A 57,116-nucleotide genomic window follows, 5' to 3' on the forward strand; every position below is an offset into this window, starting at 1 on the left:
CGCACTCGGGGTGTGCCAGCACGGCCAGCGAGGATCCGTCGGAGACGGACATGATGAAGAGGAAGCCGCGCTCCATTTCGACCACGGTCTGGTTGACGGGGCCGCCTTCGAAGATGCGGGAGGCTCCGGCGGTCAGTGAGGTCAGGCCGGAGGCAACGGCCGCCAGCTGGTCGGCGCGGTCCCTCGGGAACCCTTCGGACATCGCCAGAAGGAGTCCGTCGGCGGAGACCACGACCGTGTGGGACACCCCTGGAGTGTTCTCCACGAAACTGGTGATCAACCAGTTCAGGTTCTGCGCCGCCTGGCTCATCGGACTCAACTAACGCTCCTGCTGATAGGTGGGGTCAACGGTGTGGTTACCCGTGGACGAGGTGTTGCCGGCCTGACGACCCTGCTGGATGCCCCGGCGGAGGTTGGTCAGACGGCCGCGCACGTCGTCGGGCGCACGCGAGACCTGCGGGCCGATCTGCGGGACCGCCTGCGTCTCCGCGGTGCCGTCGACGAGGTTCGCGCGCGGGACGCGACGCGGCAGGCCGGAAGCGGTGGTGCCGCTCGAGGCGGGCTCGCGGACCTGCTCGGCCCGGCGCCAGCGCTCGTCGTTGGGGGACTGGCGCCAGTTGTCGGCCGCGGGCTGCTGGGCCTGCTGGGCCTGAGGGGCCTGGCGGGTCTGCGGCACGGGGCGGGCCTGCGAGGGGCGGGTCGGCCGGCTCGCCTGCGGGGCACGGGGCACGTCGCCGAGCGGACCGCGCTCCGCGTCCTGGAGGGACTGGCGCGGCTGACGCTTCGGCAGGCTCTCCGAGGAGGGCGCCTGCGCGGCCTGCTCGGGCGCGGCGGCCTGCTCCTCGCCGGCGGCGCCCCGGAACCAGTTGGACTCCAGCTCCTCGAACAGCGGCGAGCTGTGGCCGGCCTCACGCAGCGCCGGCCGGGCGAACTGACCGGTGGTGCTGGTCAGCGGGTCGTCGTCGGCTTCCGGCTGGGCGTGCTGACCGGACGTGCTGTTCGGCGTGTCGCCCTGCACGGGGCGGGCGTACTGGCCGGACGTGCTGTTGGGTGCCTCGCCGAGGGCGGGGCGGTCGTACTGGCCCGAGGTGCTGCCGGGGGTGTCGCCCTGCATGGGGCGGGCGTACTGGCCCGACGTGCTGTTCGGGGCGTCGACGGGGCGCGGGCGCTCGAACTGGCCCGTGCTGCCGGACGCGTCCGGACCCGCACCGATCGCCGGGAACTCGGCGGTGTCGCCGGGACCGGCGCTCGGCAGGGCCGCACGGGGCGCGGCCTGGGGCCCGGGGAACTGTCCCGTGCTCTCGATGTCCTCGTGACCGCGCGGCGTGTCCTGCGCGGAGCGCGAGGAGGCGTTGCCGGCGACCGGCCAGTCGTCCACGGGGGCGGCGGGCGGCGTCGGGGCCTGGGGCGCCTTGGGCGCGCCGGCGGACTGCTCGCTGCCCCAGCTCGGGGCCTGGCGGGCCGGGAGCTCGCCGGCGCCGTTGCCACGAACGGGCTGACCGGGCTGACCGGGCCGGCCCTGCTGGTTCGGCTGCTGCTTGCGGCCGGGCTTGCCCGCCTGGGGAGCCTGGGGCGGCACCGCGGCGGGGCCGCCGTTGCCACGGGTCGGCAGCGCGGGGCGGCCACCGCCACCCTGCGGAGGCGTCCGGTCCGCACCGCCGCGCGGCGAGGCGTCGAAGAGGCTGCCCGCGGCGGGGTTGGCACCGCCGCCGGGCGCCGGGACGGGACGCGCCGGCAGGCCGCCGTCGGGCGCACCCTGACGCGGGGGCAGCGCGGGGCGCTGCTGGCCACCGGCGGCCGGCACCTGCCGGCGCGGGGCGGAACCCGCGGGGCCGGCGTTCCCGCCGGGCAGACCGTTGCCGCCGGCCGGGGGCACGGCGCCGGGCATCGGCTTCTTGCCGCCCTGGGCGACGTCGACCGGCAGCATGACGAGCGCGGTCGTACCGCCCGAGTCGGACGGCCGGAGCTGGATGCGGATGCCGTGTCGCAGGGACAGGCGGCCGACCACGAACAGACCCATGCGCCGCGAGACCGAGACGTCCACGGTCGGCGGGCTGGCGAGCCGCTCGTTGATGGAGGCGAGGTCCTCCTGGGAGAGACCGATGCCGGTGTCGTGGATCTCGACCAGCACCCGCCCGTCGGGCAGGGCGTGGCCGGTGACCTTGACCTTGGTCTGCGGGGAGGAGAACGAGGTCGCGTTCTCCAGCAGCTCGGCGAGGAGGTGCACGAGGTCGTTGACGACGCGGCCGGCGACCTCGGTCGGCGGCACGCCGCTCAGCTCGATGCGCTCGTACTGCTCCACCTCGGACGCGGCGGCACGGAGCACGTCGACGAGCGGGACGGGGCGGGTCCACCGGCGGCCCGGCTCCTCACCCGCGAGGACGAGGAGGTTCTCGCCGTTACGGCGCATACGGGTCGCGAGGTGGTCGAGCTTGAACAGCGAGGACAGCTGGTCCGGGTCGGCCTCGCGGCTCTCGAGCTCGGAGATGAGCGAGAGCTGACGCTGGATGAGGCCCTGGCTCCGGCGCGAGAGGTTGGTGAACATCGCGTTGACGTTGCCCCGCAGAAGGGCCTGCTCGGCGGCGAGGCGGACGGCCTCGCGGTGCACGTCGTCGAAGGCCGCGGCCACCTTGCCGATCTCGTCGAGGCTGTGCACGCCGACGGACTCCACGGACGTGTCGACGTCCTGCGGGTCGGTCTCGGAGAGCTGCTTGACGAGCTCGGGCAGACGGTCCTGGGCGACCCGCTGGGCGGTGTCCTGCAGGCGGCGCAGCGAGCGCACCATGGAGCGGGCCACGACGAAGGCGCCGACGAGCGAGATGCCGAGGACGAGGATGATCAGGACACCGTTGATGATGGCGTCCTGCTGCGCGTCGTCACGCAGCTCGAGGGCCTTCTGCTCCATCTGGGAGAGCAGGGTCTGCTCGATCTTGGACATCTCGCCGAGCTTCACCGAGGCCTGGTCGTACCAGTCCTTGTAGGACTTCGGCTCGTTCTTGATGCCGTTGTCCTTGGAGAAGACGCGGTCGGTGTACGTCTTGGCGGTCGTGATGTCCGCGTTGCCGCCGTTGATCGCCTGCAGCAGCTGCTGGGAGTCCGCGCCCCGGATGGCGGTGAAGCGGCGGATCGCCTCGTTCTCCGCGTCGTACGCCTCGCGGCCGTACTGCTGGTCGTTCGGGGAGAGGTACGGGCCCTTCTTGTTGGCGAGGGCGGCGCTGATCACGGCGCGCTGGATCGACGCGTACTCCTTGGCGGCGGAGAACGTCGCCAGCGCACGCGTGCTGGTGATCATGTCGGCGTTGCTGGTCGCCTGGGCCATGTCCTGGGACAGCGACAGCAGGGCGTTGATCAGGCCGTCGTAGTTGTTGACCGAACGGGCGATGTAGTCGCTCTGCTTCGGGTCGAACGAGTCCTGCCGGACCTGCTTGATCTTGTTCAGCTGCCGGGTGATGTCGACCAGGGTGGTCTGCACGCCGACCATCGTGGGGTCGGTCGGCTTCACGCCCCGGGTGGCCCCGTTGAAGGCGTCGATCGCCTGGTTGGTCTTCTCCTGCGACGCGACCACGGCGTCGTCGCCGGGGTTGCCGTCCGTCTTCGGACCCGCGGACCGGTCGCGCTCCTCCTGGAGCGCGTTGGCGAGCTGGGTCGCCTTGCCGGTCATGTCCGTGAGGAGCTTCATGTGGTCGAGCTGGTCGACGTTGGTGAGCGCGTCGTTGATGCGCAGGCCACCCAGGGTCGTCGCGGCGACGACGGGCAGGGCCAGCAGGGAGACGAGGCGCGTACTGATTCGCCAGTTGCGCAGGGCTATTCGTGAGCCCGGCCCGCTCGGCAGCTTGGCCTTGTTCGCCTTGGCCTTCGCCTTTGACGTGGCCTGCGGCCGGTCGGCGGATCCTTCGCCGGCCTGCCCATCGGCGGACGGGCCGCGGTCGGTCGCACCGCGCGGCTCCGGCTCCGCCGCAGCGCTGCCATCCCTCTTGAAACGTCCCTGCACTAGCGTCGCAACCTCTGGACCAGGCGCCCCGCCGGTAGAAGACGGGACGGTGTCGAGTCGTGGGGGGACCGCGGTTGCCCCCTGGCGGTCCGTGGAATTCCAGCACAGTGCCAGATCTCCAACAAGGCCGGTGCACCCCACCCGCTCCGGCATCACGCTCAGTGCCGGAATTCGTCACGGGGCGTAGAGGACCAGGGCCTTTATAAGGGGCGTATGGGGACAGACCTCTGGGTCGGCGAGGAGGTCGACCGGGTGTCCCAGATTCCATGATCAGGAGCGGAACGTCAGGTTCAGCCCTGCAATGTCCGTTTCGTGAGCGCCGAACGGCCGCCCGGTTTGCGGCATATTTCGTCGCACTCGTGAGCAAACTCACAAGCGAGTCAGGACTTCTCCCGCGGACGCGTGGGGATAGGCGCGCCTAGCCTGGTCCTTTACACAGGCCGCGAGAACGACCAGCGCACCACGACACCGCGAGGCAGTAAGTGATGACCACGACGACGAAGCTGACGTCCCGGAATGCGACCCCGAAGGCGAACCGGAAGACCGCCAACCCGCGCCGCACCACGCTCGTCCACCTCGACGACAGCGCCTCCCTGCGGATCGCCGAGGCCGTCGCCCACGCCACCGAGCTCCCCCCGGTCACCGCGAACCCGCGCCGCACCGTCCTCATGACGGCTCCGGTCATCGTCCTTCCCCAGGACTGATCTCACCGGGCTCTTCCTCTTGAGGAGCCCCTTGTGCGGTCCCGTTGAGGAGCCCCTTGTGTAGTCCCGGCCGGGACTACACACCAGGACCACAAAAGGGGCTCCCCACACCAGGACCACAAAAGGGGCTCCCCGTGAAAGCCGCGCACAATCCGGCCCGCGGCGGATCCGAGCGTCCCGTAGAGACTCGGCCTGCCCGTAGGGCCCGCCCTGCCCCGGTGGAGCCGCCCGGCGGCCCGCGGCCCCCGCGATAGCCTGGGGTGTCAGACTCCGGCCGGATCAGATAGGGGCAAAAGCTTCCCGTGCGCATCGCCAGGTTCTCCATCGACGGCAACGTCGGCTACGGCGTCGTGGAGGGGGACGCCGCCACAGAAGGCGGCCCCGTCCTCGACATCATCAAGGGCATCCCCTACGGCGACTTCGAGCGCTCCGGCACCAAGGTCCCGCTGGACAAGGTCCGGCTGCTCTCGCCCGTCCTGCCCAGCAAGGTCGTGGCCATCGGCCGCAACTACGCGGAGCACGCCGCCGAGCTCGGCAACGAGGTCGGCGACCTCCCCGTGGCCTTCCTCAAGCCCTCCACCTCGGTGATCGGCCCCGGCGGCGCCATCGAGTACCCCTCCTTCTCCAGCGAGCTGCACCACGAGGCCGAGCTGGCCGTCGTCATCGGCCGCATGTGCCGCGAGGTCCCGCGCGAGCGCGTCAAGGACGTCATCCTCGGCTACACCTGCGCCAACGACGTCACCGCGCGCGACGCCCAGCAGCGCGAGAAGCAGTGGGCCCGCGCCAAGGGCTTCGACACCTCCTGCCCGCTCGGCCCCTGGATCGAGACCGAGCTCGACCCGGGCGACCTCGGGATCATGTGCACGGTCAACGGCGAACAGCGCCAGCTGGGCCGCACGGGCGACATGGTGCGCTCCATCGAGGACCTGATCGTCCACATCACCGAGGCGATGACGCTGCTCCCCGGCGACGTCGTCCTCACGGGCACCCCGGCCGGAGTCGGACCGCTCAACGTCGGCGACGAGGTCGCCGTCACCATCGAAGGCATCGGCACTCTCACCAACAAGGTGATCAAGCGTGGCTAACGCGAACTCCCCCAAGCTCTCGACTTCGCTCGAGCAGGGGGTACCCCCCCGCGTACGGTTCTGTCCCTCCCCGACCGGCAACCCCCACGTGGGCCTGGTCCGCACCGCCCTCTTCAACTGGGCGTTCGCCCGCCACCACGGCGGCACCCTGGTCTTCCGCATCGAGGACACCGACGCGGCGCGCGACTCCGAGGAGTCGTACGAGCAGCTCCTGGACTCGATGCGCTGGCTGGGCTTCGACTGGGACGAGGGCCCCGAGATCGGCGGCCCCCACGCGCCGTACCGCCAGTCGCAGCGCATGGACATCTACAAGGACGTCGCGCAGAAGCTCCTGGACGGCGGCTACGCCTACCGCTGCTACTGCACCGCCGAGGAGCTCGACGAGCGCCGCGAGGCCGCCCGCGCCGCCGGCAGGCCCTCCGGCTACGACGGCAAGTGCCGCGTCGTCACGCCCGAGCAGCAGGCGGCGTACGAGGCCGAGGGCCGCCCCTCCATCGTGCGCTTCCGGATGCCCGACGAGGCCGTCACCTTCACCGACCTCGTCCGCGGCGAGCTGACCTTCACCCCGGAGAACGTGCCGGACTACGGCATCGTCCGGGCCAACGGCGCGCCGCTCTACACGCTGGTCAACCCCGTCGACGACGCGCTGATGGAGATCACCCACGTCCTGCGCGGCGAGGACCTGCTCTCCTCCACGCCCCGGCAGATCGCCCTCTACAAGGCGCTGATCGAGCTGGGCGTCGCCAAGACCGTCCCGGAGTTCGGCCACCTGCCGTACGTGATGGGCGAGGGCAACAAGAAGCTCTCCAAGCGCGACCCGCAGGCCTCCCTCAACCTCTACCGGGAGCGCGGCTTCCTCCCGGCCGGCCTGCTGAACTACCTCTCGCTCCTGGGCTGGTCGCTCTCCGCCGACCAGGACATCTTCTCGATGGACGAGATGGTCGCGGCCTTCGACATCAAGGACGTCAACGCCAACCCGGCCCGCTTCGACCTCAAGAAGGCCGAGGCGATCAACGCCGACCACATCCGGCAGCTGGACGTGAAGGCGTTCGCCGAGGCCTGCGAGCCCTGGCTGCGGGCGCCCCACGCGCCCTGGGCGCCCGAGGCCTTCGACCGGGCCGCCTGGGAGGCCATCGCGCCCCACGCGCAGACCCGCCTCACGGTCCTCTCCGACATCACCGCCAACGTCGACTTCCTCTTCCTGGAGGAGCCGGCCGAGGACGAGGCGTCCTGGGCCAAGGCGATGAAGGAGGGCTCGGACGCCCTGCTGCGCACGGCCCGCGAAAAGCTCGGGGACCTCCAGGGTGCTGCGTGGACCGCCGACGCCATCAAGGCCGCCGTCGTCGCCGCCGGCGAGGAGCACGGCCTGAAGCTCGGCAAGGCCCAGGCGCCCGTCCGCGTCGCCGTCACCGGCCGTACGGTCGGCCTGCCGCTGTTCGAGTCCCTGGAGATCCTGGGACGCGAGCGCACGCTCACCCGCGTCGACGCCGCGCTGGCCAAGCTCACCGCCTGACGCGCCTGACGCGCCCGTCGCAGGGCGCCCCACGGGGCCCGGCAGCCTCACCCGAGGCTGCCGGGCCCCGTCGCGTTTGCGCGGGGGCATCTATCGATTTTGGCGCCCCGTCCTCCTTCGGGTAATGTTCTTCCTGCGCCGCCCGAGAGGGCCGAGAGGCCGGAGCGGAGGGCGCAAGCCGGACAAGCCCCCCTGAGGGGGGTGGAGTTACGGTGGGGTATGGTGTAATTGGCAGCACGAGGGTTTCTGGTTCCCTTAGTCTAGGTTCGAGTCCTGGTACCCCAGCAAGAGAAATTCTTCGCGGAAATTCTCTCGCAAATCTACTGATAAAGTAGAAAGCGCGCGAAAGCGCAAAAGCGAAGTGCAAGCCCCCGTTGTGTAGCGGCCTAGCACGCCGCCCTCTCAAGGCGGTAGCGCCGGTTCGAATCCGGTCGGGGGTACAGATTTCCAATCAGGGGGACCTGAAGGAGATCGCTAGGGCCCCCGTTGTGTAGCGGCCTAGCACGCCGCCCTCTCAAGGCGGTAGCGCCGGTTCGAATCCGGTCGGGGGTACTGGTTATAAAACCACCATGGGCTATGGTGTAATTGGCAGCACGAGTGATTCTGGTTCATTTAGTCTAGGTTCGAGTCCTGGTAGCCCAGCGCAGATTGCTTTTTGAGTCTGCAGAGCAAAATAAAAAGCAAGCCCCCGTTGTGTAGCGGCCTAGCACGCCGCCCTCTCAAGGCGGTAGCGCCGGTTCGAATCCGGTCGGGGGTACCACAGGAGAGAATGCCTCCCGCATACGCGGGGGGCATTTTTTCATGCGGCCTTCCGCGCACCCCGGCCCCGCCCGATAATCCCCCCATGGCCCATCCCAGCGGCGGCCGCTGCCGGCCCCGCCGCGCCACGAAGCCCTGCCCGCCGCGGAGTTCGGGCGCCGGCGGGACGCAGGAGCTGCGTCACCACGACATCCGCCGCCGAGAGCCCGCCGCGCAGGACGCCTCCGCAGCGGCCCATTCCAGGAGCGTCGAAGTGGATCCTCTCGTCCGCACGGCCGTACTGACCGTCGTCGCCACCGTCAGCCCGCCGGGACTGCGGATCGAAGGGGTGGTCGACGCCGGCTCCCACCGCCACCTCAGGGAGGCCCTGCAGTCGGTGGCCTCCGTCCGCGGCGACCTGCGCCTGGAGATGTCCCGCGTGGAGTTCCTGGACCTCGCCGGGCTGCGGCTGCTCATGACCTTCGCCCGGGCCCGCGCCGCCCGCCACTGCACCGTGGAGCTCGCCGGAGTACCGCCCCACCTGCTGCAGGTCATCACCCTCATCGGCTGGGACACGACGCCGGGCCTGCGGCTGGGGGCCGCGCATGGCTGCTGACCGCACCGGTTCGACCGGGTTCGTCCACCACGCCTGCCTGTACGGCTCCGATGCGGAGTTCCTGGCGATGGCGGTGCCCTTCGTACGGGACGGACTCGCGGCAGGGGAGCCCGTCCTCGCCGCCACGACACCCGCCAACATCGAGCTGCTGCGGGAGGCCCTGGGGGAGAGCGCCCACCACCTCGACACCGCCGAGACCGCCCACTTCGGCCGCCGCCCCGTCGACCGGGTCTCCGCCTTCCTGCGCTACCACGAACGGCGCGCCCGCCCCGGCCGGCGCACGCGCATGATCGCCGAACCCGTGTGGGCCGGCCGCTCCGCCCGCCAGACCGCGGAGTGGAAACGCATGGAGTCCGGGCTCAACGTGCTCCTCGCCGGACTGCCCGTGTGGATGGTCTGCCCCTACGACACCCGCGTCGTCCCCGGAGACGTGGCGGAGGCGGCCGTCGCCACCCATCCCGTCCGCCTGGACGGCGAGCGGCAGGCCCCGTGCGCGTCCTACACGGACCCTGCCGCTTATGCGGCAGCGGTGGAGGGGCCGGCCGCCTCATGCGCGCCGCCGTCCGCCGCCTGCACGGGGCCCACGGACGATGCCGCCGTGCTGCGCCGTCTCGCCCGCGAACGGGCCGCCGGCGCGGGCCTGACCGGCGACCGGCTCGCCCTCGCCGAACTGGCCGCGCATGAGGCCGCCGCCTACCTGCTGACCCCGGAGGGCGCGCGTGTCACGCTGCGGGCCTGGGAGGAGCCGGGCGCGGTGGTGTACGAGCTACGGCGCACGGAGCGGGACAGCGGGCGCAGGGGGCCGTGCGATGGGCGTGGTGCGGTGCCGTATGCCGCCGTCCCGCCCTTCGCGGGCTACCGGCCGCCCGCACCGCCCGGTGACGCCCACGGGGCCGAGGACGGCCTGTGGCTCGCCCGCAGCCTCGGCGACTCCCTGGAGGTGCGCGCACGGGGCCCGGAGACCGTCCTCACCCTGCGGATGGCGGGGCCGGGGGACGCGGAGCGGTTGTGAGGTGTTTGGGTGCGGGGTGCGGGGTGGGCCGCGGAGCCGCGGGCCGTGGGGCGCGGGGCCGTGGGACGTGGGGCGTGGGGCGGGTGTACGGCGTGAGGCTCGCCTGAGGTTCCGGCATGAGGCCCTGGTGAGGCCTGTCCGGGCTTGATGCCTGCGTGAGGCTCCGCGTGAGGCCTGTCCGGGCTTGGTGTCTTGCGTGAGCCCTTGTCCGGGCCTGGTATCCGCATGAGGCCCTGCACGAGGCCCCCCGCATGAGGCCCCGCATGAGGCCCTGCACGAGGCCCCCGCATGAGGCCCGTCCGGGCCTGGTGTCCGCCTGGGGTGCTGTGGAGCCCTTGGCGGCTCCCCGGCCTCACGCCCCGCCGGCGTCCGTGAAGCGCCGGGCGGACTCCTCGGAGTGCGCGAGGCGGCGCAGGCTCAGCAGCACCGGCTCGTAGAGCACCGTCAGCGCGACGGCCGCCTCGATCTGCCCGGCCTCCGTGGGCTGCTCCTCGATCAGATCCAGGTCCGTGACCGCCAGCTGCGCGGCGAGCCGCGCGTAGGGCAGCAGGTGCGCGACACCGCAGGGGTAGCCGAGGCGCCTGAGCGCGGCGACTGCCGCGACCAGCGTGCGGTAGGCGGGGGACAGCTCACCGAGCTCCTGGTCGGTGCGCCAGCCGACGTGCTCCAGCAGGGCCGTCACCGTGCGGCCCGCCGCGGCGGCCTCGGGGTCGTCCTCGTCGGGCTCCGGTCCGGTCGGCAGGGCCCACGTGGCCGCGCCGAGTCTCAGATGGTGGTCCAGGGACTCGTCCTCGGCGGCGGCGATGACCTCGCGCGCGGTGGCCACCGGCACCTTGCCCAGCTGGATCAGAGCCCGCACCAGGCGCAGCCGGCGGACATGCGTGTCGTCGTACTCGGCCTGGGTGGCGGAGACCCTGCGGCCGGGCTGCAGCAGCCCCTCGCGCAAGTAGTACTTGATCGTGGCGGTGGACACGCCGCTTTGTTCGCTGAGTTCGGCCAATCGCATGTCCTGTTGCGCCCTTCCTCGGAGAGTGGCACTATCCAAGCATGGATAGTGACGCTATCCGATGACTTCTGGGGGAGCTCTCATGGGTGCACAGCCGATAACGGAACGGGTCACCGCCGCAGCCGAAGGCGACGTGGTCGTCTTCCTGATCGGGATGCGGATCAACCGCTGGCGGGCGGTGCGCCACTGGCTGCCGACCCTCCGCGCGATGCCGCGCATGCTCAGGGAGCTCTCGCGCGACGAGAACAGCGGGCTGCTGGGCTACCGGCCGTTCGGCGGCGGCCCGAGGGACTTCGGCGTCGTCCAGTACTGGGAATCCCGCGAAAAGCTGCTCGCCTACGCCGCGGACCGGAACAAGGAGCACCGCCCCGCGTGGGCGGCCTTCAACCGCCGCGCGCGGGGCGGCGAGGGGAGCGTCGGCATCTGGCACGAGACGTACGTCGTGCCGGCCGGTTCGTACGAGTCGGTCTACTCCGGCATGCCGAAGCAGGGGCTCGGCAAGGCCTACGGCGTCGAGCCGGTGGCCAAGCACGGCGAACGCGCGGCGGAACGGTTCGCGAGCGCGGGAGGCCGGGCGCGCGGGGTAGTGCCTGAAGCGGGCGCGTAGGCCGGGCGTACGGGTCGGGCGTACGGGTCGGGTGCCTCAGGCTGCACGTGGGAGTAGCGGCGCCCGGCCGCATGGGGCGCGTAGAAGCAGCGGCGTCCGGCCGCACGGGGCGCCGGTGCCGGCCTGCGTGAGGCGGGCCGTGCGGAGCGGGCCGCATGAGGCCCTCGTGCGAGCCGCCTCATGCGCCCCGCTCCGCGCGCCCCTCCGGTCAGCCGTTGCGGCGCAGCGCCTCCGTGAGGCGCATCGCGGCGTCCAGCACCGCCTGGGCGTGCATGCGCCCCGGGTGCCGCGTGAGGCGCTCGATCGGTCCGGAGACCGAGACGGCGGCGACCACGCGGTTGGACGGCCCGCGCACGGGGGCGGACACCGAGGCGACGCCCGGCTCCCGCTCACCGATCGACTGCGCCCAGCCCCGGCGACGCACGCCCGAGAGCGCCGTCGCCGTGAAGCGGGCCCCCTGCAGGCCGCGGTGCAGCCGCTCCGGCTCTTCCCACGCCATCAGCACCTGGGCGGCCGAGCCGGCCTTCATGGGCAGCGTGGAGCCCACCGGCACCGTGTCCCGCAGGCCCGACAGCCGCTCCGCCGCGGCCACACAGATGCGCATGTCGCCCTGGCGGCGGTAGAGCTGCGCGCTCTCGCCCGTCACGTCCCGCAGGTGGGTGAGCACGGGGCCCGCCGTCGCCAGGAGTCTGTCCTCGCCCGCCGCGGCCGCCAGCTCGCTCAGCCGCGGGCCGAGGATGAACCGGCCCTGCATGTCCCGCGCCACCATCCGGTGGTGCTCCAGCGCCACCGCCAGCCGGTGCGCCGTCGGGCGCGCCAGGCCCGTGGCCGTGACGAGCCCGGCCAGGGTCGCCGGCCCGGACTCCAGCGCACTCAGCACCAGAGCCGCCTTGTCGAGTACTCCCACGCCGCTCGAGGCGCCACCAGTGTTGTCCATGCAACGATACTTGCGTCTCACACTGTGAAACGCAAGTTCAAATTTCCCGGAGAAGCCTCAACCTGGTTGGAGAGCACCCACAGCCACAGGAATGTGACCGGCGACGACGCCGGCCGGAGGGACAGCGATGGGACGCACACTCGCAGAGAAGGTTTGGGACGACCATGTCGTCAGGCGCGCCGAGGGCGAGCCCGACCTGCTCTACATCGACCTGCACCTGCTCCACGAGGTCACCAGCCCGCAGGCCTTCGACGGCCTCCGCAAGGCCGGGCGCCCCGTGCGGCGCCTGGACCTCACCATCGCCACCGAGGACCACAACACCCCGACCCTCGACATCGACAAGCCCATCGCGGACCCGGTCTCCCGCACCCAGCTGGAGACGCTGCGCAAGAACTGCGCCGAGTTCGGGGTCCGCCTGCACCCGCTGGGCGACGTCGAACAGGGCGTCGTCCACGTAGTGGGACCGCAGCTGGGACTGACCCAGCCCGGCACCACCGTCGTCTGCGGCGACAGCCACACCTCCACCCACGGCGCCTTCGGCGCGCTGGCGTTCGGCATCGGCACCAGCCAGGTCGAACACGTCCTCGCCACCCAGACGCTGCCGCTGGCCCCGTTCCGCACCATGGCCGTCACCGTCGACGGCGAACTGCCCGAGGGCGTCACCGCCAAGGACCTGATCCTCGCCGTCATCGCCCGCATCGGCACCGGCGGCGGCCAGGGCTACGTCATCGAGTACCGCGGAACGGCCGTCGAGAAGCTCTCGATGGAGGCGCGGATGACCGTGTGCAACATGTCCATCGAGGCGGGCGCCCGCGCCGGCATGATCGCGCCCGACGACACCACCTTCGCCTACCTGAAGGACCGGCCCCACGCGCCCCAGGGTGACGACTGGGACGCCGCCGTCGACTACTGGCGCACCCTGCGCACCGACGACGACGCCGTCTTCGACCACGAGGTCGTCATCGACGCCGCCGAGCTCTCCCCGTTCGTCACCTGGGGCACCAACCCGGGGCAGGGCGCCCCCCTGTCGGCGGCCGTCCCCGACCCCGCCGCCTATCCCGACCCGTCCGACCGCCTGGCCGCCGAAAAGGCCCTGGAATACATGGGGTTGACGGCTGGTCAGCCGCTGCGCGACATCCGCGTCGACACCGTCTTCGTGGGCTCGTGCACCAACGGCCGGATCGAGGACCTGCGCGCCGCCGCGGCCGTCCTGGAGGGCCGCCGGATCGCCGACGGCATCCGGATGCTGGTCGTCCCCGGCTCCGTACGGGTGTCCCTGCAGGCCGTCGGCGAGGGGCTGGACAAGGTCTTCACCGCGGCCGGTGCCGAGTGGCGCCACGCGGGCTGTTCGATGTGCCTCGGCATGAACCCCGACCAACTCGCGCCGGGCGAGAGGTCCGCATCGACCTCCAACCGCAACTTCGAGGGCAGGCAGGGCAAGGGCGGCCGTACGCACCTGGTCTCGCCCCAGGTGGCCGCCGCCACCGCCGTACTGGGCCATCTGGCCTCCCCGGCCGACCTGCCCGCCCCGTCCGGCACGGCCGCCGCGTCCGACGTCCGCACTCCCCTGGGGGCCTGAACCGTCATGGAAGCTTTCACCACGCACACCGGACGCGCCGTACCGCTGCGCCGCGGCAACGTCGACACCGACCAGATCATCCCCGCGCACTGGCTCAAGAAGGTCACCCGCGACGGGTTCGAGGACGGTCTGTTCGAGGCCTGGCGCAAGGACCCCGATTTCGTGCTGAACCGTCCCGAGCGCCGCGGGGCCAGCGTTCTGGTCGCCGGCCCGGACTTCGGCACCGGCTCGTCCCGCGAGCACGCGGTCTGGGCCCTGCAGAACTACGGCTTCAAGGCGGTCGTCTCCGCGCGCTTCGCCGACATCTTCCGCGGTAACTCGCTCAAGAACGGTCTGCTGACCGTCGTCCTGCCGCAGGAGACCGTCGACGCCCTCTGGGAGCTGACCGAGGCCGACCCCGACGCCGAGGTGACCGTCGACCTCGTCGCCCGCCAGGTCCGGGCCGAGGGCATCACGGCTGATTTCGACCTTGACGAGAACGCCCGGTGGCGTCTGCTGGAGGGGCTGGACGACATCGGCCTGACCCTCCGGCACGAGGCCGACGTCGCCGCTTTCGAGGCCGGAAGGCCCTCTTTCAAGCCCTCCACGGCCCGGATCTGACACGGATTTCACGTCCCTCCGGCCGCCCGGGAGGGCTCTTGGAGGACCCCGGATTTTCGCTGCTCACCAAGGGTTTGGCATGATGCGCCCCCTGTCTTCGGACAGGGGGCGCATCGCTCTGTTGAGGCCCTGTGAAGCGACAACTCGCCTCAGATGGCACAATCGGTGCATGGAACGCGACAGCCAACTCGAGCTATACCGGCTCGTTGCGGACCGTCTCAAGGAAGCGCACTCCCGGGTGCGCACACTGCAAGTCCCGGAGGGCGTACGGATGGCGCTGTCCCGGAAGCTGCTGGCCATCACGGCCGCGGCGAAGCACGATCTCTCAGGCGCCGCAATGCGTCTGGACCGGCTGATGAACGACCTCGACGAGGGCCGTTTCCCCGAAGAGCCCGACCGTGACGGAACTCCGTGATGGTCGAGTTCGTTGCGGCACAAGGGTGATTAGACCGTTTCGTGTTTGATTTGCGGTATATATCTGCCTAACGTGCGAAAAGGCTGGAGCGCATTCGTTCCAGCAATGTCTCCGAAGGGGAAGACGTGAACAAGGCGCAGCTCGTTGAAGCGATTGCCGACAAGCTCGGCGGCCGTCAGCAGGCCGCAGACGCCGTTGACGCGGTGCTCGACGCGATCGTCCGTGCGGTCGTCGCGGGTGACCGGGTCTCGGTCACCGGCTTCGGCTCGTTCGAGAAGGTCGACCGCCCGGCCCGTTACGCCCGCAACCCGCAGACGGGTGAGCGTGTGCGGGTCAAGAAGACCTCGGTGCCGCGCTTCCGCGCGGGTCAGGGCTTCAAGGACCTGGTGAGCGGCTCGAAGAAGCTGCCGAAGGGTGGCGAGGTCTCCGTCAAGAAGGCGCCCAAGGGCAGCCTTTCGGGCGGCAAGGCCACCACCAAGGCCGCGGCGAAGAAGGCCACCGCCAAGAAGACGACGGCGAAGAAGGCCACCGCGGCCGCCACCGCCAAGAAGGCCGCCGCGAAGAAGACCACGACGGCCAAGAAGACCACGGCCGCCGCCAAGAAGACCACGGCGAAGAAGGCCGCTCCGGCGAAGAAGACGACGGCCGCCGCCAAGAAGACCGTCGCCAAGAAGGCCGCTCCGGCGAAGAAGGCCACCGCGGCCGCCACCGCCAAGAAGGCCGCCGCGAAGAAGACCGCGCCCGCCAAGAAGGCCACGGCGACCAAGGCCACGACGCGCAAGACCACCGCGCGCAAGACCACCGCCAAGAAGACCGCTGCCAAGAAGTAAGGCGGCGAACGGCGTCACGCGCCGGGCCGGGCTCCCCTCGGGGAGCCCGGCCCGCGGTGTGTGTACGGAAATGTGCCGGTGCGCCCGGAGGCCTGGCCGCATGAGGACCTGTCCGGTGTCCGCATGAGGCCCCTCCTGGTGCCGGTTCCGGGGCGCCCTTCAGAACGCCCGCAGCGACCTCAGAACGTCTGCAGCGTCACCAGCGTCACGCGGCGGCCCTCCGGGGCCCCCTCCGCGCCCGCGGCCGGCCCCGTGCACTCGATGCGCACCCGCTGGCCCGGCCGCAGCAGGCGCAGGCCCCCCGCGTCGAACGCCGCGGCGTCGAAGGGCAGCGGGGTGCCGTCGTCCAGGAGCACGCTCCCGGAGCGCGTCTGAGGGTCGAAGGTGTACGCGGTGGCCTGCATGCCAGCAGCCTAGTCGGCGCACGGGGCGGAGCGTTCCGCAGCCGCCCCATGCGGTCGCGGACCGCGCACGGGGCCCTGCCGCACGGGGCGGCCGCCCCGTGCGCCGGGCACCCCCGCGGACGCCTCCACCGCGGCAGCCGTACGGGGCCCCACGCCCAGCGCCAGGGCGGCCCGCAAATCCTCCTCCGTGTCCACGTCCCGGCGCACGGAATCCACCCCGGCCAGCCCGATCTCGCGGGCTCCCGAACCACTGTGACGGGCGCGCGAATGTCCTTCGAACGCCGGCGCCAATTCCATTCCCGGCGCCGCCGCCAGCAGCGTCGTTCCGATTCCCGCCGCGTCCGCGAGAAATGCACGGGGGAATTCCGTGGCCGAATCGAGCACACGGGCCAGTTCCGCCGGTCGCAGCGCGGGAAGGTCCGCGTTGAGCGTCGCCACCGCGGCGTCCGGCCGCCCGGTCCGGACGCTCCGGGCGCCGTGCGCAAGGGCGCCGTTCAGGCCGCCGGGCCCCTCGGGTTCGGCCACGACGCGCGCCCCGAGAGCGGCCAGCTCGGCCCCCGCCAGCGGATCGCCCGTGACGACCACCACATCCCGTACCGCCGCACAGGCCAGTGCCGCGGCCACCGTGTCCACCGCGAACGCCAGCGCGAGGCCGGCCCGCGCCCCTTCCCCGGCCCCCCTGGCGAGACGGCTCTTGGCCAGGGCCAGCGGCTTCACCGGCACCACCAGCGTCCAGACCACATCCGCCCCCTCTCTTCGCAACAGCCTCATTGTCACCCGCTGCCGCAGCCGCCCGCGGAGCGCGGGGTTACGGTGTTCTCGACAGACCGGGGACCTGGGGCGACACTTGTGCGGCCTCCGGGTTCAGCACAGAGTCCAGGTCCCAAGAGAAGGGTGTCCGAGTGTCCCGCCACAGAATCGGCTTCTGGTACCGCTTTACGGCGGTGTTGGCGAAACCGCCGCTCGTGGTTCTGTTCAAGCGGGACTGGCGAGGAATGGAGCACATTCCGGCGGACGGCGGTTTTATTACCGCCGTCAACCACAACTCGTATCTCGACCCGCTCTCCTACGCCCACTACCAGTACAACACCGGGCGCGTCCCGCGCTTCCTCGCCAAGGCCGCCCTGTTCAAGGGCAGCTTCGTCGGCGCCATCCTGCGCGGCACGGGCCAGATCCCCGTCTACCGCGAGTCGGCCGACGCCGCAGCCGCCTTCAAGGCCGCCGTCGAGGCCATCAACAAGGGCGAGTGCGTGGCCTTCTACCCCGAGGGCACCCTCACCCGCGACCCCGACATGTGGCCCATGGAGGGCAAGACCGGCGCCGCCCGCGTCGCCCTGCTCACCCGCGCCCCGGTCATCCCCGTCGCCCAGTGGGGCGCCAACGAGGCCATGCCGCCGTACGCCAAGGAGAAGAAGCTCCAGCTCTTCCCCCGCAAGACCCTCAAGGTCATCGCCGGCCCGCCCGTGGACCTCTCCGCGTACTACGGCAAGGAGCCCACCGCGGACGTCCTGCGCGCCGCGACCGACGACATCATGACCGCCATCACCGCCCTCCTCGCCGAACTGCGCGGCGAGCCGGCCCCCGCCGAGCCGTACAACCCCAAAAAGGCCCGCGCCGCGGCCCGCCGCAAGGCCCAGGAGGACGACAAGTGACGCGCTGCGCCGTCTACGGCACCGGTTCCTGGGGAACCGCCTTCGCCATGATCCTCGCGGACGCCGGCTGCGAGGTCACCATGTGGGGCCGGCGCGCCGCGGTCGTGGAGGCGATCAACACCACCCGCACCAACCCCGACTACCTCCCCGGCACCGAGCTCCCGCCCTCCGTACGGGCCACCACCGACCCCGCCGAGGCCGCACGGGGCGCCGCGTTCACCGTCCTCGCCGTCCCCTCCCAGACCCTGCGCGGCAACCTCACCGAGTGGGCGCCCCTGCTGCCCGCCGACACCGTCCTCGTCTCCCTCATGAAGGGCATCGAGCTCGGCACCGCCAAGCGCATGAGCGAGGTCGTCGAGGAGGTCGCCAAGGTCTCCGCGGACCAAGTGGCCGTCCTGACCGGCCCCAACCTCGCCAAGGAGATCGCCGCCCGGCAGCCCGCCGCCGCCGTCGTCGCCTGCCGCGACGAGTCCGTGGCCAAGCGGCTCCAGGCCGCCTGCCACACCGCCTACTTCCGCCCGTACACCAACACCGACGTGGTCGGCTGCGAACTCGGCGGCGCCGTCAAGAACGTCATCGCCCTCGCCGTCGGCATCGCCGACGGCATGGGGCTCGGCGACAACGCCAAGGCCTCCCTCATCACCCGCGGCCTGGCCGAGACCACCCGCCTGGGCCTCGCCATGGGCGCCGACGCGCACACCTTCGCCGGCCTCGCTGGCATGGGGGACCTCGTGGCCACCTGCGCCTCGCCGCTCTCCCGCAACCGCACCTTCGGCGCGAGCCTCGGCCGCGGCATGACCCTCGCCGAGACCGTCGCCGTCACCAAGCAGACCGCCGAGGGCGTCAAGTCCTGCGAGTCGGTGCTCGATCTGGCGCGCCGCCACGGCGTCGACATGCCGATCACGGAGACCGTCGTGGAGATCGTGCACGAGGGCAAGCCGCCGCTCGTCGCCCTCAAGGAGCTGATGTCGCGCAGCGCCAAGCCCGAGCGGCACTGACGCGGCTCCCACCACGAGGTACTCTCGTCGCGATATGAGCAGCGAGATCACCCCCCAGAGCCCTGGCCGGAAGCCGCGTGTGGCGGTCGTCTTCGGCGGCCGCAGTTCCGAGCACGCCATTTCCGTGGTCACCGCCGGCGCCGTGCTGCGCGCCATCGACCGCACGAAGTACGACGTGCTGCCGATCGGCATCACCACCGACGGCCGTTGGGCGCTCACCGCGGACGACCCCGAGCGGATGGCCATCGCCGACCGCACGCTGCCGAGCGTCGAGCAGCTCGCGCAGTCGCCCGACGGCACCGTCGTCCTGCCGGTAGACCCCTCCGACCGCGAGGTCGTCTACACGGAGCCGGGCGCCGTGCCCAAGGCCCTGGGCGAGGTCGACGTGGTCTTCCCCGTGCTGCACGGCCCCTACGGGGAGGACGGCACCCTCCAGGGCATGCTGGAGCTCTCCGGCATGCCCTACGTGGGCGCCGGTGTGCTCGCCTCGGCCGTCGGCCAGGACAAGGAGTACATGAAGCGCGTCTTCATCTCCTTCGGCCTGCCCGTCGGCCCGTACGAGGTCATCCGCCCGCGAGAGTGGGACACAGATCCGGCGGCCGCCCGCAAGAAGATCGCCGACTTCGCCGGCGAGCACGGCTGGCCCGTCTTCATCAAGCCCGCCCGCGCCGGCTCCTCCATGGGCATCACCAAGGTCGACGACGTCTCCGGCCTGGACGACGCCGTCGCCGAGGCCCGCCGCCACGACCCGAAGATCCTCGTCGAGTCGCTGCTGCGCGGCCGGGAGATCGAGTGCGGCGTCCTGGAGTTCGAGGACGGGCCGCGCGCCAGCGTCCCCGCCGAGATCCCCCCGGTCACCGCCCACGACTTCTACGACTTCGAGGCGAAGTACATCGACTCCGCCGCCGGCCTCGTCCCCGCGCCGCTGACGCCGGAGGAGACCGCACGGGTGCAGGAGCTCGCGATCCAGGCCTTCGACGCCGCCTCGTGCGAGGGCCTCGTGCGGGCCGACTTCTTCCTCACCGAGGACGGCGAGTTCGTCATCAACGAGATCAACACCCTGCCGGGCTTCACGCCCATCTCCATGTACCCGCGCATGTGGCAGGAGAGCGGCGTCGGCTACACCGAGCTGATCGACCGCCTCATCCAGGCGGCGCTGCGCCGGCCGACCGGCCTGCGCTAGCCCGCGGACCGCGCTAGACGACCCCCACCGGGATCGTCTTCGCGACGGCGCCGGCGAGATCGGTGAGCGCACTGAGATCGCCGGCCCCGCCGACGACCTGCCTCGGCAGCGTCACCTCCACGAACGCCTCCCGCAGGGTGGTCGTGCAGCGGACGCTGCCGTCCGGCTGCCGCTCCGGCAGCCAGTCCACACCGTCGATCTCCACCGAGTCCGCGGCGGGGTTGTAGTGTTCGGAACCGGGCTTGATGATCTCGGGACGCTCCACCCCGCAGCGCAGGGCGATCGCGGGATCACCCCACACTGCGGTGAAGTCCGAGACGGGATCGGCGGTGCGCCGCTTCTTCCCGTCCACGGACTTCGGCAGCTCCTTGTGCAGCGCCCGGCAGAGCCCGGCGGCCCGCGCCGGCGGCGTGGGCACGGCGGGACCCTCCGTGCCTCCCGCCGGCGAGCAGCCGGCGGCCGCGCACAGCACGACGACAGCGGGCAGGCCGAAGGGCCGGCGGAGGAAAGACTTCACCGGCCGAGCATACGGGGGACCTAGAGATGGACGACCGGGCAGGTCAGTGTGCGGGTGATGCCCTCCACGGCCTGGATCCTGGCCACCACCATGCGGCCGAGCTCGTCCACGGTCTCGGCCTGGGCGCGCACGATCACGTCGTACGGACCGGTCACGTCCTCGGCCTGGATCACCCCCGAGATCTTCGAGATGACTTCGGCCACGGTCGACGCCTTGCCGACCTCGGTCTGGATCAGGATGTACGCCTGTACCACGGAACCTCCAGGGCGGCTACGAGGATCATGTGGGGAGAAGAGACGCCACGGTACCGCGTCGCCGCACGGCGCGGGGAGACCCGCGCTGCCTGCGCGGCGCGGCGTATGTCACAACCGATACTCCTAGGAGGAGCTCAGTGAAAGGCACCGTGGGCGAGTTGGGGGAGTTCGGGCTCATCAGAGAGCTTACTTCCCGGCTCACCACCACCCCTGCGGTCCGGCTCGGGCCGGGTGACGACGCCGCGGTGGTGGCTGCGCCCGACCGCAGGGTCGTGGCCAGTACGGATGTGCTTCTGGAAGGGCGGCACTTCCGCCGCGACTGGTCGACCGCCTACGACGTCGGGCGCAAGGCCGCCGCGCAGAACCTCGCCGACATCGCGGCCATGGGCGCCGTGCCCACCGCGATCCTGCTCGGCCTGGTCGTCCCCGCCGAACTCCCCGCCACCTGGCCGACCGAGCTCATGGACGGCATCCGCGACGAGTGCCAGGTCGCGGGCGCGGCCGTCGTCGGCGGCGACGTGGTACGCGGCGACACCATCACCGTCGCCATCACCGCCCTCGGCGACCTGCGCAACCACGAGCCGGTCACCCGCTCCGGCGCCCAGCCCGGCGACGTCGTCGCTGTCACCGGATGGCTCGGCTGGTCCGCCGCCGGCCTCGCGGTGCTCGCCCGCGGCTTCCGCTCGCCCCGCGCCTTCGTGGAGGCACACCGGCGTCCCGAGCCCCCGTACCACGCGGGCCCGGCCGCGGCGAGCCTCGGTGCCACCGCGATGACGGACGTCAGCGACGGCCTCGTCGCCGACCTCGGGCACATCGCCGAGGCCAGCAAGGTCCGGATCGACCTGCGCACGGCGGCCATCGACGTGCCCACGCAGATGTCGGACATCGGGCAGGCCGTCGGCGTCGACCCGCTGCAGTGGGTGCTGACCGGGGGAGAGGACCACGCGATCGTGGCGACCTTCCCGCCGGACGTGAAGCTGCCCGCCCGCTGGAAGGTCATCGGCGAGGTCGTCAGCCCCTCGGCCCTGCCCCAGGTGACGGTGGACGGCGCCCCGTGGGACAAGACCAGCGGCTGGGACCACTTCGGGGACCTGGAGCCGGGGGAGTAGCGCGGAAGAGGGGGCGGCGCCCGGGGGAGCGCCTCATGCGACCTGCCTCATGCGGCCTGCCTGAGACGGCCTGTCTGAGACGGCCCGCCTCATGCGGCCCGCCTCGTGCGGCCCGTCCCGTGCCTCAGGCGGGCTGCCGCATGAGGCGGGGACGGCGCTGTAGATTCGGCCCCATGCCGATACCCCCACGCGTGTTGACCGTCGCCGGATCCGACTCCGGCGGCGGCGCGGGCATCCAGGCCGACCTCAAGACCATGCTCGCCCTCGGCGTGCACGGCATGAGCGTGCTCACCGCCGTGACCGCGCAGAACTCCCACGGCGTGCAAGGGGCCTGGGAGCTGCCCGCAGAGGCCGTGCGGGCCCAGTACCGCAGCGTCGTCGACGACATCGGCGTCCAGGCCGTCAAGACCGGCATGCTCGCCTCGGCCGGACTCGTGCGGACCGTCGCCGAACTCCTCGCCGGCACCGCCGCCCCCGTCGTCGTCGACCCGGTGGGCATCTCCAAGCACGGCGACGCGCTCCTCGCCGACTCCGCCCTGGACGCGGTCCGCACGAAGCTGCTGCCGGCCGCCACCGTCGCCACCCCCAACCTCGACGAGGTCGCCTGGCTTACGGGGCTGCGGGTCACCTCGGAGGACGGCATGAGGCGCGCGGCGGACGCGGTGCTCTCCTACGGGCCCCGGTGGGCACTGATCAAGGGTGGCCACCTGGAAGGCGACGCAGTCGATCTGCTCACCGACGGCACGGAGGAGCACTGGCTGCGGGCCCCGCGCCACGACAACCGGCACACGCACGGGACGGGCTGCACGCTGGCGAGCGCGATCGCCAGTGGCCTCGCCAAGGGGCACACGGTGCCGGAGGCGGTGACGGCGGCCAAGGACTACGTGACGGGCGCCATCGCGGCCGGCTTCCCACTGGGGGGCGGCATCGGGCCCGTCGACCACGGGTGGCGCTGGCGCCCGTAGGGCACGCCGCGCGGGAGGGCATGAAGCGCCGTGCCGGGGGACGCGGCGCCGCATGAGGCGCGATCCGGATCCGGGTACGGCAAAAAGCCGGCCCACCGTAAGGTGGACCGGCTCTCAAGGCAACCGGATGGGCTGCGCCACGACATAACGTCACAGCGAGACCGGCTTCCCCCGCTTGCGCGGGGACAGCACTCGCTTAGCGCGAGACCTTGTCGGCCTTGATGCACGAGGTGCAGACGTTGAGCCGCTTCGGCGTCCCACCGACCACAGCACGCACCCGCTGGATGTTGGGGTTCCAACGACGGGGGGTACGGCGGTGCGAGTGCGAAATAGCGTTGCCGAAGCCCGGCCCCTTGCCGCAGACGTCGCAGTTGGCAGCCACGGGTTACTCCAAAGACGGGTCACCCCCGCTCACGCGGAGACGACAGGCACGTACGGAAAATCCCTGCGTGCCGAAATCTGTAGTGACCGGCATTACCAGGGGGGATGGCCTGATTTTCATCAGGCAACCGGAGCAGCATACAACGACTGCTCCCGTTCAACGAAACTACCATGGCTGCCCGGGCTGTGACCTGTCGTCCCGCCCCCCGGCCGCCCGCCTTCCCGCCGGGACCCGCCCCGGGGCTAGTCTGCGATCACCGTTCCACAGCCCCAGGGAGTCCGAGGAGGACACACGTGCCGCACACGCTCGACGCCGCTGCGGTACGCACCTGGTGCGCGCTGGCCCTCGACGCACTGGGGCGGGCCCGCGAGGAGATCGACGCCATCAACGTCTATCCCGTCCCGGACGGCGACACGGGCACGAACCTGTACCTGACCGTCGAATCCGCCGCCCGGGCCGTCGACGCGGTCTTCGACGGCCACGCCACCACGGGCCCCGCCTCCCGCCCCACGCTCCCCGACGCCGTCCGCGCCATGGCGCACGGCGCCCTCATAGGCGCGCGCGGAAACTCCGGCACGATCCTGGCCCAGCTGCTGCGCGGCATGGCCGAGGTCCTGGCGGTAGAGGCGAGGGACGCGGATAGCGCGGAGGCCGGGGGCGGGCCTCATGCCGGCGGGCCCCCCGCGGGCCGTCCCCATGAAGGGGGGAGCCGTCCCCATGAGGCGGGGAGCGGCGCCGTAACCGCAGAGGGCTCCGCCGCCGGGCACGGAGCCGGCCCGCACGAGGCCCGCCCCATGCCCCCCGCCGACACCTGCACGGGGCACCCCGCCACCCCCGACGCCGAACGACTGCGCCGCGCTCTGCGGCGAGCCGTGGAGTCCGCCTACGAAGGCGTCGCCCGCCCCGTCGAAGGCACCATCCTCACCGTCGCCGCAGCAGCGGCGGACGCCGCCGCCGGCGCGCAGGGCGACAGCGCCGCCGTGGCCCGCGCCGCGGACGAGGCCGCCCGTTCCGCCCTCGCGATGACCCCCGGTCAGCTCGACGTCCTCGGCCGGGCCGGAGTTGTTGATTCCGGCGGCCTGGGCCTCGTCGAGGTGATCGGTGCTCTCGCCCGAACCCTGTCGGGAGAAGCGGCCCCGTGGGGCCCGCGCGGCACGCGCGCGTGGACGCGCCCCGCCGCCCCGTACCGGCAGCCCGCCGAGCACACCCGGCCTCATGCCGAGGTCCCGCATGAGGCCCGGCACGAGGCCCCGGCCCACGGCCCCGTGCCCTGCCCCACCACCGCCCCGGGCAGCACCGCCCCCGCCTTCGAGGTCATCTACCTCCTCGACGCCGACGACGCCGCCATCCCCCGCCTCCGCACCCGGCTCGACGCCATGGGCGACTCCCTCGTCGTCGTCGGCGGCGACGGCCTGTGGAACGTCCACGTCCACGTGGACGACGCCGGAGCCGCCGTCGAGGCGGGCATCGACGCGGGCCGCCCCCACCGCATCCGCATCACGCACTTCGCCGGCTCCGGCTCCGGCGACACCGCAGCAGCCACCGGAGCACCGGCCGCGGCCCGTACCCGCGAACCCGCCCAGCGCGCCGTCGTGGCGGTCGTCCCCGGCGAAGGCCTCGCCATGCTGTGCACCGACGCCGGCGCCACCGTCGTCGCCGCCCGCCCCGGGGAGCCCCCCGCCAGCGGCGAGCTCGTCGACGCCATCCGGCGCGCCAACGCGCGCGAAGTCGTCCTGCTGCCCAACGACCCCGAACTCCAGCACGCCGCGGCCGCAGCCGCCGAGCAGGCCCGGGCCGCGGGCATTCGCGTCGCCCTCATCCCCACCCGCGCCGCCGTCCAGGGCATCGCGGCGCTCGCCGTCCACGAGCCCGCACGCCGCTTCGACGAGGACGTCGTCGCGATGACCTCCGCCGCGGGCGCCACCCGCTACGCCGAGCTCGCCGTCGCCGAACGACAGGCCTGGACCATGGCCGGCGTCTGCCAGGCCGGAGACGTGCTCGGCCTCATCGACGGCGACGTGGCCGTCATCGGCTCCGACCTCGCCGTCACCGCCGCCACGGTCCTCGACCGCATGCTCGCCGCGGGCGGCGAGATGGTCACCCTTGTCCTCGGCGCGGACGTCCCCAACGCCGTCGCCGACCGCCTGGAGCGGCACGTACGGGGCGTGCACCTCGCAGTCGACACGGTCGTCTACCGGGGCGGGCAGCAGGCGCCCCCGCTGCTCATCGGCATCGAATGACCCCGCCGGCACCGGCCCGGACGGCGGCGGACGGCGCCGCGTGACGCGGCCTGTCAGTGCCGTGGTGTGCAATGGGACCCGTGCCCGCGCTTCACGAACCCCTGAAGAAGATCCTCGGCGGCAGCACCGCGAAGGTGATGGCCGAGCACCTCGACCTGCACACGGCCGGCGATCTGCTGCACCACTACCCGCGCCGCTACGCCGAGCGCGGTGAGCTGACCCGCCTCGCTGACCTGCCGCTGGACGAGCACGTCACCGTCGTCGCCCAGGTCGCCAAGGCCGCCATGAAGACCTTCAACCACGGCAAGGGCGTCCGCCTGGAGGTCGTGGTCACCGACGGCAGCGGCTCCCTGACGCTCGTCTTCTTCGGCCGCGGCGCCTACGCGCGGGAGAAGGAGCTGATCCCGGGCCGCCGCGGCATGTTCGCCGGCAAGGTCTCCGTCTTCAACCGCACCCGCCAGCTCCTCCACCCCGACTACGAGCTCCTGGACCGCGACAGCGGCGCCGGCGCCGCCGAGGCCTTCGCGGGCCGCCTGCTGCCGATCTACCCCGCCTGCAAGCAGTTCCAGTCGTGGAAGCTCACCAAGGCCGTCGACACCCTGCTGGACCTCTTCGAGGCCGAGCAGTGGCAGGGCCTCACCGACCCGCTGCCCCCGTCGCTGCGCGACGGCCGCGGCCTCGCCGAGCTCCCCGACGCCTTCCGCAAGGTCCACCGGCCCCGCACCAAGGCCGACATCGAGGACGCCAGGGCCCGCCTGAAGTGGGACGAGGCGTTCGTCCTCCAGGTCGCCCTCGCCCGCCGCCGGCACGCCGACTCCCAGCTGCCCGCCGTCGCCCGCAAACCCGTGGCCGGCGGCATCCTCGACGCCTTCGACGCCAAGCTGCCCTTCACCCTCACCGAGGGCCAGCGCACCGTCTCCGCGGAGATCTTCGACGACCTGGCCACCGAGCACCCCATGCACCGCCTCCTCCAGGGAGAGGTCGGCTCCGGCAAGACCATGGTGGCGCTGCGCGCCATGCTGGGCGTCGTCGACGCGGGCGGCCAGGCCGCCATGCTCGCCCCCACCGAAGTGCTCGCCCAGCAGCACCACCGGTCCGTCGTCGAGATGATGGGGGAGCTCGCCGAGGGCGGCATGCTCGGCGGCGCCGAGCGCGGCACCAAGGTCGTGCTGCTCACGGGCTCCATGGGGATGGCGGCCCGGCGGCAGGCGCTGCTCGACCTCGTCACCGGCGAAGCCGGCATCGTCATCGGCACCCACGCCCTCATCGAGGACAAGGTGCAGTTCCACGACCTCGGCCTGGTCGTCGTGGACGAGCAGCACCGCTTCGGCGTCGAGCAGCGCGACGCCCTCCGCTCCAAGGGCAAGCAACCGCCGCACCTCCTGGTGATGACGGCGACCCCCATCCCGCGCACCGTCGCCATGACCGTCTTCGGCGACCTGGAGACCTCCGTCCTGGACCAGCTGCCGGCCGGCCGCTCGCCCATCGCCACCCACGTGGTGCCCGCTAAGGACAAGCCCCACTTCCTGGCGCGCACCTGGGAGCGCGTCCGCGAGGAGATCGAGGGCGGGCACCAGGCGTACGTGGTCTGCCCCCGCATCGGCGACGACCTGGGGGAGGAGAACGGCACCAAGACGGCCGCGAAGGGCCGCTCCGGCAGCTCCAAGAGCGACCCGGAGAAGGCCGCCGCGGAGGCGGACGGCGAGCGGCGCCCGCCCCTCGCCGTCGTGGACGTCACCGAGCAGCTCACCAAGGGGCCCCTGAAGGGGCTGCGCGTGGAGGTGCTGCACGGCCGCATGCAGCCCGACGCGAAGGACGACGTGATGCGCCGCTTCGCCGCCGGGGAGGTGGATGTCCTGGTCGCCACGACCGTCATCGAGGTCGGTGTGAACGTGCCCAACTCCACGGTCATGGTGATCATGGACGCGGACCGGTTCGGGGTCTCCCAGCTCCACCAGCTGCGCGGCCGCGTGGGGCGCGGATCCGCCCCGGGCCTGTGCCTGCTCGTCACCGACGCCCCCGAGGCGAGCCCCGCCCGCGCGCGGCTCGCCGCCGTCGCGGGCACGCTCGACGGCTTCGAGCTGTCCCGCATCGACCTCGAACAGCGCCGCGAGGGTGATGTCCTCGGCCAGGCCCAGTCCGGCGTGCGCTCGTCCCTGCGCATGCTCACCGTCATCGACGACGAGGAGATCATCGCCGCAGCCCGCGAAGAGGCCGCTGCGGTCGTAGCCGCCGATCCGGAGCTGGCAGGGCTCCCCGAGCTGCGCACAGCCTTGGACGCCCTGCTGGACGAGGAGCGCGAGCAGTACCTGGACAAGGGCTGAGGCACGGCCTGAGGCACGACTGGGGGCCCGCGGAGGCCGCTCGCCGCGGCGGACCGGCGGACCAGTGGCCTCAAGCCTCCGCGGAGCCCCACGTCAAGGGCCCCGCGGAGGCGCCCGCCGGGCACCGACGCCCTAGGCTGAAGGGGCGGCGCCCCGACCGGCCGACTGTCAGGCCGCCGCCGCTCCGTCACACCGTCGCGAAGGACCGAGGACCCCATGACCCGCGTGATCGCCGGCACCGCCGGCGGACGCCGCCTCGCCGTGCCACCCGGCACCGGCACCCGCCCGACCTCCGACCGGGCGCGCGAGGGCCTGTTCTCCACCCTGGAGTCCCTCCTGGGCACCCTCCACGGCACCCGCGTCCTCGACCTGTACGGCGGCTCGGGCGCGGTCGGCCTGGAGGCGCTCTCCCGCGGCGCCGCGCACGTCCTGCTGGTGGAGTCCGACACCCGCGCGGTGCGCACCATCCGGGAGAACGTCCGCACCCTCGGCCTCCCCGGCGCCGAGGTCCGCGCCGGCAAGGCCGAGCAGATCGTCGCCGGCCCCGCGCCCTCCGCCCCGTACGACGTGATCTTCCTGGACCCGCCCTACGCCGTCACCGACGAGGCTCTCCGCGAGATTCTCCTCACACTCCGTACCGGAGGGTGGCTTGCGGACGAGGCGCTGGCCACCGTGGAGCGCAGCACCAGAGGCGGGGAATTCCCCTGGCCGGACGGTTTCGAGGCACTGAGGGCCCGCCGTTACGGCGAGGGAACGCTTTGGTACGGTCGCGCCGCCTCGACGTGCGCCGAAGAGACATCTCCCCGCGCGTCATGAATGGACCGGAGAGCGAGGAGACACCGTTGCGCCGCGCCGTCTGTCCGGGGTCGTTCGACCCCGTCACCAATGGACACCTCGACATCATCGCCCGCGCTTCCAGGCTGTACGACGTCGTCCACGTCGCAGTGATGATCAACAAGTCGAAGCAGGGCCTGTTCACGGTCGAGGAGCGGATAGACCTGCTCCGCCAGGTCACGGCCGAGTACGGGAACGTGAAGGTGGAGGCCTTCCACGGCCTGCTCGTCGACTTCTGCAAGCAACGCGACATCCCCGCCATCGTCAAGGGGCTGCGGGCGGTCAGCGACTTCGACTACGAGCTGCAGATGGCCCAGATGAACAACGGGCTCTCGGGCGTCGAGACCCTGTTCGTCCCCACCAACCCGACGTACAGCTTCTTGTCGTCCAGCCTGGTCAAGGAGGTCGCCGCCTGGGGCGGCGACGTCTCCCACCTGGTGCCCCCGCTGGTGCTGGAGGCGCTCACCGAACGCCTCGGCGAGCGCTGACGCCCACCCCTCCGCCGGCGGCTGTCGGGCGGGGCCCGACTGCCCGTACAGTCGTCCCCGTTCGTGTCGTCCGGCAGAAGAAAGTGGCGAGCGCCCGGTGGACGTCCAGAAGAAGCTCGACGAGATCGTCGCGACCGTCACCGCCGCACGGTCTATGCCGATGTCCGCCTCATGCGTCATCAACCGCGCCGAGCTGCTCGCCCTCCTCGAGGAGCTCCGTGCCGGGCTGCCCGGCGCGCTCGCCCGCGCGCAGGAGGTCGTCGGCGACCGCGAGCAGCTGGTCGCCGAGGCCCGCGAGGAGGCCGAGCGGATCATCGAGTCCGCGCGGGCCCACCGCGGTTCGCTGATCTCCGACACCGAGGTCGCCCGGCAGTCCCAGGAGGAGGCCGACCGCATCCTCGCCGAGGCCCGCCGGCAGGCCGAGGAGGTCCGCACCGAGGCCGACGACTACGTCGACAGCAAGCTCGCCAACTTCGAGGTCGTCCTCACCAAGACCATCGGATCCGTCGACCGGGGCCGCGAGAAGCTCCTCGGCCGCACGGAGGAGGGCGGCGGCCAGGGCGACCCCGGCGGGGACGCCCCGGAGCCCAGCTCCGACCCCCGGGTCCAGCGGCAGCAGGCCGATGCCTACGTCGACGCCAAGCTGGGCGCCGTCTCGGCGGTCCTGAGCAAGACGCTGGAGGCCGTCGGCCGCGGTCGCGAGAAGCTCCTCGGCGCCCGCCCCGCCGACGAGCTGGGCGCCCACATGGCGGCCCAGGACGGCCTCCGCACCGCCCACCCCACCAGCGACGCCGACTTCCTCGCCGGACTGGCCGCGCCCCAGGCGCCGGCCGCACCGGAGCCGGCGGCAGCCGCGCACGGGGCGCCTCATGCCGCGCCCCATGCGGGCGGCTACGAGGGCTACTACGAGCCTCAGGCCTACCAGCCGGACCCGTACACCTACCAGCAGCAGTACGGGACGGACAGCGGCTCCCACGGGCACCAGCCGGACCCGTACGCGGTCCAGAGCGGCTACCAGCAGGCCGACCCCTACGCCTGGCCCGCCCACTCCCCGAACGACGGCTACGGGGCCGCCCAGGGCGCCTACGCGCCCCAGCAGCACCAGCCCGCCGCGGGTCCGCCCCACGCGGGCGGAGCCCTGGACGAGACGAGCCTCTTCGACACGTCGATGATCGATCTGGAGCAGCTCCGCCGGTACGAGCAGGGCCGCTGACCGCGGGCCGCCCCACGGGCGCCCACCGGTGCCTGATCGGCTGCGCCCGGAGGCCGATTGGGTCTACAGCGACCCGTCCAGTATCCTGGCTCTTCGGTCGCGTGTGCATTCGCGATCTCGGCTGCCCGCGTCCCCTGCGGCCGCAGGGCCGCCGTTACCGCAGCGTAGAAAGCAGGAAGCCCTGAACGCCCGCCTCGATCACCGTTCCCCTCTCGTGTTCGACACACGTGAGCTGGGCCGGCGTCCCGGTGCGCTGAAGCGGCTCTCCCGCTCCGTCCCGGCCCCCGATCACCTCGGTATCGAGGTCATCTCCGTGGCCGAGGGCGCGACCGTCGAGCTCGACCTCCGACTGGAGTCGGTCATGGAAGGGGTGCTTGTCACAGGCACCGCCCGTGCACCGCTCACCGGGGAGTGCGTAAGGTGTCTGGAGCCGCTCGAGCGAGAGCTCGAAGTGGACTTCCAGGAGATGTACTCCTACCCCGACGCCGATGACCGGAGCCGCCCCGCGGATACCGGCGACGACGCCGAGGAAGACGAAGAGGACATGCTCTTTCTCGAGGCCGACTTGTTCGACCTCGAACCCGTGCTGCGTGACGCGGTGGTGCTCGCACTGCCGCTGCAGCCGGTGTGCCAGGAAGACTGCCCCGGCCTGTGCTCCGAATGCGGCGCACGGCTGGCGGACGACCCGGACCACCACCACGAGACCGTCGACATTCGTTGGGCGGCACTGCAGGGACTCGCCGGTTCCGACCAGGACGGCGAGAAGGACAACGCACCCCGCTCCGTCGGGGATGACTCACAGGAGAAGTAGCCGTGGCTGTTCCGAAGCGGAAGATGTCGCGCAGCAACACGCGCCACCGCCGGTCGCAGTGGAAGGCTGCGGTCACCCCCCTGGTGGCGTGCGAGCGCTGCCACGAGCCGAAGCAGCAGCACATCGCGTGCCCGAGCTGCGGCACCTACAACAAGCGCCAGGTCCTCGAGGTCTGATCGGCGGGTGACAGGCTTCATGTCAGACGCCACTACGCCGAAGAGGGCGCCGGCGGACACGGCCTCGTCTCACACGCTTCTGGAAGGGCGGCTCGGGTACAGACTCGAGACCGCCCTTCTGGTGCGTGCGCTGACCCACCGTTCCTACGCGTACGAGAACGGCGGTCTGCCGACCAACGAGCGCCTGGAGTTCCTCGGGGACTCCGTGCTGGGCCTCGTGGTCACGGACACGCTCTACCGCATCCACCCCGACCTGCCCGAGGGTCAGCTGGCCAAGCTGCGGGCCGCGGTGGTCAACTCCCGTGCACTGGCGGAGGTCGGCCGCGGGCTCGACCTCGGCTCCTTCATCCGGCTCGGCCGCGGTGAAGAGGGCACGGGCGGCCGCAACAAGGCGTCCATCCTCGCGGACACCCTTGAAGCGGTGATCGGTGCGGTCTACCTCGACCAGGGCCTGGAGGCCGCTGCCGAGCTCGTCCACCGGCTCTTCGATCCCCTGATCGAAAAGTCCTCGAATCTCGGCGCCGGCCTGGACTGGAAGACCAGCCTCCAGGAGCTGACCGCGACGGAGGGACTCGGCGTGCCCGAGTACCTGGTCTCCGAGACCGGTCCCGACCACGAGAAGACCTTCACGGCTGCTGCCCGCGTCGGTGGTGTCGCGTACGGCACCGGCACCGGCCGCAGCAAGAAGGAAGCGGAGCAGCAGGCGGCCGAGGCCGCCTGGCGCGCCATCCACGAGGCGGCCGAAGCTCGCGCTGCTGCCGCCAAGAAGGCCGAGGCCGCACAGCCGGCCGACGCCGGGAAGGCCGAGGCCGCCAAGGCCGAAGCCGTGGAGCAGGCCGGGGCCGAGGCCCCCGAGGCCGGCACCGCATCCTGACGCACACGTCCCCGAACGCCGGGCGGGCCTGACTCCAGGCCCGCCCGGCGTTCGGCGAATGTGCCGCCGTACGCGAGCAGCCGCCCGTACGTAAGTACCGGCATCCGGAGTACCGGCCGCCTCATGCGCGGCCGCCCCATGCGCTGGAGGAGCACCGTGCCCGAACTGCCCGAGGTCGAGGTCGTACGCCGCGGCCTGGAGCGCTGGGTCTGCGGCCGCACCGTGGCCGCCGTCGACGTACTCCACCCCCGCGCCATCCGCCGGCACCTCGCCGGTCCCGGCGACTTCGCCGCCCAGCTCACCGGCCGCCGCCTCGGCACGGCCAGTCGGCGCGGCAAGTACTTGTGGCTGCCTCTGGAGACGCAGGGCCCTACGGGGCCCGACCGTGCGATCCTCGCCCACCTCGGGATGAGCGGCCAGCTCCTCGTCCAGCCGCATGAGGCCCCCGACGAGAAGCACCTGCGCATCCGTATCCGCTTCGCCGACGACGCCGGCACGGAGCTGCGCTTCGTCGACCAACGCACTTTCGGCGGGCTCTCCCTGCACGACACGGTGCCCGGGGACCCCGAGGGGCTCCCCGACGTCATCGCGCACATCGCCCGCGACCCCCTGGACCCCGCCTTCGACGAGGCGGCCTTCCACGCGGCCCTGCGCCGGCGCCGTACGACCATCAAGCGCGCCCTGCTCGACCAGTCACTGATCAGCGGGGTCGGCAACATTTACGCCGACGAGGCGCTGTGGCGCTCCAGGCTGCACTACGACCGCCCCACCGCGACCCTGACCCGGCCGCGCAGCGCCGAGCTGCTCACGCACATCCGCGAGGTCATGAACGAGGCCCTCGCCGTCGGCGGCACCAGCTTCGACAGCCTCTACGTCAATGTGAACGGAGAGTCCGGCTACTTCGACCGCTCGCTGGACGCGTACGGGCGCGAGGACGAGCCGTGCCGCCGCTGCGGTACCGCCATGCGCCGCTGCCCCTGGATGAACCGCTCCAGCTACTTCTGCCCCCGCTGCCAGCGCCCCCCGCGCCCGCACGCCGCCTAGCAGCGCCAGGCCGGAAGGGCCGCGGCGCGCACCCCCGGGTGCCGGGGCGCGCGAGACTTCGGTGGCCGGCCGGTGGCGGGAAGCCCCGTCAGTAGCCGAAGTCCTGCGTCCACCAGGGGCCGCTCCCGCTGGTGTTCAGCCCGATGCCGAGCGTCCGGTACTCGCCGTTGAGGATGTTCGCGCGGTGCCCTGCGCTGTGCATCCAGGCCTCCATGACGGCGCGGGCGTCGGGATGGCCCCGGGCGATGTTCTCCCCGCCCAGGTTCCGGATGCCGTGCTTGGCCGCCCGGTCCCAGGGGGTGCGGCCGTCCGGGTCCGTGTGGCTGAAGAATCCCCGTTGCGCCATGTCGTCACTGAACGACTGGGCGAGCCTCGTCAGTTGGGCGCTTGCCCGCAGAGGCCGGCAGCCCGCCTTGGCGCGCTCCTGATTGACCAGGGCGAGCAACTGCTGTGCCATCGCCGGGTACATGCTGGCCTGTTCGGCCGCGCTCTCCCGGCCCGTCAGCTGCGCATGACCGGCGGCCTGGGCCTGGTCTTGGGCCTGTGCCTGTGCCTGTGCGCGGGCCGAAGGGTCCGTGCCGTTGTCGTCCGGGGCGTCGGCGGGGGGCGCCCCACGCGGGTCCTCGGAGCCGGTGCCCGCCTCATGCGGCTCCCCGGGGCCGGGAGCGGTGGCGGAAGGCGCTGCCGAGGGCGTGGCAGGCGCGGACGGTGCGGCCGGCGCCGAGGCGGCCACGGGCGCCGCGGTGTCCGCCCGGGGCGCATGGGGCCGCTCGGCATTGCGGCTCACGTGCGGTTGCCCCCGGCCGGGCCCGGCGCCGTCCGGCAGAGCGAACTCGACGGGCGGCTCGTCCGTGCGCACCTGCCGGTCCCCGCTGCCGTCACTGCCGAGCTGGAGGGTGCCGCCGCCGGAGAAGAGACCGGAGGTCATGGCGACCACGCCCATGGCCATCGCGGCGGACGCGCCCAGCAGGCCCGTCCGTACCGGTGTCCTCACCCGGCTGCGGGCTGGCCGACGGGAGCCCGGGGGCCGTGACCCGGCCGCCGGGCCGCCGGGTTCGTCAGGGGGGCCGGACTCCGGGGCGCCGTGCGTCCCCCCGGCTGCCGGGGGAGCGGGGACGGGGCTGCCTGCGGTCCGCGGGCCAGAGCGTCGGTGGCGACCCATCCGCTGCCTTCCTTACGTGTTCGGCTCGGTGTGCGTCACTCGTACGGGGCGACCTGTCGACCGGCGACTGTACGGCAATAGATGAGGGGTCGAAGTGCTGATTATGCAATTGGCCGGTTAGCGTGCAGACATGAACGAGAATGTCCGTCTCACGGCGTGGGTCCGTGGACATGTGCAAGGTGTCGGCTTCCGGTGGTTCGCGCGGGAGAACGCTTTGCGGATCGGAGCGCTGGCCGGCTTCGCGTCGAATCTCTCCGACGGCCGGGTCCAGATCGTCGCGGAAGGCTCGCGCGAGGGATGCGAACTTCTGCTCGATTGGTTGCGGACGGGCGACACGCCCGGGCGGGTGGACGGGGTCACCGAGATCTGGGGTGACCCGCGGGGCGGATATGACGGGTTCGAGATCCGCTGATGGGTCCGCCGGTATAACGGTTCGGAAAACGGAAAACCGTCCAGGACGGGATCGGGAGGGGATCAGGAGGGGACCGGGAGGGGCGCGCGGGGGCCGTGAAGAACGGGTGTGAAGGGCCGCGATGACCTTAGTGATATGCCGCTGGCATATGCGAAGGGCAGAAATTCCCTGATGGTTGCCAAGACGGTCCCAGCGTGGAAGGCTGCGAGGCAACGGATGATCTCCATGCCCCTTCGGGCCCCGGCAGAGTTCGGCGCCGCGCACCTACCGCCGCACCCCCTGGGACGCCCGCGGATACGGGGTGTGATCGTGTTGACCGTCAAACCTTTTGGTGAGACTCTGGAAGCCCCGCGCACCTTAGCTGTTTGGCATTGAAGACTGCAGTAGCGATGGCAGACACCGCGGGTGCGAATCCCTCACGACCCACACCGCTTCGGTCGGTCACTCAGTGTGGAGGACCATCCATCATGGCAAAGGCGCTTCTCGGTTACGTCGGCGGCTCCGACCCCCGAGTCCTCGCCGAGATGCGACGGCTTCAGCAGCGTGTCCAGGACCTCGAATCCGAGCTCATCCGGATGCAGGCCGAGAATGACGCGCTGTCTGCCGCCGCTCACCACGGCGACTCGCTGCTCGACAGCATCGACGTTTCCAAGGCGGAGCCTGCGCTCGCCTGACCGGAGGCCCTGCCCCGGGGGCCGGTCGGGCTGCACTGTCAGCCGCTTGAGAGTTGCAAGGGACGCTTCGGCGTCCCTTCGTCATTTCCGATCATCATATGGTCGCGGTATTTCCAGTGATTGCGGCTATTTTTTCCCACTTTTCGGTGCGCTCTTAACGACTGATGTGCCCTGCCCCTTCCCGGGTGAAACCCTTTGCGGCGGCACGGCGCGCCAGCACCCCGTCCGGGACGGTGCCCGGAGAGGGCCGGGCGGTAGAGTCCTTCCGCGTGCACCTCAAGAGCCTGACCCTGCGGGGGTTCAAATCCTTCGCCTCCGCGACGACCCTGCGCTTCGAGCCCGGGATCACCTGCGTCGTGGGGCCCAACGGCTCCGGCAAGTCCAATGTCGTCGACGCCCTCTCCTGGGTCATGGGCGAGCAGGGGGCCAAGTCCCTGCGCGGCGGCAAGATGGAAGACGTGATCTTCGCCGGGACGACCGGCCGCCCGCCGCTGGGCCGCGCCGAGGTCTCCCTCACGATCGACAACTCCGACGGCGCCCTGCCGATCGACTACGCCGAGGTCACCATCACGCGGATCATGTTCCGCAACGGGGGCAGCGAGTACCAGCTCAACGGCGACACCTGCCGGCTCCTCGACATCCAGGAGCTCCTCTCGGACTCCGGCATCGGCCGCGAGATGCACGTCATCGTCGGCCAGGGACAGCTCGACTCCGTCCTGCACGCCGACCCGGCCGGCCGCCGGGCCTTCATCGAAGAGGCGGCGGGCGTCCTCAAGCACCGCAAGCGCAAGGAGAAGGCGCTCCGCAAGCTCGACGCGATGCGCGCCAACCTCGCCCGCGTCCAGGACCTCACCGACGAACTGCGGCGGCAGCTCAAGCCGCTCGGCCGGCAGGCCGCGGTCGCCCGCCGCGCCGCCGTCATCCAAGCCGACCTGCGCGACGCCCGTCTGAGGCTCCTCGCCGACGACCTCGTGACCCTCCGGGAGGCGCTGCGCACCGAACTCGCGGACGAGGCCGCGCTCAAGGCCCGCAAGGACGCCGCCGAGGCCGAGATGCAGACCGCGCTCCAGCGTGAGGCGGCCCTGGAGGAGCAGGTGCGGGCGCTCACCCCGCGCCTGGCCGGCGCCCAGCAGACCTGGTACGAGCTCTCCCGCCTCGCAGAGCGGGTACGGGGCACGATCGGCCTCGCCGACGCGCGCGTCACCAGCGCGACGTCCGCCCCTGCCGAGGAACGGCGCGGCCGCGACCCGGAGGACCTGGAGCGCGAGGCGGCCCGCATCCGCGAGCAGGAGGCCGAACTGGAGGCCGCCCTGGAGGCGGCGAGCCGCGCCCTGGAGGACACCAGCGAGCACCGTGCCGCCCTGGAGCGGCAGCTGGCGGACGAGGAACGCCGCCTCAGGGACGCCGCCCGGGCCATCGCCGATCACCGCGAGGAGCTCGCCCGGCTCCAGGGACGCGTCACCGCCGCCCGTAGCCGCGCCGCCTCCGCACAGTCCGAGATCGACCGGCTGGTCACCGCGCGCGACGAAGCCCGGGAGCGCGCGGCCGCCGCTCAGGAGGAGTACGAGCGGCAGCAGGCGGAAGTCGCGGGGCTCGACGCCGGGGACGCCGAACTGGCGAGCAGGCACGAGGCCGCCAAGGCGGAACTCACGGCAGCGGAAGCCGCACTGACCGAGGCCCGCGAGGAGGCCACCGCCATCGAACGCCGCCGTGCGGCCACCGGCGCACGCCGCGACGCGCTCGCCCTGGGGCTGCGCCGCAAGGACGGCACGGGGGCGTTGCTGGCCGCGCAGGATCGTTTGTCCGGACTGCTGGGCCCGGCAGCCGCACTGCTGACCGTCGCGCCCGGATACGAACTGCCGGTCGCCGCCGCTCTCGGAGCCGCCGCCGACGCACTCGCGGTCACGGACACCGCCACGGCTGCCGAGGCGCTGAGGCTGCTCCGTAAACAGGACGCGGGGCGGGCGGCGCTCGTGGTGGCACCGGGCCTGGAACGTGGCGCGGCGCAGAGTGACGGCCCCGTGCCGTCGCCCGCACGGGGCCCGCAGGGCGCCGCCCCATGCGGGCCCCGCCCCGCCCTCGAACTCGTCGACGGCCCCGCCCCCGTCGTCGGCGCCGTCCGTGCCCTGCTGCGCGACGTCATGGTCGTCGCGACGCTGGAAGACGCCGAAGAACTGGTCGCCGAGCGTCCCGGGGCGGTCGCCGTGACCGCCGAAGGCGACCTTCTCGGGGCCCACTTCGCCCAGGGCGGCTCCGGCGGCGCACCGAGCCTCCTGGAGGTCCAGGCGGCCGTCGACGAGGCCACCGCCGAACTGGCCGACCTGGACGCACGGTGCGCCGTCCTGCAGACCGCCCAGCGCGACGCCGCCGCACGGCGCGCCGAGTGCGCCGCACGCGTGGAGGAGCTGGCCGCCCTGCGCAGCGCCGCCGACCGGGAGAAGTCCCAGGTCGCTCAGGCCCTCGGTCGGCTCGGCGGGCAGGCGCGCGCCGCGGCCGACGAGGCCGGCCGGACCGCCGCGGCCGTGACCCGCGCCGAGGAGGCCCTCGCGCGGGCCGGTGAAGAAGCCGAGGAGCTCGCCGAACGGCTGGCCGTGGCCGAGGAGGCCGCCCCGGGGGAGGGAGCCGGCGAGCCCGACACCTCCGTACGGGACCGGCTCGCCGCCGACGGCGCCAACGCCCGGCAGACCGAGATGGAGGCGCGGCTCCAGGTCCGTACGCACGAGGAGCGCGTCAAGGCCCTCGCGGGCCGGGCGGACGGCCTGGACCGCGCGGCCCGCGCCGAGCGCGAGGCCCGCGCCCGAGCGGAGCAGCGCCGCCTCAGGCTGCAGCATGAGGCCCGGGTCGCCGCGGCCGTCGCGTCCGGCGCCCGGCAGCTCCTCGCGCACGTCGAGGTCTCCCTCGTGCGCGCCGACGAGGAGAGGCGCCACGCGGAGGAGGCGAAGTCCGTCCGGGAGCGGGAGCTCGTCGCCGAGCGCAACCGGGGCCGCGAGCTGAAGGGCGAGCTGGACAAGCTCACCGACTCGGTGCACAAGGGCGAAGTGCTCGGCGCGGAGAAGCGGCTGCGCATCGAGCAGCTGGAGGCAAGGGCCCTGGAGGAACTCGGCGTCGAACCCGCGGGCCTGGTCGCGGAGTACGGGCCGGACCAGCCCGTACCGCCGTCCCCGCCGGCCGAGGGCGAGGAACTGCCGGAGGACCCGGACCACCCCAGGAACCGGCCCGCCCCGTACGTCCGCGAAGAGCAGGAGAAGCGGCTGCGGTCCGCCGAGCGCGCCTACCAGCAGCTGGGCAAGGTCAACCCGCTCGCCCTGGAGGAGTTCGCGGCGCTGGAGGAGCGCCACCAGTTCCTCTCCGAGCAGCTGGAGGACCTCAAGAAGACCCGCAGCGACCTGCTCCAGGTTGTCAAGGACGTCGACAAGCGCGTCGAGGAGGTCTTCACCGAGGCGTACCGGGACACGGCCCGCGAGTTCGAGGGCGTCTTCTCCCGCCTCTTCCCCGGGGGCGAGGGGCGGCTCGTCCTGACCGACCCGGACGACATGCTGGCCACCGGCGTGGACGTCGAGGCGCGCCCGCCGGGCAAGAAGGTCAAGCGCCTGTCGCTGCTGTCGGGCGGCGAGCGCTCCCTGACCGCCGTGGCGCTGCTGGTCGCGATCTTCAAGGCGCGGCCGAGCCCGTTCTACGTGATGGACGAGGTCGAGGCGGCGCTGGACGACACCAACCTCCAGCGGCTGATCGGGATCATGAAGGAGCTGCAGGAGAGCTCGCAGCTGATCGTGATCACGCACCAGAAGCGGACGATGGAGGTCGCCGACGCCCTGTACGGCGTCTCGATGCAGGGCGACGGCGTGTCCAAGGTGATCAGCCAGCGACTGCGTTGATCTTGTTATCCCTGTCGGCTACTTCACTTCTTCAAGTGTTGAACTCAACCTGTGAGATGCCTGCAGGAAACTTCTTGGTTACGACCTATTGACTTAAGAAAATGAAGACATAGGGTCTGCAGCGTTGCTAATACCTTCAAGTGGTGGGGCCCCAAGTCCTGTGCCCCACTTGAAGGGCCAGCCCCCCCCCACGCCCGGCAGTGCCGCCGGGCCTCAGGAGTACACGTTGACCAGCACTGCGACGGCGCAGGGGTCCGAGGGCCGCAAGGCCCAGCCGGACCACCTCGGGCATGTCATCTTCATCACCGCGGCCGCGGCCATGGGTGGCTTTCTCTTCGGCTACGACAGCTCCGTGATCAACGGTGCCGTCGAGGGCATTCGCGGGAAGTACGACATCGGCTCCGCAGCCCTGGCCCAGGTCATCGCCATCGCCCTCATCGGCTGCGCGATCGGCGCCGCCACCGCGGGCCGGCTCGCGGACCGCATAGGCCGCATCCGCGTCATGCAGATCTCCGCGACGCTCTTCACGATCAGCGCCGTCGGCTCCGCCCTGCCGTTCGCCCTGTGGGACCTCGCCTTCTGGCGCGTCCTCGGCGGCATCGCCATCGGCATGGCCTCCGTCATCGGCCCGGCCTACATCGCCGAGGTCTCCCCGCCCGCCTACCGCGGCCGCCTCGGCTCCTTCCAGCAGGCCGCGATCGTCGTCGGCATCGCCATCTCCCAGCTCGTCAACTGGGGCGTCCTCAACCTCGCCGACGGCGACCAGCGCGGTCACGTCATGGGCATCGAGGCCTGGCAGCTGATGCTCGGCGTCATGGTCGTCCCGGCCGTCCTCTACGGTCTGCTCTCCTTCGCGATCCCCGAGTCGCCCCGCTTCCTGATCTCCGTCGGCAAGATCGACAAGGCGAAGGCCGTCCTCGCCGACGTCGAGGGCCACAGCGTCGACCTCGACAAGCGCGTCGCCGAGATCGAACTCGCGATGCACAGCGAGGAGAAGTCCACCTTCAAGGACCTCATCGGCGGCAAGGCGGGCTTCCTGCCCATCGTCTGGGTCGGCATCGGCCTGTCGGTCTTCCAGCAGCTCGTCGGCATCAACGTGGCCTTCTACTACTCGGCCACCCTGTGGCAGTCCGTCGGCATCGACCCGAGCGACTCGTTCCTCTACTCGTTCACCACGTCGATCATCAACATCGTCGGCACCGTGATCGCGATGATCTTCGTCGACCGCGTCGGCCGCAAGCCGCTCGCCCTCGTCGGCTCCGCCGGTATGGCCATCTCCCTCGCCCTCGAGGCCTGGGCCTTCTCCGCACAGGCCGGCGACGGCTCCCTGCCCACCGCGCAGGGCACGGTCGCCCTGATCGCGGCGCACGCCTTCGTGCTCTTCTTCGCCCTCTCGTGGGGCGTCGTGGTCTGGGTCTTCCTCGGCGAGATGTTCCCCAACCGCATCCGCGCCGCGGCACTCGGCGTCGCCGCCTCCGCGCAGTGGATCGCCAACTGGGCCATCACCGCGAGCTTCCCGAGCCTCTCGGACTGGAACCTCTCCGGTACGTACGTCATCTACGCGGTCTTCGCCGTGCTCTCCATCCCCTTCGTGCTCAAGTACGTGAAGGAGACGAAGGGCAAGGCGTTGGAGGAGATGGGCTAACCCCCCCGCCGCCCACTCCTCAACAGGACGCTGCCCCGGCTCACCGACGAGCCGGGGCAGCGTCCTGTTTGCGTACGGGGATGCCGCCTGAGGCGGGGGCGGGTGGCCGCCTCAGGCGCCGCCTCATGCGGCGGTCCGGCGCCCCAAGGCGGGCGAGAACCGTCCGGAAGAGCTGACGCCGCCGCGGACGACAGGCCGCGGCCTGAGGGGCCCGACGGGGACGGACCTGTCCGCACGAGGCGGAGCATGGGGCCGGGGCATGAGGCGCCGCACGAAGCGCTGCATGGGGCCGCCCCATGCAGCCCTGCATGCACTGCCCGCCTCATGCACCGCCCGCCGCCGCGCGCAGCTCGGCACGGGCGGCGAGCAGCAGGCCTCATGCCCGGCGCTCGTACGAAGCGGCTCCGCCGCATGCCTTCCGGCACCGTGGCGCCGGCTGCAACGCGTACAAGCTCGTGCAACGGCAGCGCCGTAACCCCCACCGCTCCGTCGTACACGCCGCCCGGCGGCCCGCCACAGGCGCCGGCATGAGGCGCCGCCGGCCCGTCCGGCTGCCGCGGCGCACAGTCGCACCGCATGGAGCCCCTGGCACCGCATGGAGCCACCGGCACCGGCACCGGCACCGGCACAAAACGAGGGCGCCCCCACCGCCGCAGCAGTGGGGGCGCCCTCGTGCAGGGAACAGTGGCGCGTCAGGCGCCGACCTTCACCCGCTCCGAGTCGTCGGCGGTGGCACCCGCCGCGTCCGCCGCGGGAACCTCACGCGGCGCCGGCAGCACAGCCATGATCAGTGCCGAGATGGCGATCGTGGCGGCCCAGCCCAGCCCGTACTTGCCGATGAACGTCGACGCCAGCGGGCCGGTGAACCAGTCGCACTGGGTGAAGCAGATGCCCGCGGCCAGCGCGACCGCCCAGGCGGTCATCGCCTGCCAGCAGAAGCCGCCCACGTACCAGTAGCGGCTGGTGCGGCCGGTGTCCATGAGGGCCTCCGCGTCGTACCGCACGGCGCGGGACTTGCGGCGCGCCATGTCGACCGCGTAGACGCCGATCCAGGCGGAGAAGGAGACCGCGAGCAGGATCAGGAAGGTGATGAAGGAGCTGAGGAAGCTCTTCGCGACCAGCATCAGCAGCAGACCGCCGACCAGCGAGATGACGGCGTTGATGCTGACGGCCATGGCGCGGGGCAGCTTGACGCCCATCGTCTGGGCGGTGAAGCCGGCCGAGTACATCGAGAGGCTGTTGATCAGCAGCATGCCCACGATGGCGGTGATCAGGTACGGGACGGCCAGCCAGGTCGGCAGGATGTCGCCGAGGAAGGAGACCGGGTCGGGGGCCTCGGCCAGGTCGGGGGTGGCGACGGCCATGACCCCGCCCATGAGGACCATGGGGACCATCACGATGCCCGCACCGGAGAGGGTCGCACCGACGATCTTCTTGCCGGATGCCGCGTGCGGCAGGTAGCGCGCGAAGTCGGGGCCGGTGGGCACCCAGCTGATACCGCCGGCGGCGATGGTGCCGATACCGGCGATCATCATCGCCGTGGTGCCGGCCGGCTTGGAGAAGACGTCGTCCCACTTGATGTTGGCGATCAGGTAGACGAGCACCAGGACGCTGAAGATGCCGAAGAGGTACGTCGACCACTTGTTGCACACGTTGAGCGCCTTGCGCCCCATGCCGCTCACCAGGAACGTGCACGCGACGAACGCGAAGAGCGTGACGACGATCAGCGGGGTGTTGCTCTTGATCCCGAAGACCAGGTCGAGAACGGTCAGCACGGCGTAGGCGCCGGTGACCGCGTTGATCGTCTCCCACCCGAAGCGCGCGACCCACAGGATCGCGCCCGGGAAGAGGTTTCCGCGGACGCCGAACGTCGCGCGGGAGAGCATCGCGCCCGGCGCGCCGCCCCACTTGCCGGAGACCGACAGGACGCCGACCATGCCGAACGACGCGAGCGCGGCGCATGCGGCGACGATCAGGACCTGCCAGAAGTTCAGTTTGTTGAAGACCACCAGGGCCGCGCCCATGGTGAGCAGCAGCACGCTGATGTTGGCGGCGACCCAGGTCGGGAAGAGCTCACGGACCCGGCCGTGACGCTCGTGATCCGGAACGGGCTCGATACCGCGGGTCTCTATCGCGCCGCCGGATTCGGCGGTGGACAGGTTGGACGCGTTGTCCATGTGGGGGGCTCCGTGCGGGTGAAGCGGGGCGGGAGGCCGGGGCAGAAAAGGTCTTGGGGGACTCTACGCGCGTCGCGCAGCCCCACGCCATCGTACTTTGCTCCAACTTTAGCCCATTGGGGCGATTAGTCCTTGGAGGAATCCATAAACGCGCACGTCACTCGTGGAGACCGCCGACCGACGGCGCGGTGTCCGATACTGGGGGCGTTATGGAAATCGTCATCCTTGCTGTAGTCATCGCTGTGGTCGCGCTCGGCGCGATCAGCGGGCTCGTGGTCAGCAGCCGTAAGAAGAAGCAGCTGCCCCCGGCCCCGCCGAGCAGCCCGTCCGTCACCGCGCCGCCCGCCGAGCCCCACGTAGGCGAGGAGGCCGAGCCCCCGAGCGCCGAGCCGCGCCGGACCGTGGAGGAGGTCGAGCTCCCGGCCGCCGAGGCACCGGCCGCCGAAGCGGCCCCCGAGGCGCCCGCCGCCCCGGCCGAGCCCGAGGCGCCCGCCGCGCCCGCGATCGAGGTGCCCGAGCCCACCGCCGGCCGCCTCGTGCGGCTGCGCACGAGGCTGTCCCGTTCCCAGAACTCCCTCGGCAAGGGTCTGCTGACCCTGCTGTCCCGCGAGCACCTCGACGAGGACACGTGGGAGGAGATCGAGGACACCCTGCTGACCGCCGACGTCGGCGTCGCCCCCACGCAGGAGCTCGTCGAGCGCCTCCGTGAGCGCGTCAAGGTGCTCGGCACCCGCACCCCCGAGGAACTGCGCGCCCTGCTCCGCGAGGAGCTGCTCACCCTCATCGGCACCGACGCCGACCGCTCCGTCCACACCGAGCCCGGCGTGGGCGTGAACGGCGAGGAGAAGCCCGGCGTCGTCATGGTCGTCGGCGTCAACGGCACCGGCAAGACCACCACCACGGGCAAGCTCGCCCGCGTGCTCGTCGCCGACGGCAAGTCCGTCGTCCTGGGTGCGGCCGACACCTTCCGTGCCGCCGCGGCCGACCAGCTGCAGACCTGGGGCGAGCGCGTCGGCGCCCGCACGGTCCGCGGACCTGAGGGCGGCGACCCGGCGTCGATCGCCTTCGACGCGGTCAAGGAGGGCATCGCCGAGAACGCCGACGTCGTCCTGATCGACACCGCCGGCCGGCTCCACACCAAGACCGGCCTCATGGACGAGCTCGGCAAGGTCAAGCGGGTCGTCGAGAAGCACGGCTCGGTCGACGAGGTGCTGCTCGTCCTGGACGCCACCACCGGTCAGAACGGCCTCGTGCAGGCGCGTGTCTTCGGCGAGGTCGTCAACATCACCGGCATCGTCCTCACGAAGCTCGACGGCACCGCCAAGGGCGGCATCGTCGTGGCCGTCCAGCGCGAGCTGGGCGTGCCCGTGAAGCTCGTCGGTCTCGGCGAGGGCGCGGACGACCTCGCGCCGTTCGAGCCCGAGGCCTTCGTCGACGCGCTCATCGGCGACTGACGCGCCGCGTCGCGCGCCGGACGGCGATCAGCCGGGGTTCCGGCCGGGCGCCGGGCCGGCGGTTCGACAGGCGCGTGCGCCGCGTTCCCGGCCCCGGTGCCGGCCAAGCCGAGAAAGGGCCCCTTTCGCAGGTGCAGCTGCGAAAGGGGCCCTTTCGTACGGGGCGGGCCGGGGGCGCGGCCGCCAGGGCTCAGGACGCCGCCGACCGGTGGCACACATAGGCGAGGGTGCCGAGGAGCAGCCGGGCCTGCGGGGGGCGCCCCGCGGTGTCCAGAGTGGGCGGGCGGAGCCAGCGCATGGGGCCCAGGCCGGCGTGGTCCGAGGGGGGCGCGGTGACGTGCTCGCCGGGCCCCATGCAGCGCAGGTCGAGCCGGGCGTCGTCCCACCCCATCCGGTAGAGCAGCTGGGGGAGCTCCTGCGCGGCGCCCGGGGCGACGAAGAACAGCGCCCGACTGTCCGGCGTGAGCGCCACGGGCCCGAGCGGCAGTCCCATGCGCTCCAGCCGGACCAGAGCGTGCCGCCCGGCCGCCTCGGCGACCTCCAGGACGTCGAAGGAGCGCCCCACGGGCAGCAGCACGGCGGCGCCCGGCACCTCGGCCCATGCGGCCGCGGCGGCATCCAGCGTGGCGCCCGCGGGCACCGGCGGGGCGAAGGAGAGCGGGTGGGCGCCGGGAGAGGGGCAGTCGCCGGCACCGCACGAGCAGACCGCGCCCGACGGACGCCCCGCCCGGGAGGCGCGGGCGCCGGGCACCACATCCCACCCCCACAGGCCGGTGTACTCCGCCACCGTCGTCACGCACTCGGACGCGCGTCCGCGGCGCCGAGAGGCGGAGCGCAGGTCCCGGATGCCGCCGATTGTGAAGCCCATGCCCCCTCCAACGGGTCGTGCTCGCGGATGGTTACGAGTCGGAGTGTCTCGAACACGGACCGTTGCCGAATCCCTTCAGGGGGCGGTGTGATGGTGTGCGGCCGGTGGTGCGGGGCCGGACGTGCGCCGGAGCGTGCACCGATCCACCTCCTCTCCGGGCCCTCCCTGATCGTCCGGTGTCAAGTCAATCGCGTGGCGGCGCGGCCGAGTTCATTCCTTGGGGTGGCGAATGGTGGCGTTTACTGGACTGCCCTCGCCTCAGCAGTGATCGTAGGATTACTTTCGGTGCACGAACCCATGGGAGATGTGCCCCACCGGTGGGTATGCCGGAGGCATGGACCGTCTCGTCGCCCGGCCGGAATTCCTTGCGGCCGGGGGCGCATCGCCACACGGAGAGCCGCAAGAAGCGGCAAGCTGTGGGTGGTTCACACGGTTCACGCACAGACAGCAGAGTTCGGGATGGGGGCTTCCAGGTGGGCAGCAACGGCAGCGGCGCTGGCGGTGCCGAGAAGGCTGACAAGCGCCCCAACGAGCAGTTGGGCTCCTGGTTCCTGCGCAGCGGATGGTCCAAGGGCGAGCTGGCGCGCCAGGTCAACCGCAGGGCGCGGCAGTTGGGCGCCCATCACATCAGCACGGACACCTCGCGCGTGCGCCGCTGGCTGGACGGCGAGCAGCCGCGCGAGCCCATCCCGAAGATCCTCTCCGAGCTGTTCTCCGAGCGCTTCGGTTGCGTCGTCGGCATCGAAGACATCGGCCTGCGGGCGGCCCACCAGTCCCCGTCCGTCTCCGGCGTCGACCTGCCCTGGGCGGGCCCGCAGACCGTCGAGCTGATCAGCGAGTTCTCCCGCAGCGACCTGATGCTCGCACGGCGCGGCTTCCTCGGCGCCTCGCTCGCCCTCTCCGCGGGCCCCTCGCTCATCGAGCCCATGCAGCGCTGGCTGGCCCCCGGCTCCGGCGGCAAGGACGGCTCCGGCCCGCTGTCGCAGGAGCGCTCGCGGCCGGGCCGCCTCTCCGGCCCCGAGCTCGACCTCCTCGAGTCGACGACGATGATGTTCCGCCAGTGGGACGCCCAGTGCGGCGGCGGCCTGCGCCGCAAGGCCGTCGTCGGCCAGCTCCACGAGGTCACCGACCTGCTCCAGGAGCCCCAGCCCGAGGCCACCTCCAAGCGGCTGTTCAAGGCCGCCGCAGAGCTGGCCGAGCTCGCCGGCTGGATGAGCTACGACATCGGCCTGCACCCCACCGCGCAGAAGTACTTCGTCCTTGCGCTCCACGCCGCCAAGGAGGCCGGAGACCGCTCCCTCGGCGCGTACATCCTCTCCAGCATGGGCCGCCAGATGATCCACCTGGGCCGCCCCGAGGATGCCCTGGAGCTCATCCACCTCGGCCAGTACGGAGCCCGCGAAACGGCCACCTCGCGCACCCATGCGATGCTGTACGCCGTGGAGGCCCGTGCGTACGCCAACATGGGCCAGCCCGCCAAGTGCAAGCGCGCGGTCACCATGGCGGAGGACTGCTTCTCCGACTGCACCTCCGGCGAAGGCGACCCCGACTGGATCCGCTTCTTCTCCGAGGCCGAGCTCAACGCGGAGAACGCCCACTCCTACCGCGATCTCGCCTACGTGGCCGGCCGCAGCCCCACGTACGCCTCCCTCGCCCGGCCCAAGATGGAGCGCGCCGTAGAGCTCTTCTCGCAGGACACCGAGCACCACCGGTCGTATGCGCTCAATCTCATCGGCATGGCCACCGTCCACCTCATGGAGGGCGAGCCCGAGCAGTCCACCGTCCTCGCCGGCAAGGCCCTCAAGCTCGCCAGGCAGGTGCGCTCCGAGCGGGTCAACAACCGCCTGCGCAAGACCGTCGGCAACGCCGTGCGCGATTACGGGGATGTCGCGGAAGTCCTCGCCCTCACCGAGCAGATCTCCGTCCACCTGCCGGAATCGGCGGAAGCCGTCCAGGCGGTCTGACCCCTGCCGGCCCCTCTACCCGGCCGCGGTGATCCTCCCGAACAACCCGACTCGGCTCCCCCATGCCAGGTCACCCCGGGCGGACGCCGCGGCCGGCCTGTATCCGGCCTCATGCCCGGCCCTGTCCCTGGCCTCATGCCCTGCTCTGCGCCCCGCCTCATGCCTGGGTCCGTGCCTGGCCTCATGCCCGGCCCCATGCCCCGGGAGCACCGGCTCCGCACGCCGGAGCACCGGCCCCGTAACCCCGGGGGAGGCGGCGGAGCGTAGCGGCGATCACGCACCTGCCGTGTCCGCTTCACCCGGGCGTAACACTCCCGCCGCCTTCGTCACTGCGGCGAAACAAGCAGCTTCATCGGCTGAAATCCCGCTGCGCCAACCTCATGGCGAAAACCGGCCCGCTCGGGCCGCTGCTTCGAGGAGACACCGACCATGAATGGCGCGGATACCGCATTCGTATTGATCAGTGCCGCACTCGTGATGCTGATGACACCGGGACTGGCCTTCTTCTACGGCGGCATGGTGCGGGTCAAGAGCGCCTTGAACATGCTGATGATGTCGTTCGTCTCGCTCGGCATCGTCACCGTCCTCTGGGTGCTCTTCGGCTACTCGCTCGCCTTCGGCGATGACGTTGGCGCAGGACTGCTCGGCGACCTCGGCCACATCGGCTTCAGGGGCATCGGCCCCGAGACCCTGACCGGAGGCAAGGAAGGCATTCCCGTCTTCGCCTTCGCCCTCTTCCAGCTGATGTTCGCCGTGATCACCCCCGCGTTGATGAGCGGGGCGCTCGCCGACCGCGTGAAGTTCAGCGCCTGGGCCCTGTTCATCACCCTCTGGGTCAGCGTCGTCTACTTCCCCGTCGCCCACTGGGTCTGGCAGGCCGACGGCTGGCTGTTCAAGCTCAAGGTGATCGACTTCGCGGGCGGCACCGCCGTCCACATCAACGCGGGCATCGGCGCGCTCGCCGCAGTCCTCGTCGTCGGCAAGCGCATCGGCTTCAAGAAGGACCCCATGCGCCCGCACAGCCTGCCGCTGGTGGTGCTCGGCACGGGGCTGCTGTGGTTCGGCTGGTTCGGCTTCAACGCGGGCTCCGCGCTCGCCGCCAACGGCACCGCCGCCAACATGGCCATGAACACCCAGGTCGCCACCGGCGCCGCCATGCTCGGATGGCTCGCCTACGAGCGCATCCGGCACGGGGCCTTCACCACCCTGGGCGCCGCCTCGGGCGCCGTCGCGGGCCTCGTGGCCATCACCCCCTCGGGCGCCGCCGTCAACGCCTTCGGCGCCCTCCTCATCGGCGTCGTCGCCGGTGCCGTGTGCTCCTGGGCCGTCAGCCTGAAGTTCAGGTTCGGCTTCGACGACTCCCTCGATGTCGTCGGCGTCCACCTCGTGGGCGGCGTCATCGGCACCCTCCTCGTCGGCCTCCTCGCCACCGACGGAGTCGGCGGCGCCACGCAACTCGGCCGGCAGGCCGCCGGGGCCTTCTCCGTCATGGCCTACTCGTTCGCCGTCTCCTGGCTCCTCGCCAAACTCGTGGACAAGACCATCGGTTTCCGGGCCACCGAGGACGACGAGGTCGGCGGCCTCGACCAGGCCTTCCACGCCGAGACCGCCTACGACCTCACCGGGGCCTTCTCCGTCGCCCGCAGCGCAGCGCCCGCCCCGCAGCGCCCGGCCGGCCCCCCGGACCAGGCCGGGCCGGACCAGGCGGGCACGCCGCAGAACAAGAAGGTGGACGTATGAAGCTCATCACCGCAGTCGTCAAGCCCTTCCGCGTCGACGACATCAAGGAAGCCCTCCGCACCTTCGGCATCCAGGGCCTGACCGTCACCGAGGCAAGTGGCTACGGCCGCCAGCGCGGCCACACGGAGGTCTACCGCGGCGCCGAGTACCAGGTCGACCTCGTCCCCAAGGTCCGCATAGAGGTCCTCGTCGAGGACAGCGACGCCGAGGACGTCATCGACGTCATCGTCAAGAAGGCCCACACCGGCAAGATCGGTGACGGCAAGGTCTGGGTCGTCCCCGTCGAGACCGTCGTCCGCGTACGCACCGGCGAGCGCGGCCCGGACGCCATCTGACCCGGGGGCCCGGCGCGTCGGGCCCCACAGGGCGGGCCTGATCTGCCCGGGCCCGACCAACCCCGCCCACCGGCCGGACCTGATCCACCGGGCCCCACGGCCGGGGCCGGGTCCGGCGGGCCCGTCCGCCGGACCCGGCCCGCTAGATCCGCCCCGCTGGACGCGACCCGCCAGCACGCCGCGAAGGGAGCCGAGTTGACCGGCCCGCAGACCCGCCCCGCCGACACCGAGCCCGGCGGCTACGCGGCGGCCCGGCTGCACCTCCTGCACCAGGGGGCGCTCACCGGACCGCCGCGCCGCGCCGCCCTCGCCCGGCTCACCGACCAGTGGCTCGGCGCCCTGCTGGGCGAGACCCGGGGAGTCGCCCTCGTCGCCGTCGGCGGCTACGGGCGCGGCGAACTGTCCCCCCGCAGCGACCTCGACGTCCTCCTCCTCCACGACGGCACCGCGGACATCTCCAAGATCGCCGCCATCGCCGACCGCGTCTGGTATCCCGTCTGGGACATGGGCCTCGCCCTCGACCACTCCGTACGCACCCCCGCCGAGGCCCGCCGCACCGCCGCCGGAGACCTCAAGGTCCACCTCGGCCTCCTCGACGCCCGCCACCTCGGCGGCGACGAACAGCTCACCGCGGCCCTGCGCGCCACCGCCTACGAGGACTGGCGCGCCCAGGCCCCCACCCGCCTCCCCGAACTCCGCGAACTCGGCGAGGACCGCACCCGGCACCAGGGCGAGCTCCGCTTCCTCCTCGAACCCGACCTCAAAGAGGCACGGGGCGGCCTCCGCGACGCCACCGCCCTGCGCGCCGTCGCCGCCTCATGGCTCGCCGACGCCCCCCGCGCCGGGCTCGAACGCGCCCGCACCCACCTCCTCGACGTCCGCGACGCCCTCCACCTCACCACCGGGCGCGCCACCGACCGGCTCGCCCTCCAGGAGCAGGACCAGGTCGCCGAGGCCCTCGGCCTCGCCGACGCCGACGCCCTCCTGCACGGCGTGTACGAGGCCGCCCGTACGGTCTCCTACGCCGCGGACATCACCTGGCGCGAGGTCGGCCGGGTCCTGCGCGCCCGCTCCGTGCGGCCACGGCTGCGCCGCATCCTGGGCGGGCGCGGGGGCCGCGGCGGGTTTGCCGAGGTCGAGCGGCTCTCCCTCGCCGACGGGGTCGTCGAGCAGGACGGCGAGGCCGGGCTCGCCCGCACCGCGCGGCCCGAGCGCGACCCCGTCCTGGCGCTCCGCGCGGCCGCGGCGGCGGCCCAGGCCGGCCTGCCGCTGTCGCCTCATGCGGTGCGTCGCCTCGCCGCCTCGGCGGGCCCCATGCCGCAGCCCTGGCCCGCCGAGGCCCGAGAACAGCTCGTGACCCTCCTCGGCGCGGGGCCGCCCACCGTGCCCGTCTGGGAGGCCCTCGAAGCCGAGGGGATCATCTCCTCGCTGCTGCCCGAGTGGGAGCACGTGCGCTGCCGTCCCCAGCGCAACGCCGTCCACCGGTGGACGGTCGACCGGCACCTCGTCGAGACGGCCGTCCGCGCCGCCGCCCTCACGCGCCGGGTCGGCCGCCCGGACCTCCTGCTCGTCGCCGCCCTGCTGCACGACATCGGCAAGGGGCTGCCCGGCGACCACTCCGTCACGGGCGAGGCCCTCGCACGCGACATCGCCCGCAGGACCGGCTTCGACGCCGCCGACACCGAGGTCCTCGCCACGCTCGTCCGCCACCACCTCCTGCTGATCGACACCGCCACCCGGCGCGACCTCGCCGACCCGGCGACCGTCCGCACCGTCACCGACGCCGTACCGGACACGGTCACGCTGGAGCTCCTGCACGCCCTCACCGAGGCCGACGCCCTTGCCACGGGGCCCGCCGCATGGAGCGGCTGGCGCGCGTCGCTCGTCGCCGAACTGGTCCGCCGGGCCGCGGCGGCCCTCGCGGGGGACGGGGCCCCGGCGCCCCATGTGCCCGCCCCTCCCGGGCCTGAGGCGCTCCGCCTGGCCGCCGAGGCCGTCCGTACGGGCGCCCCGGCCGTGACGCTCGAGTCCCGCCCGGAGGGCACGGGGCCCGCCGGGGAAGGCGGCTCTGCCCCCGTCGGCGTGGAGCTGCGGATCGCCGTCCCCGACCAGCCCGGCGTCCTGCCCGCGGCGGCCGGCGTCCTGGCGCTGCACCGGCTGACCGTACGGGCCGCGGACCTGCTCGCGGTGGACGGAGCGCTCCTGCTGAACTGGCGGGTGGCGGCCGAGTACGGCTCCCCGCCCGGAGCCGCCCGGCTGCGCAACGACCTCGTGCGCGCCCTGGACGGCTCCCTCGATATCCCGGCCCGCCTGGCCGAGCGCGAGGCCGCGTACAGCAGGCGCCGGCGGGGCGTGGTGCACGCCCCGCCGAGCGTGACGGTCGCCGCGGCGGCCTCGCACGGGGCCACGGTCCTGGAGGTCCGCGCCCAGGACGAGCCCGGCCTCCTCCACCGCATCGGCCGGGCCCTGGACGAGGCGGGGGTCTGGGTGCGCAGCGCCCGCGTGAGCACGCTCGGGGCCAGTGCGGTGGACGCGTTCTACGTGACCGGCCCGGACGGGGCCGCGCTCACGCCCCGTGCCGCCTCCGCGATCGCTCGCGCGACGGAGGAGGCGCTGGGCGGCTGACCGGACCGGGAGGGTGCGGATACCCTTGGGGGTCAGCCGCCGACTTGACACTCAACAAGAAGGATCCGCGACCACCGTGTTCGATACCCTCTCCGACCGCCTCGCAGCGACTTTCAAGAACCTCCGGGGCAAGGGCCGCCTCTCCGAGGCGGACATCGACGCCACCGCGCGCGAGATCCGTATCGCCCTGCTCGAGGCGGACGTGGCCCTGCCCGCCGTCCGCGCGTTCATCAAGCAGGTCAAGGAGCGGGCGCTCGGCGCCGAGGTCTCGCAGGCCCTCAACCCCGCCCAGCAGGTCATCAAGATCGTCAACGAGGAGCTCATCGGCATCCTCGGCGGCGAGACCCGCCGCCTGCGCTTCGCCAAGACCGCGCCGACCGTCATCATGCTCGCCGGCCTCCAGGGTGCCGGTAAGACGACCCTCGCCGGAAAGCTCGGCCGCTGGCTGAAGGCCCAGGGCCACGCCCCGCTGCTCGTCGCCTGCGACCTCCAGCGCCCCAACGCCGTCAACCAGCTCGCCGTCGTCGCCGAGCGCGCCGGCGTCGGCGTCTACGCGCCCCAGCCGGGCAACGGCGTCGGCGACCCGGTCCAGGTCGCCAAGGACTCGATCGAGTTCGCCCGCACCAAGCAGTACGACATCGTCATCGTCGACACCGCCGGCCGCCTCGGCATCGACGCCGAGATGATGCAGCAGGCCGCGGACATCCGCGACGCGGTCTCCCCGGACGAGATCCTCTTCGTCCTCGACGCCATGATCGGCCAGGACGCGGTCAACACCGCCGAGGCCTTCCGCGACGGCGTCGGCTTCGACGGCGTGGTGCTCTCCAAGCTCGACGGCGACGCCCGCGGCGGTGCCGCCCTGTCGGTCGCGCACGTGACCGGCAAGCAGATCATGTTCGCCTCCAACGGCGAGAAGCTGGACGACTTCGACGCGTTCCACCCGGACCGCATGGCGTCCCGCATCCTGGGCATGGGCGACATGCTCAGCCTGATCGAGAAGGCCGAGCAGACCTTCAGCCAGGACGAGGCCGAGAAGATGGCGGCCAAGCTGGCGAAGGGCCCCAAGGAGTTCACGCTCGACGACTTCCTGTCGCAGATGGAGCAGGTCCGCAAGATGGGCTCCATCAGCAAGCTCCTCGGCATGCTGCCGGGCATGGGGCAGATCAAGGACCAGATCAACAACCTGGACGAGCGCGACGTCGACCGCACCGCCGCGATCATCAAGTCCATGACCCCGGCCGAGCGCCAGGACCCGACGATCATCAACGGCTCGCGCCGGGCCCGCATCGCCAAGGGTTCGGGCGTGGACGTCAGCGCCGTCAAGAACCTGGTGGAGCGGTTCTTCGACGCCCGCAAGATGATGTCCCGCATGGCGCAGGGCGGCGGCATGCCGGGGATGCCCGGCATGCCGGGCATGGGCGGCGGCGCCGGCCGCAAGAAGAAGCAGCAGAAGCAGGCCAAGGGCAAGCGCCAGAGCGGCAACCCCATGAAGCGCAAGGCCGAGGAGCAGGCCGCGGCCGCCCGCCGCGAGCAGCAGGCCGGCGACGCCCTGGGCCTGCCCGCGGGGCAGGACGCGAAGAACTTTGAACTCCCGGAGGAGTTCAAGAAGTTCATGGGCTGACCGGCCCCGCCGGGAGGACGCGGTCCGCAGCGCTCCGCCCTGAGCGCCTGCGCGGACGACGTCCCGTAGGCGGCCGCGTCGCAAATAAACGTCACAGCCCCCGCAGCCGAGAGGCCGCGGGGGCTGTGACGTACGCGCCGCCGTGTGCGCTGGACGCGGATCTTCGCTAGGCGCGCGCTATCAGGTAGCGGAAGACGTTGGGCATCCACACCGTGCCGTCGCGGCGCAGATACGGGTGCAGCGCCTCGACGAGCTCCTTGGTGACCTGTTCCTCGTCCGTAGCGCGGGCAGCCGCGTCGAAGGCGCCGGTGGAGAGCATGCCGCGCACCGCACTGCCCATGTCGGCATAGCCGTACGGGCACGCGACCCGGCCCGAGCCGTCCGGCCGGAGACCGGCCTCATGCGCCAGGTTCTCCAGGTCGTCGCGGCCGCTCGGCCGCCAGCGCGCCGGCGCGCACATGGGGTCCGCGAGCCGGGCCGCGACCCGAAGCGCCCCCGACGCCGCGCAGCGCTCCTGGGGGCCCCAGCCCGCCAGCACCACGGGGGCGCCCCGCTCGGCGCATGAGGCGGCCCGGGCGAGTGCCGTGGCCATGCCGTACGCGCTCCCGCCCGCGCAGTACAGCGGGTCGAAGGCGGTGACGAGGTTGAAGGCCGGGGTGCCGCGCTCCATGAGGCTCTCGGGGGCCCCGTGCCCCAGGCGCGCGGCGCCGCCGCCCTCGGGCAGCAGCCGCTCGCGGGCGAGCGCGAGCCGGCGCCCGTCCGGGTCCACTCCCGAGATCGTGGCACCGCGGGCGGCCGCCATGAGCAGGGCCAGGCCGGAGCCGCAGCCCAGGCTGAGCAGCCGGGTGCCCGATCCGACCTCGAGGCGCTCGTACACCGCTTCGTAGAGCGGCACCAGCATCCGTTCCTGGATTTCCGCCCAGTCGCGGGCCCGAGACTCGGGCGACGAAGAGGACGGCTGGTGCCGCCGGACGAGCGTAGGTGTCATGGAAAGCGCCCCAATCCGCCGAGAGACGTGTGCATGCCCGATCCACCGCCCCCGTGTACTGCCGTGCGCGTTGCCGGAAAACACCCCCTGATGCCAGGGAACTCCGCATCCGTTCCCGAGTCCAGGGGGTGGCGCGGGCGCGTTCCCGTACGCCCACGATGGCATGTGCCGGGCGCATCCGCACGAGAGGCGCACAAAGGCGCGCACACAGCCGGGGGCGGCGCACGAGCGGCGCGGGGGGAGGGGCCGGAACCGCGGATTCACGCTCGGACGGATCGGGCCCGTACCATTCGCATCATGGCAAAGGCTCCCATTCTCACCCCTCAGGCGGACGACTTCCCCCGCTGGTACCAGGACTTGATCAACAAGGCCGAGCTGGCCGACAACGGCCCCGTGCGCGGCACCATGGTCATCCGGCCGTACGGGTACGGGCTCTGGGAGCGCATGCAGCAGGAGATGGACGCGCGCATCAAGGACGCGGGCGCTTCCAACGCGTACTTCCCCCTCTTCATCCCGCAGTCGTACCTGACGCGCGAGGCCGAGCACGTCGAGGGCTTCGCCCCCGAGCTCGCGGTCGTCACGCACGGCGGCGGCAAGGAGCTGGAGGAGCCGGTCGTCGTCCGCCCCACCTCCGAGACGATCATCAACGACTACTTCTCGAAGTGGGTGCAGAGCTACCGCGACCTGCCCCTGCTGATCAACCAGTGGGCGAACGTGGTCCGTTGGGAGATGCGCCCGCGCGTCTTCCTGCGCACCACCGAGTTCCTCTGGCAGGAGGGCCACACCGCCCACGCCACCTACGAGGACGCCCGGGACTACGCCGCGTACATCCACAAGGAGGTCTACGCGGACTTCATGATCAACGTCCTGGGCATCGACGTGGTCCTCGGCCGCAAGACGCCCAAGGAGCGCTTCGCGGGCGCGATCAACACCCTCACGCTCGAGGGAATGATGGGCGACGGCAAGGCGCTGCAGATGGGCACCAGCCACGAGCTGGGCCAGAACTTCGCCAAGGCCTTCAACACCTCCTACCTGTCCAAGGACGGCCGGCAGGAGCTGGTCTGGCAGACCTCCTGGGGCTCCTCCACCCGGATGGTCGGCGGGCTGATCATGTCGCACGGCGACGACAACGGCCTGCGCGTCCCGCCGCGCCTGGCGCCGGTCCAGGCCGTCGTCCTCGCGATCAAGGGTGACGACGCCGTCATCGCCAAGGTCCGCGAGATCGGTGACCAGCTGAAGGCCGCCGGAGTCCGGGTGCAGGTCGACGACCGCACGGACACGCCGTTCGGCCGCCGCGCCGTGGACTGGGAGCTCAAGGGCGTACCGGTACGCATCGAGGTCGGCCCGCGCGACCTGGAGAACGGCACCGCGATGCTGGCCCGCCGCATCCCCGGCGGCAAGGAGCCGGTCCGCATCGACGAGCTCGTCGGGATGCTGCCGAAGGTCCTGGAGGAGGACCAGGCGCTGCTGCTGGCCGAGTCGCGTGAGCGCCGCGAGTCCCGTACGACCGACGTGAAGACCATCGAGGAGGCCGCCGAGGCCGCCGTGGCCGGCGGCTGGGCGCGGATCCCCTGGGCGGACCTGGGTCCGGAGGGCGAGGCCAAGCTGGCCGAGCAGGCCGTGACCGTCCGCTGCCTGGTCGGCGAGGACGGCTCCGTGCCGGAATCGGACGACGCGCCGGGTGCGATCGCGATCGTGGCGCGCGCTTACTAGAAGCGACGGCATGGGGCGGCGCATGAGGCGGCGCCCCATGCGGCGTCCTGTGGAGCGACGGCATGAGGCGCGTGAGGCCGTTCCCGCGCGGGTGTCTGTACCGGCACGGGGCGACCGTGGCCGGAGCGGCACCGGCGTGAGGCGCCCGCATGAGGCGGTGACAGGGCGGGGCGGCCTCGATCGGAGCGCCGCCCTCCACGCTCCGTGGGGCGCCCGGGGGCGTCGGCCCGTCCAAGGGGGCGCACGCCCCCCGGTGCGCGCTTACTGATGAGTCAGTACGTCCCGGGTTGCGAACAGGTGCACGGCTTCTCCATAGATCTGCGCACCCGCCCTCGTCGCGACGCATGAGCGTGAAACTGACTGGTACGTGCAAATTATTTGGGATGGCCCGGTATCGGAACACCGGGCCGCCCCTGCTCGTTGTCACGACGTGAGCACGACACCACCTGTTCTCGCCGCAGAGCTGGCGCAGGCGTGGGCCGATATTCAGCGGCACCACCCCGAGCTGCCGGATCTTGCCGCGCCCGAATCGCTGATCGGGGAGTCGTCGTCCGCCTGCGGCGCCGAGCTCTCCTTCGAACGGCTGCTGCACGAGGCAGTGCACGGCATCGCGGCCGCCCGCGGTGTACGTGACACGTCACGCGCAGGCCGCTACCACAATCGCCGGTTCCTGGCGATCGCCGAGGAGCTCGGGCTCGACCACAGCGACGATCCGCATCCCAGCAGCGGCTTCTCTCTGGTCGTGCTCAACCCGGAGGCGCG

49 protein-coding genes and 5 tRNA genes (1 of these 54 running past the window's edge) are annotated in these 57,116 nt (G+C 72.1%); 41 read left to right on the top strand and 13 right to left on the bottom strand.

The window, feature by feature from the left end; genetic code table 11:
* Both IF61_RS0127790 and IF61_RS0127795 read right to left on the bottom strand, forming a co-directional pair.
* A partial coding sequence (locus tag IF61_RS0127790) for a roadblock/LC7 domain-containing protein (protein WP_030369286.1) occupies positions 1 to 310 on the bottom strand: 310 nt, incomplete at its 3' end.
* A gap of 9 nt (positions 311 to 319) precedes the next feature.
* Positions 320 to 3,991 carry a sensor histidine kinase gene (locus IF61_RS0127795; protein WP_030369287.1) on the bottom strand — a complete coding sequence of 1,224 codons (3,672 nt, stop codon included), beginning with the start codon at positions 3,989 to 3,991 and terminating at the stop codon, positions 320 to 322.
* Between the two features lie 485 nt (positions 3,992 to 4,476).
* On the opposite strand from IF61_RS0127795, the gene IF61_RS0127800 reads away from it, so the two are divergent.
* The 10 genes from IF61_RS0127800 (at position 4,477) to IF61_RS33650 (ending at position 9,659) form a co-directional block, all read left to right on the top strand.
* Positions 4,477 to 4,695, top strand: a complete 219-nt coding sequence (locus IF61_RS0127800) for a hypothetical protein (RefSeq protein WP_052393117.1) — start codon at positions 4,477 to 4,479, stop codon at positions 4,693 to 4,695.
* A gap of 302 nt (positions 4,696 to 4,997) precedes the next feature.
* Complete coding sequence (locus IF61_RS0127805; RefSeq protein ID WP_030369289.1) at positions 4,998 to 5,780, top strand: fumarylacetoacetate hydrolase family protein; 783 nt, start codon at positions 4,998 to 5,000, stop codon at positions 5,778 to 5,780.
* Entirely contained in the window at positions 5,773 to 7,293 is a 1,521-nt protein-coding gene (gene gltX, locus IF61_RS0127810) for a glutamate--tRNA ligase (RefSeq protein ID WP_078660559.1), read from the top strand. Before IF61_RS0127805 ends, gltX begins: the two co-directional genes overlap by 8 nt.
* A gap of 213 nt (positions 7,294 to 7,506) precedes the next feature.
* Positions 7,507 to 7,578 (top strand) — tRNA-Gln (locus IF61_RS0127815).
* A gap of 82 nt (positions 7,579 to 7,660) precedes the next feature.
* Positions 7,661 to 7,733: transfer RNA gene (locus IF61_RS0127820), tRNA-Glu, on the top strand.
* 39 nt (positions 7,734 to 7,772) lie between these two features.
* A tRNA-Glu gene (locus IF61_RS0127825) sits at positions 7,773 to 7,845 on the top strand.
* 18 nt (positions 7,846 to 7,863) lie between these two features.
* Positions 7,864 to 7,935 (top strand) — tRNA-Gln (locus tag IF61_RS0127830).
* Between the two features lie 42 nt (positions 7,936 to 7,977).
* Positions 7,978 to 8,053, top strand: a tRNA-Glu gene (locus tag IF61_RS0127835).
* Positions 8,054 to 8,137: 84 nt separating this feature from the next.
* Positions 8,138 to 8,647: an STAS domain-containing protein gene (locus IF61_RS34730; protein ID WP_157848699.1), complete on the top strand. Its 510-nt coding sequence runs from the start codon at positions 8,138 to 8,140 to the stop codon at positions 8,645 to 8,647.
* Complete coding sequence (locus IF61_RS33650; RefSeq protein ID WP_052393118.1) at positions 8,637 to 9,659, top strand: MEDS domain-containing protein; 1,023 nt, start codon at positions 8,637 to 8,639, stop codon at positions 9,657 to 9,659. The genes IF61_RS34730 and IF61_RS33650 overlap by 11 nt, the downstream gene beginning before the upstream one ends.
* A gap of 352 nt (positions 9,660 to 10,011) precedes the next feature.
* Here IF61_RS33650 and IF61_RS0127850 read toward each other — a convergent pair whose 3' ends face one another.
* Positions 10,012 to 10,665, bottom strand: coding sequence for a MerR family transcriptional regulator (locus tag IF61_RS0127850; RefSeq protein WP_030369293.1), 654 nt, complete (start codon positions 10,663 to 10,665; stop codon positions 10,012 to 10,014).
* Between the two features lie 82 nt (positions 10,666 to 10,747).
* Here IF61_RS0127850 and IF61_RS0127855 point away from each other — a divergent pair, with 82 nt between their 5' ends.
* Positions 10,748 to 11,272: a DUF4188 domain-containing protein gene (locus tag IF61_RS0127855; RefSeq protein WP_043191060.1), complete on the top strand. Its 525-nt coding sequence runs from the start codon at positions 10,748 to 10,750 to the stop codon at positions 11,270 to 11,272.
* 208 nt (positions 11,273 to 11,480) lie between these two features.
* Here IF61_RS0127855 and ndgR read toward each other — a convergent pair whose 3' ends face one another.
* Positions 11,481 to 12,209, bottom strand: coding sequence for an IclR family transcriptional regulator NdgR (gene ndgR, locus IF61_RS0127860; RefSeq protein ID WP_030369295.1), 729 nt, complete (start codon positions 12,207 to 12,209; stop codon positions 11,481 to 11,483).
* Positions 12,210 to 12,336: 127 nt separating this feature from the next.
* Here ndgR and leuC point away from each other — a divergent pair, with 127 nt between their 5' ends.
* From leuC to IF61_RS0127880, 4 genes are all read left to right on the top strand, one after another.
* Complete coding sequence (leuC, locus tag IF61_RS0127865) at positions 12,337 to 13,788, top strand: 3-isopropylmalate dehydratase large subunit (RefSeq protein ID WP_030369296.1); 1,452 nt, start codon at positions 12,337 to 12,339, stop codon at positions 13,786 to 13,788.
* A gap of 6 nt (positions 13,789 to 13,794) precedes the next feature.
* Positions 13,795 to 14,388 carry a 3-isopropylmalate dehydratase small subunit gene (gene leuD / locus IF61_RS0127870; protein ID WP_030369297.1) on the top strand — a complete coding sequence of 198 codons (594 nt, stop codon included), beginning with the start codon at positions 13,795 to 13,797 and terminating at the stop codon, positions 14,386 to 14,388.
* A 169-nt stretch (positions 14,389 to 14,557) separates the two neighbouring features.
* Entirely contained in the window at positions 14,558 to 14,803 is a 246-nt protein-coding gene (locus IF61_RS0127875) for an SCO5555 family protein (protein ID WP_030369298.1), read from the top strand.
* 125 nt (positions 14,804 to 14,928) lie between these two features.
* A complete protein-coding gene (locus IF61_RS0127880; protein ID WP_030369299.1) occupies positions 14,929 to 15,633 on the top strand; it encodes an HU family DNA-binding protein in 705 nt (234 codons plus the stop codon).
* Between the two features lie 179 nt (positions 15,634 to 15,812).
* Here the strand turns inward: IF61_RS0127880 and IF61_RS0127885 are convergent, their stop codons facing one another.
* Entirely contained in the window at positions 15,813 to 16,037 is a 225-nt protein-coding gene (locus IF61_RS0127885) for a hypothetical protein (RefSeq protein ID WP_030369300.1), read from the bottom strand.
* 9 nt (positions 16,038 to 16,046) lie between these two features.
* Positions 16,047 to 16,778 carry a 2-phospho-L-lactate guanylyltransferase gene (gene cofC, locus IF61_RS0127890; protein ID WP_078660561.1) on the bottom strand — a complete coding sequence of 244 codons (732 nt, stop codon included), beginning with the start codon at positions 16,776 to 16,778 and terminating at the stop codon, positions 16,047 to 16,049.
* Between the two features lie 161 nt (positions 16,779 to 16,939).
* On the opposite strand from cofC, the gene IF61_RS0127895 reads away from it, so the two are divergent.
* Genes IF61_RS0127895 through IF61_RS0127905 form a run of 3 tightly spaced genes read left to right on the top strand, consistent with a single transcriptional unit; the run spans position 16,940 to position 19,870 of the window.
* Entirely contained in the window at positions 16,940 to 17,689 is a 750-nt protein-coding gene (locus tag IF61_RS0127895) for a lysophospholipid acyltransferase family protein (RefSeq protein ID WP_030369302.1), read from the top strand.
* Positions 17,686 to 18,687 carry an NAD(P)H-dependent glycerol-3-phosphate dehydrogenase gene (locus IF61_RS0127900; RefSeq protein WP_030369303.1) on the top strand — a complete coding sequence of 334 codons (1,002 nt, stop codon included), beginning with the start codon at positions 17,686 to 17,688 and terminating at the stop codon, positions 18,685 to 18,687. The genes IF61_RS0127895 and IF61_RS0127900 overlap by 4 nt, the downstream gene beginning before the upstream one ends.
* Before the next feature lie 34 nt (positions 18,688 to 18,721).
* Complete coding sequence (locus IF61_RS0127905) at positions 18,722 to 19,870, top strand: D-alanine--D-alanine ligase family protein (protein ID WP_030369304.1); 1,149 nt, start codon at positions 18,722 to 18,724, stop codon at positions 19,868 to 19,870.
* 13 nt (positions 19,871 to 19,883) lie between these two features.
* Here the strand turns inward: IF61_RS0127905 and IF61_RS0127910 are convergent, their stop codons facing one another.
* On the bottom strand, positions 19,884 to 20,387 hold the full coding sequence (locus tag IF61_RS0127910; RefSeq protein ID WP_030369305.1) for a DUF3515 domain-containing protein: 504 nt from the start codon (positions 20,385 to 20,387) through the stop codon (positions 19,884 to 19,886).
* Positions 20,388 to 20,407: 20 nt separating this feature from the next.
* Entirely contained in the window at positions 20,408 to 20,641 is a 234-nt protein-coding gene (locus tag IF61_RS0127915; RefSeq protein ID WP_030369306.1) for an Lrp/AsnC family transcriptional regulator, read from the bottom strand.
* A gap of 137 nt (positions 20,642 to 20,778) precedes the next feature.
* Here IF61_RS0127915 and IF61_RS0127920 point away from each other — a divergent pair, with 137 nt between their 5' ends.
* On the top strand, positions 20,779 to 21,750 hold the full coding sequence (locus tag IF61_RS0127920; protein ID WP_030369307.1) for a thiamine-phosphate kinase: 972 nt from the start codon (positions 20,779 to 20,781) through the stop codon (positions 21,748 to 21,750).
* A 173-nt stretch (positions 21,751 to 21,923) separates the two neighbouring features.
* A complete protein-coding gene (gene thiD, locus IF61_RS0127925; RefSeq protein WP_030369308.1) occupies positions 21,924 to 22,715 on the top strand; it encodes a bifunctional hydroxymethylpyrimidine kinase/phosphomethylpyrimidine kinase in 792 nt (263 codons plus the stop codon).
* A gap of 196 nt (positions 22,716 to 22,911) precedes the next feature.
* Here the strand turns inward: thiD and rpmB are convergent, their stop codons facing one another.
* Positions 22,912 to 23,097 carry a 50S ribosomal protein L28 gene (gene rpmB / locus IF61_RS34735; RefSeq protein WP_078660562.1) on the bottom strand — a complete coding sequence of 62 codons (186 nt, stop codon included), beginning with the start codon at positions 23,095 to 23,097 and terminating at the stop codon, positions 22,912 to 22,914.
* A 293-nt stretch (positions 23,098 to 23,390) separates the two neighbouring features.
* Here rpmB and IF61_RS0127930 point away from each other — a divergent pair, with 293 nt between their 5' ends.
* The 9 genes from IF61_RS0127930 (at position 23,391) to mutM (ending at position 33,101) form a co-directional block, all read left to right on the top strand.
* Positions 23,391 to 25,337, top strand: a complete 1,947-nt coding sequence (locus tag IF61_RS0127930) for a DAK2 domain-containing protein (protein ID WP_030369309.1) — start codon at positions 23,391 to 23,393, stop codon at positions 25,335 to 25,337.
* A 71-nt stretch (positions 25,338 to 25,408) separates the two neighbouring features.
* Positions 25,409 to 27,661 (top strand): ATP-dependent DNA helicase RecG, encoded by a 2,253-nt coding sequence (gene recG, locus IF61_RS0127935; RefSeq protein ID WP_030369310.1) that lies wholly within the window; start codon positions 25,409 to 25,411, stop codon positions 27,659 to 27,661.
* A gap of 216 nt (positions 27,662 to 27,877) precedes the next feature.
* Entirely contained in the window at positions 27,878 to 28,477 is a 600-nt protein-coding gene (gene rsmD / locus IF61_RS0127940; protein WP_030369311.1) for a 16S rRNA (guanine(966)-N(2))-methyltransferase RsmD, read from the top strand.
* A complete protein-coding gene (coaD, locus tag IF61_RS0127945) occupies positions 28,474 to 28,983 on the top strand; it encodes a pantetheine-phosphate adenylyltransferase (protein ID WP_030369312.1) in 510 nt (169 codons plus the stop codon). Before rsmD ends, coaD begins: the two co-directional genes overlap by 4 nt.
* 97 nt (positions 28,984 to 29,080) lie before the next feature.
* The gene (locus IF61_RS0127950) at positions 29,081 to 30,196 is read left to right on the top strand and encodes a F0F1 ATP synthase subunit B (protein WP_030369313.1); all 1,116 of its coding nucleotides are present in this window, start codon (positions 29,081 to 29,083) and stop codon (positions 30,194 to 30,196) included.
* Between the two features lie 214 nt (positions 30,197 to 30,410).
* On the top strand, positions 30,411 to 31,007 hold the full coding sequence (locus tag IF61_RS0127955) for a YceD family protein (protein ID WP_211264948.1): 597 nt from the start codon (positions 30,411 to 30,413) through the stop codon (positions 31,005 to 31,007).
* 2 nt (positions 31,008 to 31,009) lie between these two features.
* Entirely contained in the window at positions 31,010 to 31,183 is a 174-nt protein-coding gene (gene rpmF / locus IF61_RS0127960) for a 50S ribosomal protein L32 (protein ID WP_015657589.1), read from the top strand.
* Between the two features lie 19 nt (positions 31,184 to 31,202).
* On the top strand, positions 31,203 to 32,057 hold the full coding sequence (gene rnc / locus IF61_RS0127965; RefSeq protein ID WP_030369315.1) for a ribonuclease III: 855 nt from the start codon (positions 31,203 to 31,205) through the stop codon (positions 32,055 to 32,057).
* A gap of 156 nt (positions 32,058 to 32,213) precedes the next feature.
* Complete coding sequence (gene mutM / locus IF61_RS0127970; RefSeq protein ID WP_030369316.1) at positions 32,214 to 33,101, top strand: bifunctional DNA-formamidopyrimidine glycosylase/DNA-(apurinic or apyrimidinic site) lyase; 888 nt, start codon at positions 32,214 to 32,216, stop codon at positions 33,099 to 33,101.
* 88 nt (positions 33,102 to 33,189) lie between these two features.
* Here the strand turns inward: mutM and IF61_RS0127975 are convergent, their stop codons facing one another.
* The gene (locus IF61_RS0127975; protein WP_245684647.1) at positions 33,190 to 34,095 is read right to left on the bottom strand and encodes a CAP domain-containing protein; all 906 of its coding nucleotides are present in this window, start codon (positions 34,093 to 34,095) and stop codon (positions 33,190 to 33,192) included.
* A 298-nt stretch (positions 34,096 to 34,393) separates the two neighbouring features.
* Here IF61_RS0127975 and IF61_RS0127980 point away from each other — a divergent pair, with 298 nt between their 5' ends.
* The 4 genes from IF61_RS0127980 to IF61_RS0127995 all read left to right on the top strand — a co-directional run bounded on the left by IF61_RS0127980 (position 34,394) and on the right by IF61_RS0127995 (position 40,869).
* Complete coding sequence (locus IF61_RS0127980) at positions 34,394 to 34,675, top strand: acylphosphatase (RefSeq protein ID WP_030369318.1); 282 nt, start codon at positions 34,394 to 34,396, stop codon at positions 34,673 to 34,675.
* A gap of 467 nt (positions 34,676 to 35,142) precedes the next feature.
* Entirely contained in the window at positions 35,143 to 35,349 is a 207-nt protein-coding gene (locus IF61_RS0127985) for a hypothetical protein (RefSeq protein WP_030369319.1), read from the top strand.
* A gap of 269 nt (positions 35,350 to 35,618) precedes the next feature.
* Entirely contained in the window at positions 35,619 to 39,224 is a 3,606-nt protein-coding gene (gene smc / locus IF61_RS0127990) for a chromosome segregation protein SMC (protein WP_030369320.1), read from the top strand.
* 226 nt (positions 39,225 to 39,450) lie between these two features.
* Complete coding sequence (locus IF61_RS0127995; protein WP_030369321.1) at positions 39,451 to 40,869, top strand: sugar porter family MFS transporter; 1,419 nt, start codon at positions 39,451 to 39,453, stop codon at positions 40,867 to 40,869.
* 692 nt (positions 40,870 to 41,561) lie between these two features.
* Here the strand turns inward: IF61_RS0127995 and IF61_RS0128000 are convergent.
* On the bottom strand, positions 41,562 to 43,046 hold the full coding sequence (locus IF61_RS0128000; RefSeq protein ID WP_030369322.1) for a purine-cytosine permease family protein: 1,485 nt from the start codon (positions 43,044 to 43,046) through the stop codon (positions 41,562 to 41,564).
* Between the two features lie 209 nt (positions 43,047 to 43,255).
* On the opposite strand from IF61_RS0128000, the gene ftsY reads away from it, so the two are divergent.
* The gene (gene ftsY / locus IF61_RS0128005; RefSeq protein ID WP_030369323.1) at positions 43,256 to 44,500 is read left to right on the top strand and encodes a signal recognition particle-docking protein FtsY; all 1,245 of its coding nucleotides are present in this window, start codon (positions 43,256 to 43,258) and stop codon (positions 44,498 to 44,500) included.
* 190 nt (positions 44,501 to 44,690) lie between these two features.
* Here ftsY and IF61_RS0128010 read toward each other — a convergent pair whose 3' ends face one another.
* A complete protein-coding gene (locus tag IF61_RS0128010) occupies positions 44,691 to 45,368 on the bottom strand; it encodes a bifunctional DNA primase/polymerase (RefSeq protein WP_030369324.1) in 678 nt (225 codons plus the stop codon).
* 473 nt (positions 45,369 to 45,841) lie between these two features.
* Between IF61_RS0128010 and nsdA the strand changes: the two genes are divergently transcribed.
* The 5 genes from nsdA (at position 45,842) to ffh (ending at position 53,653) form a co-directional block, all read left to right on the top strand.
* Complete coding sequence (gene nsdA / locus IF61_RS0128015) at positions 45,842 to 47,332, top strand: transcriptional repressor NsdA (RefSeq protein WP_030369325.1); 1,491 nt, start codon at positions 45,842 to 45,844, stop codon at positions 47,330 to 47,332.
* A 429-nt stretch (positions 47,333 to 47,761) separates the two neighbouring features.
* A complete protein-coding gene (locus IF61_RS0128020) occupies positions 47,762 to 49,072 on the top strand; it encodes an ammonium transporter (protein WP_030369326.1) in 1,311 nt (436 codons plus the stop codon).
* A complete protein-coding gene (locus IF61_RS0128025; protein ID WP_030369327.1) occupies positions 49,069 to 49,407 on the top strand; it encodes a P-II family nitrogen regulator in 339 nt (112 codons plus the stop codon). The genes IF61_RS0128020 and IF61_RS0128025 overlap by 4 nt, the downstream gene beginning before the upstream one ends.
* A gap of 195 nt (positions 49,408 to 49,602) precedes the next feature.
* The gene (locus IF61_RS0128030; RefSeq protein WP_030369328.1) at positions 49,603 to 52,032 is read left to right on the top strand and encodes a [protein-PII] uridylyltransferase; all 2,430 of its coding nucleotides are present in this window, start codon (positions 49,603 to 49,605) and stop codon (positions 52,030 to 52,032) included.
* A gap of 76 nt (positions 52,033 to 52,108) precedes the next feature.
* The gene (ffh, locus tag IF61_RS0128035) at positions 52,109 to 53,653 is read left to right on the top strand and encodes a signal recognition particle protein (protein ID WP_030369329.1); all 1,545 of its coding nucleotides are present in this window, start codon (positions 52,109 to 52,111) and stop codon (positions 53,651 to 53,653) included.
* 166 nt (positions 53,654 to 53,819) lie between these two features.
* Here ffh and IF61_RS0128040 read toward each other — a convergent pair whose 3' ends face one another.
* Positions 53,820 to 54,641 carry an SAM-dependent methyltransferase gene (locus tag IF61_RS0128040; protein WP_078660565.1) on the bottom strand — a complete coding sequence of 274 codons (822 nt, stop codon included), beginning with the start codon at positions 54,639 to 54,641 and terminating at the stop codon, positions 53,820 to 53,822.
* A 297-nt stretch (positions 54,642 to 54,938) separates the two neighbouring features.
* Between IF61_RS0128040 and proS the strand changes: the two genes are divergently transcribed.
* The gene (proS, locus tag IF61_RS0128045) at positions 54,939 to 56,354 is read left to right on the top strand and encodes a proline--tRNA ligase (RefSeq protein WP_030369331.1); all 1,416 of its coding nucleotides are present in this window, start codon (positions 54,939 to 54,941) and stop codon (positions 56,352 to 56,354) included.
* A 430-nt stretch (positions 56,355 to 56,784) separates the two neighbouring features.
* Positions 56,785 to 57,116 carry the 5' portion of a hypothetical protein gene (locus IF61_RS0128050; RefSeq protein ID WP_030369332.1) on the top strand. 259 nt of this gene lie beyond the right edge of the window, so only the first 332 of its 591 coding nucleotides appear in the window; it begins with the start codon at positions 56,785 to 56,787; its stop codon lies beyond the right edge, outside the window.

Source organism: Streptomyces roseoverticillatus, from assembly GCF_000719265.1.
In the GTDB taxonomy this organism is placed as follows: domain Bacteria; phylum Actinomycetota; class Actinomycetes; order Streptomycetales; family Streptomycetaceae; genus Streptomyces; species Streptomyces roseoverticillatus.

Excerpts from the sequence above, each read along its gene's own strand:
- proS (WP_030369331.1), top strand. The coding sequence starts at position 54,939 with ATGGCAAAGGCTCCCATTCTCACCCCTCAGGCGGACGACTTCCCCCGC.
- ndgR (WP_030369295.1), bottom strand. The coding sequence starts at position 12,209 with ATGGACAACACTGGTGGCGCCTCGAGCGGCGTGGGAGTACTCGACAAG.
- IF61_RS0127875 (WP_030369298.1), top strand. The coding sequence starts at position 14,558 with ATGGAACGCGACAGCCAACTCGAGCTATACCGGCTCGTTGCGGACCGT.
- IF61_RS0127905 (WP_030369304.1), top strand. The coding sequence starts at position 18,722 with ATGAGCAGCGAGATCACCCCCCAGAGCCCTGGCCGGAAGCCGCGTGTG.
- thiD (WP_030369308.1), top strand. The coding sequence starts at position 21,924 with ATGCCGATACCCCCACGCGTGTTGACCGTCGCCGGATCCGACTCCGGC.
- IF61_RS0127800 (WP_052393117.1), top strand. The coding sequence starts at position 4,477 with ATGACCACGACGACGAAGCTGACGTCCCGGAATGCGACCCCGAAGGCG.
- IF61_RS0127885 (WP_030369300.1), bottom strand. The coding sequence starts at position 16,037 with ATGCAGGCCACCGCGTACACCTTCGACCCTCAGACGCGCTCCGGGAGC.
- IF61_RS0128020 (WP_030369326.1), top strand. The coding sequence starts at position 47,762 with ATGAATGGCGCGGATACCGCATTCGTATTGATCAGTGCCGCACTCGTG.
- rsmD (WP_030369311.1), top strand. The coding sequence starts at position 27,878 with ATGACCCGCGTGATCGCCGGCACCGCCGGCGGACGCCGCCTCGCCGTG.
- IF61_RS0128000 (WP_030369322.1), bottom strand. The coding sequence starts at position 43,046 with ATGGACAACGCGTCCAACCTGTCCACCGCCGAATCCGGCGGCGCGATA.
- leuD (WP_030369297.1), top strand. The coding sequence starts at position 13,795 with ATGGAAGCTTTCACCACGCACACCGGACGCGCCGTACCGCTGCGCCGC.
- leuC (WP_030369296.1), top strand. The coding sequence starts at position 12,337 with ATGGGACGCACACTCGCAGAGAAGGTTTGGGACGACCATGTCGTCAGG.
- coaD (WP_030369312.1), top strand. The coding sequence starts at position 28,474 with ATGAATGGACCGGAGAGCGAGGAGACACCGTTGCGCCGCGCCGTCTGT.
- recG (WP_030369310.1), top strand. The coding sequence starts at position 25,409 with ATGGGACCCGTGCCCGCGCTTCACGAACCCCTGAAGAAGATCCTCGGC.
- IF61_RS0127850 (WP_030369293.1), bottom strand. The coding sequence starts at position 10,665 with ATGCGATTGGCCGAACTCAGCGAACAAAGCGGCGTGTCCACCGCCACG.
- IF61_RS0128040 (WP_078660565.1), bottom strand. The coding sequence starts at position 54,641 with ATGACACCTACGCTCGTCCGGCGGCACCAGCCGTCCTCTTCGTCGCCC.
- IF61_RS0127985 (WP_030369319.1), top strand. The coding sequence starts at position 35,143 with ATGGCAAAGGCGCTTCTCGGTTACGTCGGCGGCTCCGACCCCCGAGTC.
- IF61_RS0127855 (WP_043191060.1), top strand. The coding sequence starts at position 10,748 with ATGGGTGCACAGCCGATAACGGAACGGGTCACCGCCGCAGCCGAAGGC.
- IF61_RS0128025 (WP_030369327.1), top strand. The coding sequence starts at position 49,069 with ATGAAGCTCATCACCGCAGTCGTCAAGCCCTTCCGCGTCGACGACATC.
- IF61_RS0127980 (WP_030369318.1), top strand. The coding sequence starts at position 34,394 with ATGAACGAGAATGTCCGTCTCACGGCGTGGGTCCGTGGACATGTGCAA.
- rnc (WP_030369315.1), top strand. The coding sequence starts at position 31,203 with ATGTCAGACGCCACTACGCCGAAGAGGGCGCCGGCGGACACGGCCTCG.
- IF61_RS34730 (WP_157848699.1), top strand. The coding sequence starts at position 8,138 with ATGGCCCATCCCAGCGGCGGCCGCTGCCGGCCCCGCCGCGCCACGAAG.
- IF61_RS33650 (WP_052393118.1), top strand. The coding sequence starts at position 8,637 with ATGGCTGCTGACCGCACCGGTTCGACCGGGTTCGTCCACCACGCCTGC.
- IF61_RS0128010 (WP_030369324.1), bottom strand. The coding sequence starts at position 45,368 with ATGGGCTTCACAATCGGCGGCATCCGGGACCTGCGCTCCGCCTCTCGG.
- ftsY (WP_030369323.1), top strand. The coding sequence starts at position 43,256 with ATGGAAATCGTCATCCTTGCTGTAGTCATCGCTGTGGTCGCGCTCGGC.